Source organism: Streptomyces sp. NPDC046900 (assembly GCF_040644975.1).
GTDB lineage: Bacteria > Actinomycetota > Actinomycetes > Streptomycetales > Streptomycetaceae > Streptomyces.
In genome coordinates this window covers 190092-247281 of record NZ_JBEYXD010000004.1, presented here as the reverse complement: position 1 = coordinate 247281, position 57190 = coordinate 190092, and the positions used below count along the sequence as shown (strand labels likewise).

Below are 57190 nucleotides of genomic sequence, written 5' to 3'. Positions count from 1 at the left end.
CCGACCCTGACCCAGGGCAAGGACTGGCAGACCTCGAAGACGCGTCCGTACAAGACGTACTTCCGCACCGCCACCACCGACGCCCTCCAGGGTGGCTTCGCCGCCGACTACGCCTACAACGGCCTCAAGAAGAAGAAGGCCTTCGTCGTCGACGACAAGCAGACCTACGGCGCCGGCCTCGCCAAGATCTTCAACGACTCGTTCAAGAAGCTGGGCGGCGCGGTCGTCGGTACCGACCACGTCAACACCGGTGACAAGGACTTCGGTTCGCTCGTCACCAAGATCAAGAACGCCAAGGCCGACATCCTCTACTACGGCGGCCAGTACGACGAGTCCGAGCTGATCACCAAGCAGCTCAAGGACGCCGGCGTCAACATCCCGCTGTTCGGCGGCGACGGCATGTACGCCACCACGTACATCGACACCGCCGGCAAGGACGCCGAGGGCGACCTCGCCACCGCGGTCGGCGTGCCGGTCGACACCCTGCCCGCCGCCAAGACGTTCGTCGAGACGTACAAGGCCAAGGGCTACAAGGGTGACTACGGCGCCTACGGTGCCTACGCCTACGACGCCGCCAACGCCATCATCAACGCGGTCAAGGCCGCCGCGGACGCCAACGGCGGCAAGGTGCCGACCGGTGACGACCTGCGCTCCAAGGTCGTCGACGGCGTCCAGAAGAGCGACTTCGAAGGCATCTCCGGCCACGTCTCCTTCGACGAGTTCGGCGACACGACGAACAAGCAGCTCACCGTTTACCAGGTCGAGAAGGGTGCCTGGAAGGCGGTCAAGACCGGTACGTACAACCCCAGCTGAACCCGTACGTAACAGGCCGACCCCTAGCACCGCACCGACGGGCCGCGCGGAAGGAGGACCCCGACCGCGCGGCCCGTTCTCACACCCCGCCCTGCACACCACCGTGCACAACACGACCACCAGCGACATGGAGGCCATGCGGTGAACACCCTGCCGCAGCAGCTGGCCAACGGGCTGCTCCTCGGCTCGATGTACGGGCTGATCGCCATCGGCTACACGATGGTGTACGGCATCGTCCAGCTCATCAACTTCGCACACGGCGAGATCTTCATGACCGGAGCCTTCGGCGCTCTCACGGTCTCGCTGATCCTCCCCTCCGGCACCCCGATGTGGGCCCTCGTGCCCCTCATGCTGATAGGCGGCGCCATCGTCGCCATCCTCATCGCCGTCGGGGCGGAACGGTTCGCCTACCGACCACTTCGCGGAGCACCGAGGCTGGCACCGCTCATCACCGCCATCGGCCTCTCCCTGGCGCTCCAGGAAGTCGTCCGCAACTTCTACCCCCAGGCCGACCGCGCCCGCCGCTTCCCCGGCCTCGACACGACCCATGACCTCGGCTCCGTCACCATCAAGGACGCCGACATCTTCCTCATCCTCGCCGCCGCCGTGTGCATGGCCGCACTCGCCGTCTTCGTCCGCCGCAGCCGCACCGGACGCGCCATGCAGGCCACCGCGCAGGACCCCGACACCGCGCAGCTGATGGGCATCGACACGAACCGCATCATCGTGGTCGCCTTCGCCATCGGTGGCTTCTTCGCCGCGGTCGCAGCCGTCGCCTACGGCCTCAAGTACGGCAACATCGACTACCGCATGGGCTTCCTCATGGGCCTCAAGGCGTTCACCGCGGCCGTCCTCGGCGGCATCGGCAACATCTACGGGGCCATGCTGGGCGGCGTCGTCCTCGGCATCGCCGAGACCCTCGCCTCCGCCTACATCGACAACGTCCCGGGCATGCAGCAGCTCGGTGGCGCCAGCTGGGCCAATGTCTGGGCCTTCTGTCTCCTCATCCTCGTCCTGCTGTTCAGACCCCAAGGCCTCCTCGGCGAACGCGTCGCGGACAGGGCGTGATCACGATGACCGACACGACGACCACTTCCGAGGTCCCCGGGACGCCGACGTTCACCGAACACGGCCTCATCCCGCTGCCGGCCTCCGTCGCCCGCGCGCTCACCCTTCTCGGTGGCGTCGCCACCGCCGCCTCCGCCTTCCTCGCCTGGACCTGGACCGCCGACTTCCCCGGCGACCTCACCGTCTACGGCTACCCGGGCGGCCTGCAGTGGCTGACCTTCACCGGCGGCATCCTCGTCACCCTCTTCGCCCTCGCCGGATACGGCGTCAAGGGCCTCGACTGGCTCACCCCCGCCCGCAACAACGCACCCGCGGTCCTCACCGCCCTCGGCGCCTTCGGCACCACGTGGTTCACCGTCATCGCGATCGCCGCCAAGCTCGGCGGCCTCGTCAACCTCGAAGCGGGCGGCTACATCGCGGCCGTCGCCTCCCTGTTCCCCGTCATCGGAGCCCTCGCCCTCCCCCACCCCGTGGCCGGCGAACCCACCGTCAAGGCAATCCTGCGCGCCTCCATCGCCAAGCCGGACCGCATCGCGCCGGCCGGCCACACGGCCCCCTGGGTCCAGCGCGCCGTCATCACCGCCGTCACCGTCGTCGGCCTCTTCGCCTTCGCCTACGGCATCGACACCGAATACGGCGAACTCTTCATCGGCTACCTCATCGTCGTCGTCTTCGCCGTCTGGGCGGCGCACACCGCGGGCCTGGCCGACCGGTTCTCCCGCATCCTCGCGGCCAACCGCAGCTTCGCCCTCGCGATGGGCTTCGTCGCCGCCATCGCCTTCCCCCTCACCCAGAGCGACGACCACTACGCCAACATCGGCGTCAACATCCTCATCTTCGGAACCGTCGCTCTCGGCTTGAACATCGTCGTCGGCCTCGCGGGCCTCCTCGACCTCGGATACGTCGCCTTCCTCGGCGTCGGCGCCTACACCGCCGCCCTCGTCTCCGGCTCCGAGTTCTCCCGCTTCTCCGGCGTCCAGTTCCCCTTCTGGGCCGCCGCCCTCAGCGGCGCCGCCGCCTCCCTCGTGTTCGGCGTGCTGATCGGCGCCCCCACCCTGCGGCTGCGCGGCGACTACCTCGCCATCGTCACCCTCGGCTTCGGAGAGATCTTCCGTATCGCCGTGAACAACATGGACGGCGACTCGGGACCGAACATCACCAACGGCCCCAACGGCATCCCGTCCATCCCCGACCTGAACTTCTTCGGATTCAGCTTCGGGGAATCGCACGACCTCGGCAGCTTCACCATCGGCCGCTTCGCCAACTACTACCTGCTGATGGTCCTCATCATGGCCATCGTCGTCCTCGTCTACACCCGCGCCGCCGACTCCCGCATCGGCCGCTCCTGGATCGCCATCCGCGAGGACGAGACCGCGGCCACCGCCATGGGCATCAACGGCTTCCGCGTCAAGCTCATCGCCTTCGCCCTCGGCGCCTCCCTCGCCGGCCTCGCCGGAACCGTCAGCGCCCACGTGACCTACAGCGTGGTCCCCAACCCCTACCAGTTCGCGGGCTCCACACCCCCCAACTCGGCCTTCCTCCTCGCCGCGGTCGTCCTCGGCGGCATGGGCACCGTCGCAGGCCCCCTGCTCGGCGCGGCACTGCTCTACCTGCTCCCGGAGAAACTCGTCTTCCTCCAGGACAAGTCGCTCCTCGCCTTCGGCATCGCCCTCATCCTGCTGATGCGCTTCCGGCCGGAAGGCATCATCGCCAACCGCCGCCGCCAGCTCGAATTCCACGAGACCGGCCAACTCGACGTACCCCAACAAGCGACGCTGACCGACGAACCGGCCGTCACCAAGGCAGGGGCGTAAGAACCATGACGACACCTGTACTCGAAGCCCGCGACGTGACGATGCGCTTCGGCGGCCTCACCGCCGTACGCTCCGTCGACTTCACCGTCAACAGCGGCGAGATCGTCGGCCTCATCGGCCCCAACGGCGCCGGAAAGACCACCTTCTTCAACTGCCTCACCGGCCTGTACATCCCCACCGAGGGCACGGTCTCCTACAAGGGCACCGTCCTGCCCCCCAAGCCCCACCTGGTCACCAAGGCCGGCATGGCCCGCACCTTCCAGAACATCCGGCTCTTCGCCAACATGACCGTTCTGGAAAACGTGCTCGTCGGCCGCCACACCCGGACCAAAGAAGGCCTGTGGTCCGCTCTCCTGCGCGGCCCCGGCTTCAAGAGAGCCGAAAGGGAATCCGAGGCGCGCGCCATGGAACTCCTCGAGTTCGTCGGCCTCGCCGCCAAGCGCGACCACCTCGCGCGCAACCTCCCCTACGGCGAACAGCGCAAGCTCGAAATCGCCCGCGCACTGGCGAGCGAGCCGGGGCTGCTGCTCCTCGACGAACCGACGGCCGGCATGAACCCGCAGGAAACGCGAGCCACCGAGGAACTGGTGTTCGCGATCCGCGACAAGGGCATCGCCGTCCTCGTCATCGAGCACGACATGCGTTTCATCTTCAACCTCTGCGATCGCGTCGCCGTCCTCGTCCAGGGCGAGAAACTCGTCGAAGGCACCTCCGAGGTCGTCCAGGCCGACGAGCGCGTCATCGCCGCCTACCTCGGAACCCCCTTCGAGGGCGAACCCGGAGAAGCAGAGGCCGCCGAGATCGCAGCCGCCGAAGCCGAGGGCGACGTGACCGCGGACAGCACCACCAGCAGCACCGAGGGAGAATCCCAGTGACCGCACTGCTCGAGGTCGAGGACCTCAGGGTGGCCTACGGCAAGATCGAAGCCGTCAAGGGCATCTCCTTCAGCGTCGAAGCCGGCCAGGTCGTCACTCTCATCGGCACCAACGGCGCCGGCAAGACGACGACCCTGCGCACCCTCTCCGGCCTGCTCAAACCGACCAGCGGACGGATCACCTTCGACGGCAGACCGCTGGCCAACGTCCCCGCCCACAAGATCGTCTCGCTCGGACTCGCCCACTCCCCCGAGGGCCGGCACATCTTCCCGCGCCTGACGATCGCCGAGAACCTCCAGCTCGGCGCCTTCCTCCGCAAGGACAAAGAAGGCATCGAAAAGGACATCCTGCGGGCCTACGACCTCTTCCCGATCCTCGGAGAGCGCAGGAAGCAGGCCGCGGGCACCCTCTCCGGCGGCGAACAGCAGATGCTCGCCATGGGCCGCGCCCTCATGTCCCAGCCGAAACTGCTCATGCTCGACGAGCCCTCCATGGGCCTCTCCCCGATCATGATGCAGAAGATCATGGCCACCATCGCCGAGCTGAAGGCCCAGGGCACCACCATCCTGCTCGTCGAGCAGAACGCCCAGGCCGCCCTCTCCCTCGCCGACCAGGGTCATGTGATGGAGGTCGGCAACATCGTCCTCTCCGGCACCGGACAGGACCTGCTGCACGACGAATCCGTGCGGAAGGCCTACCTCGGCGAAGACTGAGCACGCCTTCACGGCAAACGGCGAGGCCCGCACCCCCGACTCCCGGGGGTGCGGGCCTCGCCGTAGACGTCGTGGCCGTCAGTCCTTGGCGGCCTTCTTCTCCTGGGCATCCTGGATGACCGCCTCCGCGACCTGCTGCATCGACATACGCCGGTCCATGGAGGTCTTCTGGATCCACCGGAACGCGGCCGGCTCGCTCAGCCCGTACTCCGTCTGAAGAATCGACTTCGCCCGGTCCACCAGCTTGCGCGTCTCAAGACGCTGCGTGAGATCCGCGACCTCCTGCTCCAGCGTCTTCAGCTCGTTGAACCGGGACACGGCCATCTCGATCGCCGGCACGACATCGCTCTTGCTGAACGGCTTCACGAGATAGGCCATGGCGCCCGCGTCCCGCGCCCGCTCGACCAGGTCGCGCTGCGAGAAGGCAGTGAGCATGAGCACCGGGGCGATGCGCTCCTCGGCGATCCGCTCGGCCGCCGAGATGCCGTCGAGCTTCGGCATCTTCACATCGAGGATCACCAGGTCGGGCCGGTGCTCACGGGCCAGCTCGACGGCCCGCTCGCCGTCACCGGCCTCACCGACGACTTGGTAGCCCTCTTCCTCGAGCATCTCTTTGAGGTCGAGCCGGATGAGCGCCTCGTCCTCGGCGATGACGACACGGGTCGTCAGCGGAGGCACATGCGACTTGTCGTCGTCGGCAACGGGCTGGGGCGACTCGGGGGCGGTCACGGAGGCTCCTTGATCCAGGGCAGTCAGGTACTGCTCCCAAGAGCCTACCCAGCTGCGGTAAGGTGGTCAGGCAGCGGGTCGAGGGAAACCTTTGATTCGTTGGGCCCCGGTAGCCCAATTGGCAGCAGGCAATGGATTCAAAACCCATACAGTGTCGGTTCGAGTCCGACCCGGGGCACTTTTCCTTAGATTCCAAGGTCGGAATCGAAAAGCGGATGTTCGCATTCTCGTGAACCTCCGCTTTTTTCCTGCGTACGGTCCTGCGTTGTCGCCCAGAGTGGCCTGATGTACGACATGGGCGCACGTAAGCGAGCTCTGTGCAAGCCCGTTCCGAAAAGGCATGAGCGGACGACGGCCGCACCCAACACGAAGGGCCCCCTCGCAAGGGGCCCTTCGCAAGCCCGTCCGTCCTACTTGGGGCTGTCGTCCTCGCCGATGTGGTGCACCCGCACCATGTTCGTCGAGCCCGAGACCCCGGGCGGCGAGCCAGCGGTGATCACCACGACGTCGCCCTTCTTGCAGCGGCCGTACTTGAGCAGCAGCTCGTCGACCTGGTCGACCATCGCGTCCGTGGAGTCGACGTGCGGGCCCAGGAAGGTCTCCACGCCCCAGGTGAGGTTGAGCTGGGAACGCGTGGCCGGCTCAGGGGTGAAGGCGAGGAGCGGGATCGGGGAGCGGTAGCGGGAGAGGCGGCGGGCGGTGTCGCCGGACTGGGTGAAGGCGACCAGGAACTTGGCGCCGAGGAAGTCGCCGATCTCTGCTGCCGCGCGGGCGACCGCGCCGCCCTGGGTGCGGGGCTTGTTGCTCTCGGTCAGCGGCGGGAGGCCCTTGGCGAGGATGTCCTCCTCGGCCGCCGCCACGATGCGCGCCATGGTCCTGACCGTCTCGACCGGGTAGTTTCCGACGCTCGTCTCGCCGGAGAGCATGACCGCGTCGGTGCCGTCGATCACGGCGTTCGCGACGTCGGAGGCCTCGGCCCGGGTGGGGCGGGAGTTCTCGATCATCGAGTCGAGCATCTGGGTGGCGACGATGACCGGTTTGGCGTTGCGCTTGGCGAGCTTGATGGCGCGCTTTTGCACGATGGGGACCTGTTCCAGGGGCATTTCCACGCCGAGGTCGCCGCGGGCGACCATGATGCCGTCGAAGGCGGCGACGATCTCGCCGATGTTTTCGACGGCCTGGGGCTTTTCGACTTTGGCGATGACGGGGAGGCGGCGGCCCTCTTCGTCCATGATGCGGTGGACGTCCTTGATGTCCCTGCCGCTGCGGACGAAGGAGAGGGCGATGACGTCGCATCCGGTGCGCAGGGCCCAGCGCAGGTCGTCCTCGTCCTTCTTGGAGAGTGCGGGGACGGAGACGGCGACGCCCGGGAGGTTGAGTCCCTTGTGGTCGGAGACCATGCCGCCTTCGACGACAGTGGTGTGGACCCGGGGGCCGTCGACGGAGGTGACCTCCAGGCAGACCTTGCCGTCGTCGACGAGGATGCGTTCGCCGGCGGTGACGTCGGCGGCGAGTCCGGAGTAGGTGGTTCCGCAGGTCTGGCGGTCTCCTTCGACGCCTTCTTCAACGGTGATCGTGAAGGTGTCGCCGCGTTCAAGGAGTACGGGTCCTTCGGCGAATCGGCCGAGTCTGATCTTCGGGCCCTGAAGGTCGGCGAGGATTCCGACGCTGCGGCCGGTCTCGTCGGACGCCTTTCGCACGCGCTGGTAGCGCTCCTCGTGCTCGGCGTAGGTGCCGTGGCTGAGGTTGAGGCGGGCGACGTCCATTCCGGCTTCGACCAGTGCCTTGATCTGGTCGTACGAGTCGGTGGCGGGCCCCAATGTACAGACGATCTTTGCTCGGCGCATGCTTCGAGCGTAGGCCTTACCGGTCGGTAGAGAATTCGTTGGGCGTGACTACTCAACAACCTTTACGTGAAGCCTTATCAACAAGTGTTGAATTGTGCGGTGGTCTGCTCCGATGAGCATCCCGGAGGGAATTGCGGGCCTTTTCCGGCACGGACTGCATTCTCGCGCCCACGAGTGGCTCAAGGCGACTGAAGCTGTGGCGGTGCCATGGTGAAGCGTGCGGTGATCTGGGCGTGGACATGTTGCCGTTGGGGTTCGAGTGCGAGGGGGACGGGCCAATCCCCTGCTTCTGCTGCCATGGAGGCGGCCTGGCGCATGGAGCGTGGTCCGGGGGCATACCGCTCGCTGCTCTCGGCACCGATATCGGCGAGTTCGACGAGGGCCATGAGAGTGGTGCCGAGCGCGTCGGCGTATTCACGTGCGCGCTGCACGGCATCCCGTACGGCTTGCTGACGCGCTGCGCGGTGGGCGGGTGAGTCGGGGCGGAGGTCCCACCAGGGGCCGTCCACTCGGGTGAGTTCGAGGTCGGCGAGCCGGGTGGTGAGTTCGCCCAGGGCGGTGAAGTCGACGATGTCGGCGCTGATGTGGACGTGGCCGTGGTAGGCGTGGACGCGTTCGCCGTGGCCGTGTTCCGTCAGTTCGGGGCTGATGGAGAAGGTTCCGGTCTCCAGCTGTTCGACGGCGTCCGGGTAGGACTTGATGAGTTCGAGGGCTGTGGTGTTGCGGCGGGTGAGGTCGTCGAGGGTGGCGCGCCGGTCGGCGCCGCGCGCGGTGACGGTGATGTGGATGCGGGCGATCTCGGGGTCGACTTCGAGGTGGGCTTCTCCGCGGACGGCGATGCGCGGGGTCTCAGGGGTGCCGTAGGGGACGGTGGGCGGCTCGGGTTGAGGGGGTCCGGCGGTCATGGGTGTCACTCTGTCACCGGCGCGTCCGCGCGGGGGAGTTTGCCGGTCACCGGATCGAAACCTGCGGGGTCTGTTGCAGCTCGTGGTGCCCGGGCAGAATCTACGCGCGTCGTTGACCATTTCCCGAGGAGATTCTGAGATGCCCTTGAACCGCCGGAAGTTCCTGAAGAGATCCGCTGTGACGGGGGCGGGGGTGGCGCTGGCGGGCGCCGCGGCGGCCCCGTCCGCCGAGGCCGCTCCGGCGCACGCCGGCCCGGCGAAGAAGCGGTACTCCCTGACCGTGATGGGCACGACCGATCTGCATGGGCACGTCTTCAACTGGGACTACTTCAAGGACGCCGAGTACGCGGACAAGGCGGGCAACGCGCTGGGCCTGGCCCGCATTTCGACCCTGGTGGACCAGGTCCGCCATGAGAAGGGCCACTGCAACACGCTGCTGCTGGACGCCGGTGACACGATCCAGGGCACCCCGCTGACGTACTACTACGCCAAGGTGGACCCGATCACGGCCAAGGGCGGCCCGGTGCACCCGATGGCCCAGGCCATGAACGCGATCGGGTACGACGCGGCGGCGCTCGGCAACCACGAGTTCAACTACGGCATCGAGACGCTGCGGAGGTTCGAGTCGCAGTGCGACTTCCCGCTGCTCGGCGCGAACGCGGTGGACGCGAAGACCCTGAAGCCGGCGTTCCCTCCGTACTTCGTCAAGAAGTTCCACGTTCCGGGTGCGCCGCCGGTGAAGGTCGCGGTGCTCGGCCTGACCAACCCGGGTATCGCCATCTGGGACAAGGCCTATGTCCAGGGCAAGCTGGCGTTCCCGGGTCTGGAGGAGCAGGCCGCGAAGTGGGTGCCGAAGCTGAGGGCGATGGGGGCGGACGTGGTCGTCGTGTCGGCGCACTCGGGTACCTCCGGCAACTCGTCCTACGGTGACCAACTGCCCTATGCGGAGGACGCGGCCGCCAACGTGGCCCGGCAGGTGCCGGGGATCGACGCGATCCTGGTCGGTCACGCGCATCTGGAGATCCCGGAGCTGAAGGTCGTCAACGAGCAGACGAGGAAGACGGTCGTCCTGTCCGAACCGCTGTGCTACGCCGAGCGGCTGACGCTCTTCGACATCGAGCTGGTCTTCGTCAAGGGGAAGTGGGAGGTCGAGTCGGTCGCCGCGTCGCTGCGGAACTCCAACACGGTCGCCGACGACCCGAAGATCACCAAGCTGCTCACGGACGAGCACGCGAAGGTCGTCCAGTACGTCAACCAGGTCGTCGGCAAGGCGACCGAGACGTTGACGACGGTGGATGCCCGTTACAAGGACGCCCCGATCATCGACCTGATCACCAAGGTCCAGGAGGACGTGGTCAAGGCGGCGCTGGCGGGCACCGAGTACGCCGCGCTGCCGGTGATCGCGCAGGCATCGCCGTTCTCGCGTACGTCGGAGATCCCGGCGGGCAATGTGACGATCCGGGACCTGTCGAGCCTGTATGTGTACGACAACACGCTGGTCGCGAAGCTGATGACGGGCGCGCAGGTCCGGGCGTACCTGGAGTACTCGGCGGAGTACTTCGTGCAGACCGCCGCCGGCGCGCCGGTGGACGTGGAGAAGCTGACCAACGCGAACGGCCGTCCGGACTACAACTACGACTATGTCTCGGGCCTGCAGTACGAGATCGACATCGCCCAGGCCGCGGGCTCGCGCATCAAGAACCTGACCTACAACGGTGCCCCGCTGGACGACGCCCAGCAGTTCGTGCTCGCGGTGAACAACTACCGTGCCAACGGCGGCGGTGCCTTCCCGTTCGTGGCTTCGGGCAAGGAGCTGTGGTCGGAGTCGACGGAGATCCGGACCCGGATCGCGGAGTGGGTGACCGCGAAGGGGGTTCTGGACCCGGAGGACTTCGCGTCCGCCGACTGGAAGCTCACGCGGAACGGCGTGCCGCTCTTCTAGGAAGAACGGGGTTGCCCTTGCTCCGGATGTGACGCGGCGCGTGCGGCGCGTGCGTGGAGCCGGCCGGCGTAGAGCTGGCCGGTCGGCTCCACCACCGTCGGCGATGCCGCCGGTCCCGTCGGAGCGGCCACCCTCGGGGCGGGGGTCGTCGGTTGGTGCCGAGCGTGTGCCGCCACTCCCTCGGCTACCGTCCCGGGTGCCTCTCCGGACGGCTCCTTTCTCACCGTCTTTCGGCGAGCGGGGTCAGATCCATGGGCCGGCGGACGGCCGGGATCCAGTCGTGATGCTGGAGCCCGAACGTGGTGAAGGCGGTCCGGCGAGGCAGCGGGTAGGGCTCCTTGCCGGTGAGGGAGTTGAGGATGGTGGCGCTGCGCCAGGCGGCGAGGCCGAGGTCGGGGGTGCCGACTCCGTGGGTGTGGAGTTCGGCGTTCTGGACGTAGACGGAGCCGCTGACGGAGGGGTCCAGGACCATGCGGAACTGGTCGTCGATGCGGGGGCGCCCGCTGCTGTCGCGGCGCAGGTAGGGGTCCAGCCCGGCGAGGATGCGGCCGAGGGGGCGCTCACGGTAGCCGGTGGCGAGGACGACGGCGTCGGTGGTGAGGCGTGAGCGGACGTTCTGCTGGACGTGCTCCAGATGGAGTTCGATCTTGTTGGTGGCAAGGCGCCCGGCGGTGCGGACCCGGACGCCGGGGGTGAGGACGGCATCGGGCCAGCCTCCTTTGAGCGTACGGCGGTAGAGCTCGTCGTGGATGGCCGCGATGGTGCCGGCGTCGATGCCCTTGTGGAGCTGCCACTGGGCCGAGACGAGTCGGTCGCGGACGGGTTCGGCGAGGGCGTGGAAGAACCGCGTGTAGTCGGGGGTGAAGTGCTCCAGACCGAGTTTTGAGTACTCCATGGGGGCGAAGGCCTCGGTCCGTGCGAGCCAGTGGATCCTTTCGAGGCCGAGGGGCCGGTTGCGCAGGAGGTCGAGGAAGACCTCGGCACCGGACTGGCCCGCGCCGACGACGGTGATGTGCTCGGCGGTGAGGAAGTCCGTGCGGTACCGGAGGTAGTCGCCGGCGTGGATGACGGGCACTCCGGCGGATTCGACCAGCGGTTCCAGGGTTTCGGGCACGTAGGGTTCGGTGCCGACGCCGAGGACGATGTTGCGTGCCTGGGCACGGCCGAGGGCTTGGGCCGTGCCGTCCGTGCCGAGACGGGTGAAGTCGACTTCGAAGACGTCGGTCGCGGGGTTCCAGCGGACGGTGTCGACCTGGTGGCCGAAGTTCAGTCCAGGAAGGTTGCCGGAGACCCACCGGCAGTAGGCGTCGTACTCGGCGCGCTGGATGTGGAAGCGTTCGGCGAAGTAGAAGGGGAACAGTCGTTCGCAGGTCTTGAGGTAGTTCAGGAACGACCAGGGGCTGGCGGGGTCGGCGAGGGTCACCAGGTCGGCGAGGAACGGAACTTGGAGGGTGGCTCCGTCGATGAGGAGGCCGGAGTGCCAGTCGAAGCCGGGGCGCCGTTCGTAGAAGACCGCGTCGAGTTCCGTGAGCGGGTGGGCGAGGGCGGCGAGAGACAGGTTGAACGGGCCGATGCCGATGCCGACCAGGTCGCGGGGTGCTCGGGGTTCATGGCGTGCGGGGGTGGTCATCGGGTCGTGCTTCCTTCCACCAGGTTCAGGAGGGCGGCCAGGTCGCCGGGCCGGGTGTGGGGGTTGAGGAGGGTGGCCTTGAGCCAGAGGCGGCCGTCCAGCCGGGCGCGGCCGAGGACGGCGCGGCCGGCGTGGAGGAGGGTGCGGCGCACGGCGGCGACGGTGTCGTCGGACGCCGCCGTGGGCCGGAACAGGACGGTGCTGATGGTGGGCGGGGCGTAGAGCTCGAAGGCGGGGTGGTCGCGGACCAGTTCGGCGAACTGGTGTGCGTGGCCACAGACTTGATCGACGAGCGTGGCCAGCCCGGTGCGGCCCAGGGTCTTGAGGGTGACGGCGATCTTGAGGATGTCGGGGCGCCGGGTGGTGCGCAGGGAGCGCCCGAGGAGGTCGGGCAGGCCCGCGTCGGTGTCGTCGTCGGCGTTGAGGTAGTCGGCGCGGTGCCGCAGGGCGCTCAGGTCGTGGGGGTCGCGGACGGCGAGCAGGCCGGCGGCGACGGGCTGCCAGCCGAGTTTGTGCAGGTCGAGGGTGACGGTGTGGGCGCGCGCGAGACCGGTGAGCTTGGCGCGGTGGCGGTCGCTGAACAGGAGTGCGCCTCCGTAGGAGGCGTCGATGTGCAGTCGGGCGCCGTGGGCGGCGCAGATGTCGGCGATCCGGGGCAGGGGATCGATGAGGCCGGCGTCGGTGCTGCCCGCGCCGGCGGCGACGAGCAGCGGGCCGGCCAGCCTGACGAGCGTGGTGTCGAGGGCGGCCGGTTCGAGGGTGCCGCCGGGGGCGGGGACGACAACGGGTTCGGGCAGGCCGAGCAGCCAGGCGGCGCGCGTCAGGGAGTGATGGGCGCCCGCGCCGCAGACGAGCCGGACGCTTCCATGGGCTTCACGGGCGAGAAGCAGGGCGAGCTGGTTGGACTCGGTGCCGCCGGTGGTGACCAGACAGTCGCCGTTTCCTCGCGGGCCGCCGTGGATCTGGTCGGCGCCCCGTTCCTCCGGGCGGCCACAGCCCTCGCCGGTGCCCTGTTCCTGCGGGATGCCGCGGACCTCGTCCGCGCCTCTTTCCGGCGCGCGATCGTGATCCCCGCCGGCGCTTCTTGTCCGCGGATCGCCGTAGACCTCGTCGGCGAGGGCCCGTGTCACCAGCGTTTCCAGTTCGGAGGCGGACGGGGCCTGGTCCCAGGAGTCGAGGGAGGGGTTGAGCGCGCTCGCCGCCAGGTCGGCGGCGGTGGCGACCGCGAGAGGCGGGCAGTGCAGGTGGGCGGCGCACAGGGCGTGGGCGGGGTCGGCGGCCCCTTCCGCCAGGGCGTGCACGAGCGCCCGTACGGCGTCCGGGTCGCCCTCGTACGGCAGGACGTCGCCGACGGCCGCACGGACCCGGGCGGCCACCGCTGCGGGCCCCCCGCCGGGCAGGGGGCCGCCGCGGGCCCGTGCGCCCTCCTCGAGGGCGTCGAGGACGGTGGCGAGCAGCGATCGCAGGGCGCGCGGGCCTTCGGGTCCTGAGGCGAGAGGCGGCAAGCTCATGGGACGTCCTCCAGGCGCGCGGCGGGGAACCAAGCCTGCATGCAGGGAGGTTGGGCTCGCCCGGAGAGGACAACGATCCGACCCGAATGGGGGTACCGCCGTGGGGAGGAAGTGCCCACGGATGGCATATGCGGTGCCGGCCGCCGTCCCGCGACGGCACGGCGGCCGGCACCGCGGATCGGCTACGCCTCCCGGATGCGCAACGCTCGTGCCAAGTCGTCGAGTTCGTCCACGAGCTTGCGGCGCAGCGCCGGGGTGAGGTCGGCCTCGCTCAGGCACTGCTCACCCCGGTGCAGGGTGTCCGCGCTCACGGCGTGGCGGGGGAACGCCCAGCGGCCGGCGGCGGTGGCGATGGCGGGGCCGCGGCGGGCCGCGACGGCGGGTACGTCGGTCCAGTACCGCTCGACGTACTCCGCCAGCAGGTCGGCCTGTTCGGGCTGCCAGAAGCCCTGTGCGGTGGCTGTGAACAGGTAGTTGGACAGGTCGTCGGTGGTGAACATCGCCTCCCAGGCGCGCCGCTTGGCGTCGGCGTCGGGCAGGGCGGCGCGGCAGCGGGCGGCGCCTTCCTGGCCGGTGGCGCTGGGGTCCCGGTGGAGTTCCTCCGCGATGGCCCCCTCGTCCACGGCGCCGAGGACGGCGAGACGGCCGAGGATGCGCCAGCGCAGTTCGGGGTCGAGTTCCGGTCCGCCGGGCACGGTGCCCTCGGCGAGCCAGGCGGCGATGGTCTCCGGGTGGGCGGCGGCGTCGATGTAGTGGCGTACGGCGATCAGCCGCAGCCCGGGGTGGGAGCCGTCCTCGGTGCGGCGGATCAGGTCGCGGCACAGCGCGCTGAGGGTGGCGAGCGCGGCGGGCCGGTCGGTGGGGTCGCCGCCCTGCTCGAGCGGGGTCGAGGGCGTGGGGGAGGGCAGGTAGCGGTCGGCGACGTGACCGGCGGCGAAGGTGAGGACGCCCTCGAGCAGCGCCAGGTCGGTCTCGTGCGGGAGATGGGCGCGCGCGGCCTCCAGGTAGGCGGCGGCGGGCAGGTCGCCGTCGCGCACGGCGTCGCGCAGGGCGTTCCAGACGACCGCCCTGGTCAGCGGTTCCGGCAGCCCCGACAGGGCGCCGCGCACGGTCTCGAAGGACTCGGGGTCGAAGCGGACCTTGGCGTAGGTGAGGTCGCCGTCGTTGAGCAGGAGCAGGGCCGGGCGCTTGCCGAGGGGCTGCGGCGCGCTCTGCGGGACGTCGAGGTCGACGCGTTCGCGCAGGGTGAGGTCGCCGTCGTCGGCGGGGGTCTGGTCGTAGACGCCGACGGCGATGCGGTGCGGGCGGCTGCCGTCGTGGCCGACGGTGAGGGAGTAGGTGCCGTCGTCGGCCTGGGTCAGACGCGGAGTGAGGGTGTCGACGCCGGTGGTGCGCAGCCAGGCGTCGGCCCAGGCGTGGACGTCGCGGTCGGTGGCGCTCGCCAGGGAGTCGATGAAGTCGGCGAGGGTTGCGTTGCCGAACCGGTGGCGGGCGAAGTGAGTGTTGATGCCGGTGAGGAAGTCCTTCTCGCCGAGCCAGGCGACCAGTTGGCGCAGCGCGGAGGCGCCCTTGGCGTAGGAGATGCCGTCGAAGTTGAGGAGTGCGGAGGCGGTGTCGTCGACCGCTTCGGGGGCCACCGGGTGGGTGGAGGGCCGCTGGTCGGCGTCGTAGCCCCAGGCCTTGCGGGCGACGCCGAAGTCGGTCCAGGTGTCCGTGAAGCGGGTGGCTTCGGTCAGGGTCTGGTAGCCCATGTACTCGGCGAAGGACTCGTTCAGCCAGATGTCGTCCCACCACTTGAGGGTGACGAGGTCGCCGAACCACATGTGGGCCATCTCGTGGGCGATGACCATGGCGCGGGTCTGGCGCTGGGTGTCGGTGACGGCGGAGCGGTAGACGAACTCGTCGCGGAAGGTGACCAGCCCGGGGTTCTCCATGGCGCCCGCGTTGAACTCGGGGACGAAGGCCTGGTCGTAGGAGTCGAAGGGGTAGGGCTCCTCGAACTTCTCGTGGTACCGGTCGTAGCACTGGCGGGTGATCTCGAAGAGTTCGTCCGCGTCCGCGTCGAGGTGGGGGGCCAGGGAGCGGCGGCAGTGGATGCCGAAGGGCAGTCCGCGGTGTTCGGTGCGTACGGAGTGCCAGGGTCCGGCGGCGACGGCGACCAGGTAGGTGGAGATGAGGGGGGTGGTCGCGGCACGCCAGGTGCCGTCGCCCTGGTGGTTGGTGATGCCGTTGGCGAGGACGCTCCAGCCCTCGGGGGCCGTGACGGTCAGGTCGAAGACGGCCTTGAGGTCGGGCTGGTCGAAGGCGGCGAAGACGCGCTGGACATCGTCCATGAACAACTGGGTGTAGACGTAGGTCTCGCCGTCGGTGGGGTCGGTGAACCGGTGCATGCCCTCACCGGTGCGCGAGTAGCGCATGGCGGCGTCGATGCGCAGTTCGTGCTCACCGGCGATGAGGCCCTTGAGCGGGAGCCGGTTCTCGGCGAGCGTCTCGGGATCGAGGGGGTGTCCGTCCAGGGTGGCGGAGCGCAGCTCGGCGGGCTTGAGCTCGACGAAGGTGTCCGAGGCGTCTTGGTCCGCGCGCACCGTGAAGCGGATGACGGTACGGGAGTCGAAGGTCTCGTCGCCGCGGGTCAGGTCGAGTTCGATCTCGTAGCGGTGGACATCGAGGAGCCGGGCACGGGTCTGCGCTTCGTCGCGCGTCAGTACGGACATGAAGGACATGCTGCCTGATGGCACTGACGACGCACAGTGGTGTTCCGCTACACCCGCTTTGTCCGTTCCTCGTGCTGCTTCCGGGGAGGGTCGGGAGCCTTTCGGGCGCCGGGGCCCTCTCGCTGGCTCGGAAGGTTCGCTTCCGGACGCGGAAGGTTCGCGTCCGGGTGCGCGAGGGCGCGCGCCGACGGCGGGATACTGCCTGCCGGAGGAGGGATGCCGCCTGCAGGAGGCGGGACGGGCCGATCGAGCCGGGCGCGCAGGGCGCGCACTTCCCGCTCCAGGGCCTGCGAGCGCTGATGAGCGTCGTAGAGGTAGCGGACCTTGGTGCGCAGGGCCCAGGGGTCGACGGGTTTCATCAGGAGGTCGGCGACGCCGAGCCCGTATGCAGCCGAGGTGAGTTCGGCGTCGGGGCCGAAGCCGGTGATCAGGATGACCGGGATGTGCTGGGTCTGCTCCAGGCGCTGCAGGTAGCGCACGACGTCGAGGCCGCTGACCTGGGGCATGCGCACATCGAGGAGGAGCAGGCCGACCTGGCCGCGCAGTACCTCCTTGAGCGCGGCGTCACCATTCGTGGCGCGGGTCAGGCGGTAGCCCAGCGGGGCAAGAGCGCTCTCCAGCGCGTAGAGCGTGTCCACGTGGTCGTCGACGATGAGAATCCTGGCATCAGACGGCATGGCCCGAGGTCCCCTCGCTTGGATGACCAGCTTATGCCCGAACCGTCCTACCGTGCGTTCCTTTGACCTGACAAAGAGTCATCCGGCCGACTGGGGACGGCCGGAGCGTAGAGAGCGTTTACGGAGATCGGAGCACTCGGAGCAGATGACCGGGCGGCCGGGCCGGGTGTCACTCCCCCGCAGCGTCGGAGCCGGACGTGGCGTCATCGGCGATGCGCTCGTGGTGCCGGATGACCTCGGCGATGATGAAATTGAGAAGTTTCTCCGCGAACGCGGGGTCGAGTTTGGCGTTCTCGGCGAGCCGGCGCAGCCGGGCGATCTGGGCGGCCTCACGGGCCGGGTCGGCGGGCGGCAGCTGGTGCGCCGCCTTGAGGTGGCCGACCTGCTGGGTGCACTTGAAACGCTCGGCGAGCATATGGACGACGGCGGCGTCGATGTTGTCGATGCTGTCGCGCAACCGGGCGAGTTCGGCACGGACGGCGGGGTCGGCGTCCCCGGCGGCGGAGTGGCGGGAGGTCATGGCCGTCCACCCTACGGGGCCGGCCGAAGGACGGTCCTTCCTGTCCGGAGTGCGGATCGCTCCGACGGCGTACGCCGCCACTGCGCGCCCGAGTGAACCGGCGCGCCGAAGCGGCGGGGCGGTCGAGGAGGCGGTCGTCGGGCACGAGAAAGCGTCCACCGGAGGCGGCGATGGTCCGCACACGGCGTACGAGTCGTGCGCGCCGGGCGCGGAGGAAACCGTCGTACACACCCCCCTCCGCCCAGCGCCTGCACTCGGCCCACCCGACTGCCCCGCGGCGCCTGCGTCGGTGCGGTGGGCGGCAGGCGGCAGGCGGCAGGCGGCAGGCGGCAGGCGGCAGGCGGGGATGCCTACGGGGTGGGTGCCCACGGCCGGGGCGGGCCGCGGACACCCTCCCGCCCTCCGGGGATACGGCCGAGCGCGTCGGGCTAGAGTCCGGACGCGGCGCGGGCTATGTCCGCCGCGAACGTCGAGACCTCGGTGTAGACACCGGGGTAGCCGGCCCGTGCGCAGCCCTCGCCCCAGCTGACGATGCCGACCTGGAGGTACGCACCGGTGTCGTCCTTGCGGAACATGGGGCCGCCGGAGTCGCCCTGGCAGGTGTCGACGCCGCCCTGCGGGAAGCCGGCGCAGATCTCCTCACCGGGCACCAGATCGCCGCCGTAAGCCCGCTGACAGGTGGCGTCGTCGACGAAGGGGACCGTGGCCTTGAGCAGATAACGCTGCTGACCGCCGCCCTCACTGGTCGCGCCCCAGCCCGCGACGGTGAAGTCACCCTTGTTGTACGCGGTCGTGGTGGCGATCTTCAGGGTGGGCAGATCGATGGGCTGGGCAAGCTTGATCAGCGCCCAGTCCCTGCCCTTTCCGTTGTAGCCGGGGGCCTGCAGGACCTTGGTGGACCTCACCTTGATCGCGCTGCCGCTGCGCAGGTCGACGACACCAGCGGTGGCGGTGATGGAGGTGTTGCTGCCCGATCCGCTGACGCAGTGCGCGGCGGTCAGGACGATGTCGCCGGCGTACAGGGCGCCGCCGCAGCCCATGGACAGCCGCACCATGAACGGGAACTCGCCCTGTGCGGCCCGTGTCCCGCCGACCACCGGTTGGGGTGCGGCCTGCGCGGACAGGGGCTGGAGGGACAGGGCGGCGAGCGCGGCCGTGACGGCCGCGACGGCTCTCTTGAGGCCACTGATCTTCTTCAGGAACTTCAACGTGCTTCCTTCCGTGGGGGGGTTGACCGCATGGCGGCAGCACGCGAAGCACATATGACATGCCCCCGCCAAATCTTTACGGATTATTTGGAGAACCGGGCGAGGCGGCAAGAACCGGTTTCCGGCCAGTGGGCGGCGCGGCACGACGCCCTCGCCGCCTCGCACGCTCGGCCGCCGGGAGGAAGCACGCATACAGTGGATGCCAGTGCCGGCGTCTGAAGGGGGTGCGGACGTGGCGAACGGCGGCCCGGTCGAGCACGGCTACCCGCATCTGGACACGGTGCGGGCGGCGATCACCGCCCTGTACAAGCGGCTCTCCTGCGACACCATCCGCACCTTCGCGGCCAGCGTGGCCCCCGCCGACGTGGCCTTCTCCGACCTGGACGACCTGCATCTGGGGGCGCAGCGCGTGGCGCGCGAGCTGGTTCGGCACTACCGGCTGCCGGACGCCCGGATGATCATCGGCTTCCGTGAGATGACCCATGCGGCCAACGTCGAACTCGCCGCGGGCCCGGAGTACTTCATCGAGCTCAACGACCGGTTCCGCACCCACCGCCGGGACATCGGCGCGGCCCTCGCGCACGAGGTGATGCACGTCTATCTGCACCGCCTCGACCTGTCCTTCCCCGGCACGAGGGACAACGAGATCCTCACCGACACCGCGGCGACCTACCTGGGCGCGGGCTGGCTGCTCCTGGACGCCTTCCGCGAAGACAGGGCGTCCTCGCAGAAGCTCGGCTACCTGACCCCGGAGGAGTTCGGTTACGTCCTCGCCAAGCGGGCACTGCTGTTCGGCGAGGACCCGTCGATCTGGTTCACCAGCCCGCAGGCGTACACCGCGTACACGAAGGGCATGGCGCAGGCCCGCCGGGACGAGCAGCAGCCCCCGCTGACCGCCGCAGGCTGGGCGGGCCGCCGCCGCTACGCCCGGGACCGCCGCCACGCCGAGGACCACTCCGCCCCCGGCCCGCATCCGGGCGTCCCGTACGACTTCACCCCGGCCGGCCGCGGCCCGCTGCGCGTCTCCTTTCCCTGCCCCACCTGCCACCAGCGCATCAGGGTGCCCGTGCGAGGACGGGTGCGGGCGCGCTGCGGGCTGTGCCGGACCGTTCTGGAGTGCGACACCTGAGGCATGGCCGCCGGGCCATACGGCGTGAGAGGCAACGCCGAAGTGGCACGGAACACCTCAAATGTCTTTGCGCGGTGGGCCTTCGGAGAGCGAGGGTCGAAGCATGGACACGCACGAGCCGCCGGGGCTGTTCACGGCGGTGTACGAAGGGGACGAGGACACGGTCGTACGACTGCTGCGCACGGGCACGAGTCCCGAGTCGGTCGACGCGGAGGGCCAGACGGCCCTGTACCTGGCGGCGGTCGGCGACGCACCGGGCGTCGTACGGCTGCTGCTGACGGCCGGAGCCGATCCCGACCGCCTGAGCGCGGGCGCCGACGCGCCGCTGTGCGGTGCCGCCTGCGGGGGGCACACCGAGGTGGTACGGGCACTGCTGGCGGCTGGGGCCACCGCGGACCTGGAGGAGGAGTACGGGTTCCGCGCCTTGACCTGGGCGGTGCAGCGGGGGCACGTGGAGATCGTCCGGGCGCTGCTGGCCGCCGGCGCGGATCCGGACCTGCCCGGCCCTGCGGGCGAACCCCCACTGGTGGCCGCCGCTCGGCGCGGCTCGCCCGGCTGCGTACGGGCTCTGCTGGACCACGGGGCGCGGGCCCGCGGGGAAGCGCTTGCCGAGGCCCGGCGCTGGATGCGCCTGGATGTCGCGGCCGAACTGCGCGCGGGACTCGAGACGACGTACGGACCGGGGCACGAGTACGTCACGCGCCGCCGGGAGGAGGAGCCCGGGGCGGTGACCGTCGAGGTCACGCTGGTGCGCGAGGGCCGGCCGGCGGCGGGAAACGACCAGCAGACCGGACATGCCGCGATAGCGGGCCTCCTGGAAAACGGGCCGGGAGCACACGGCGGCTGACCACTCAGGGACGCGGACTACTGCGCCCCGTAGACCGCCCCGGGCGTCTCTGCCTGGGCCAGCAGTTTCAGTGCCGTCTCCCCCGCCTCGGCCGCAGTCCGGCGTGCTCCCCCGTCGGCGCTCGGACCCCGCCTCCACCCCTCCATGACGGTGATCCGTCCGCCCTCCGCCTCGAAGACGCGGCCGGTGACCCCCGCGCTCGCGGCGGACCCGAGCCAGACGACCAGGGGTGAGACGTTCCCGGGTGCCATGGCGTCGAACCCGGAGGCGGGCGCGGCCATCGTCTCGGCGAACGTCCGCTCCGTCATCCGGGTGCGTGCGGCGGGTGCGATGGCGTTGACCTGTACGCCGTAGCGCTTCAGTTCCGCGGCCGCGACCAGCGTCAGGGCCAGGATCCCGGCCTTCGCCGCGCTGTAGTTCCCCTGTCCCACCGACCCGGACAAACCTGCTCCGCTGCTGGTGTTGACGACCCGGGCGCACGGGACCAGCCCGGCTTTGGCCTCGGCACGCCAGTACGCCGCAGCGTGCCTCAGCGGCAGGAAGTGGCCTTTGAGGTGCACGCGCAGCACTGCGTCCCAGTCGTCCTCGTCGAGGTTGACCAGCATCCGGTCGCGCAGGAAGCCGGCGTTGTTCACGAGAGTGTCGAGCCGGCCGAAGGCCTCGAGAGCGGTCGCCACCAGAGACGCGGCCCCCGCGCTTGTCGCGATGTCACCGCCGTGCGCCACCGCCTCGCCGCCCGCGGCGCGAATCTCCGCCACGACCCGGTCGGCCGGGTCGCCGTTACCGGGGCCACCGTCGAGGCCGACCCCCAGATCGTTGACGACGACCCGCGCGCCCTCGGCGGCGAGCGCGAGCGCGTGGGCGCGGCCGAGACCACGCCCCGCCCCGGTGACGATCACTACTCGGCCGTCGGCGATACCCGTCATGTCGTGTCCCCTCGTCCGATCGTGTCGCTGGATCGACTTGTCCATCTGTCGTCACCGGCATGCCTGTTGACGCCGGTACGCGCTCACTGAACGGCCGTGGGGTGCTTCTCCGCCTTCGCGGCCTCCCCGACCGTCTCCTCGCAGTCGGCAGGTGCGTGGGCCCTCGGCCGTGAAGACCGTCCGTGCGCAACCGTCGGATGCCTGAGCCCACGGCCGTGAAGACCGTCCGCCTGCACCCGTCCGGTGCCCCTCGCCCCGCTCGTCACGGTCGTTCGCCTGCGACCGCCTGACCCGCCCGTCACGTTCGGTCGCCTGCGGCCGCCGCGTCCAGGAACGCCGGTCGTTCCCCTCCCCCGTGGACGAGCAGGCTGGCGCCGGTGATGTATGCGGCGGCGTCCGAGGCGAGGAAGACGGCGGCCGCGCCGACGTCGGACGGCTCGGCGAGCCGCCCGAGCGGGACGGTGCGGGAGACGGCCGCGATGCCGTTCTCGTCGCCGTAGTGGAGGGACGACAGTTCAGTGCGGACCATTCCGGCCACGATCGTGTTGACCCGCACCTCCGGCGCCCACTCGACCGCCATGGAACGGGCCAGATTCTCCACGCCCGCCTTGGCCGCTCCGTAGGCGGCGGTGCCCGGCGAGGGGCGGCTGCCGCTCACGCTGCCGATCATCACGACCGCTCCCCTGGCGCGCCGGAGGTGGCCGTACGCGGCGAGGGAGACGGTCAGCGGCGCAATGAGGTTGAGTTCGACGACCCGGGCGTGCCGTTCGGGTCCGGCGTCGGCGAGGAGCCGGTAGGGGGCGCCACCCGCATTGTTGACCAGGACGTCGAGGCGGGGCAGCGCGTCGAAGAACTCCCGTACGGCGGCCGGGTCACGCACATCCAGCGGCGCGAACTCGGCACCCTTGGCCGGTGCTTCGGGCGGCCGCCGGGCGCACACCACCACGTCGGCGCCGGCCTGGACGAACGCGCGGGCGATCCCCGCGCCGACGCCCCGGGTGCCGCCGGTGACGACGACGGTCCTGCCCCGCAGGCAGGCGGTGGCCCCGTCCTTCGAGTTGTCCACAGGGGCCTCCCGCAGGGATGCGTGGGCTGCTAGCTTCGAATCGCACCTAACAAACGTTTGGTGGAAAGGTAGCTGATGTGCCCATGGGTGTCTCCACCTCGTGCCCGGAAAAAGGGATCGCCGTCGTCACGGTCGGCTTCCCGCCGGTGAACGCGCTGCCGGTGGCCGGCTGGTTCGACCTGGCCGACGCGGTGCGGTCGGCCGGCCGCGCCCCCGAGACCCGCTGTGTCGTGCTGGCCGCGGAAGGACGCGGTTTCAACGCGGGTGTGGACATCAAGGAGATACAGGCCGAGGGCGGCAGCGCGCTGATCGGGGCCAACCGCGGTTGCTTCGAGGCGTTCTCGGCGGTCTACGAGTGCGAGGTGCCGGTGGTGGCGGCGGTACAGGGCTTCTGTCTGGGCGGCGGGATAGGTCTCGTCGGCAACGCGGACGTGATCGTGGCGAGCGAGGACGCGGTCTTCGGCCTGCCCGAACTGGACCGCGGCGCGCTGGGCGCGGCCACGCATCTGGCCCGGCTGGTCCCCCCGCACCTGATGCGCGCCCTCTACTACACCTCGCGCACGGCGACCGCGGCCGAACTGCACGCCCACGGTTCGGTGTGGCGCGTGGTACCGCGGGACGGACTGCGCACGGCCGCCCTTGAGCTCGCCCGGGAGATCGCCGCGAAGGACGGCGAGCTGCTGCGGCTCGCCAAGGCCGCCATCAACGGCATCGACCCGGTCGACGTGCGCCGCAGTTACCGCTTCGAGCAGGGCTTCACCTTCGAGGCCCATGTCAGCGGCGTGGCCGGCCGCGTCCGGGACAGGTTCGGGAAGGAGGACGCGTGAGGGACAAGACGATGGCGGCCGACCAGGTCGTCGCCCGGCTGGAGAGCGGTATGACCCTCGGCATCGGCGGCTGGGGCTCCCGCCGCAAACCGATGGCCCTGGTACGGGCGCTGCTGCGCACCGCGATCAACGACCTCACGGTGGTCTCGTACGGCGGTCCGGACGTCGGCATGCTCGCGGCCGCAGGGCGGATCCGCAGACTCGTCGCCGCGTTCACGACCCTGGACACGATTCCGCTGGAACCGCACTACCGGGCGGCCCGTGAGGGCGGCGCGTTCGAACTCGTGGAGGTCGACGAGGCGATGTTCATGTGGGGCCTGCACGCGGCGGCGAACCGGCTGCCGTTCCTACCGGTGCGGGCGGGTGTCGGCTCGGACGTGATGCGGGTCAACCCCCGCCTGCGGACGGTTACTTCACCGTATGGGACCGAGTGGCCGTTCACCGGCGGGGACGAGTCTGAGGAAGGGACGGCGGCTCCCGGACCGCGAGAGGAGTTCGTCGCGATGCCCGCGCTGCGGATGGACGCCGCTCTGGTGCACGTCAACCGCGCCGACCGGCTGGGCAACGGTCAGTACCTGGGCCCGGACCCGTACTTCGACGACCTGTTCTGCGAGGCCGCCGACACGGCGTACGTGTCGTGCGAGCGGATCGTCGACACCGCTGAGCTGACGAAGGAGGCCGCACCGCAGACGCTGCTGGTCGGACGGCACACCGTGACCGGCGTGGTGGAGGCGCCGAACGGAGCGCATTTCACGTCCTGCGCCCCCGACCACGACCGGGACGAGCCCTTCCAGAAGCACTACGCCACCACGGCGTGGCCGGCGTTCGCCGAGCAGTTCCTCTCCGGGGACGAGCAGGCGTATCAGTCGGCCGTCCGGTCCTGGCACCGGGAGCGGTCATGAGCCCGGCGACCCGCGCCGAGTACTGCGTGATCGCCTGCGCCGAGGCCTGGCGCGACGCGGGGGAGATCCTCGCCGGCCCGATGGGCCCGGTGCCGTCCGTCGGTGCGCGGCTCGCCAAGCGCACCTTCTCGCCGGACCTGCTGCTCACCGACGGCGAGGCCATGCTGGTGGACGCCGACGGCACGGTGGAGGGCTGGCTGCCCTATCGCCGGCATCTGACCCTGGTCACCGGAGGCAGACGGCACGTGATGATGGGCGCGAGCCAGATCGACCGCTTCGGAAATCAGAACATCTCCTGCGTGGGCGACTGGGCGAAGCCCCGGCGGCAGCTGCTCGGGGTGCGCGGGGCACCGGTCAACACGCTCAACAACGCGACCAGCTACTGGATACCGCGGCACTCACGGCGGGTGTTCGTCGAGCGGGTCGACATGGTGTGCGGGGTGGGGTACGACCGCGCGGCCGAGCATCCGGCCACCGCTCGCTTCCACCGCATTCCGCGTGTGGTGTCCGACTTCGGCGTCTTCGACTTCGACACCCCGGACCACTCGATGCGGCTGGCCACGCTGCATCCGGGGGTGACGGTCGAGGAGGTACGGGAGGCGACCGGCTTCGAGCTGACGGTCCCGCAAGAGGTGCCGTACACCCGTGAACCGACGCCGAAGGAGCTGCGGTTGATCCGTGAGGTGATCGACCCGCTGAGCATACGGGAGCGCGAGGTTCCCGATCGCGGCCCCCGGGTGCCTGGTAACAGCCCCGAGGCTGCCGGGCGCGCCCCCGAGGTTCCGGGTCACACCCCCGGGGTACGCCGTGACCCGGACAGCCGGAGCCCCGGTCCCGGCGGCTCGATCCCCGATGGGCATCCGGCGGGCGGAGGCCGTTGATGGACACGGCGCTGACCCGGCTCGTGGGAGTCAGGCATCCCGTCGTGCAGAGTGCCATGGGCTGGGTGGCCGGACCGCGTCTGGTCTCCGCCGCGGCGAACGCGGGCGCACTGGGCATCCTGGCCTCCGCGACGATGACGCCCGACCGGTTGCGGGAGGCGATACGGGAGGTCGCGTCCCGCACGGACGCCCCGTTCGGGGTGAACCTGCGCGCGGACGCCGGGGACGCGGGCGACCGGGTACGAATCATGATCGAGGAGGGTGTGCGCGTCGCCTCCTTCGCGCTGGCTCCCTCGCGGGAGCTGATCATCGAACTGAAGACGGCGGGAGTGGTGGTGATTCCGTCCGTGGGGGCCCGGCGGCACGCGGAGAAGGTGGCCGCCTGGGGCGCGGACGCGGTGATCGTGCAGGGAGGTGAGGGCGGCGGTCACACCGGCGAGGTCGCGACGTCCGTGCTGCTGCCGCAGGTGGTGGACGCGGTGGACATACCGGTGGTGGCGGCCGGCGGCTTCAGCGACGGACGGGGGCTGGTCGCGGCGCTGGCGTACGGGGCGGCCGGAATCGCGATGGGCACGCGGTTCCTGCTGACATCGGACTCGACGATGCCGGAGGCGGTCAAGGCGCGGTATCTGGCGGCGACGGTGAAGGACGTGACGGTGACGAGGACGGTGGACGGTGTGCCGCACCGCATGCTGCGTACGGAACTGGTCGATGCGCTCGAACGGTCTGGCCGCGCGAGGGCCCTGCTGCGGGCCGTGCGCCGGGCGGAAGGGCTGCGGAGGCTGTCCGGGCTCAGCCGGCGGCAGATGATCCGCGACGGTCTTGCCCTCAAGCAGGGCAGAGAGTTGACGTGGGCACAGGTCCTGCTGGCCGCGAACACGCCGATGCTGCTCAAGTCGGCCATGGTGGACGGGCGGATGGACCTCGGGGTGATGGCCTCCGGGCAGGTCGCCGGAGTGATCGACGACCTGCCGTCGTGCGCGGGGCTGGTGGACCGGATCATGGCGGAGGCGGAGGAGGTGCTGAAGGGCCTGGAATCGCTCAGAGCCGTTCGATGATCGTCACGTTCGCCTGGCCGCCGCCCTCGCACATGGTCTGCAGACCGAAACGGCCACCGGTCCGCTCCAGTTCATGGAGCAGGGTCGTCATGAGCTTGGCGCCGGTCGCGCCCAGGGGATGGCCCAGCGCGATGGCGCCGCCGTTGACGTTGACCTTCGCCGGGTCGGCGCCGGTCTCCTTGAGCCAGGCGAGGACGACCGGGGCGAACGCCTCGTTGATCTCGACGAGGTCGATGTCGTCGATCGTGAGACCGGTCTTCTTCAGGGCGTGCACGGTCGCCGGGATCGGGGCGGTCAGCATGCGGATCGGGTCCTCGCCGCGTACGGAGAGGTGGTGGATGCGGGCGCGCGGAGTCAAGTCGTGTTCGCCTACGGCCCGTTCCGAGGCCAGCAGCAGGGCCGCCGCGCCGTCGGAGACCTGGGAGGAGCAGGCGGCGGTGACGGTGCCGCCCTCGATGACCGGCTTCAGCCCGGCCATCTTCTCCAGCGAGGTGTCCCGGCGCGGCCCCTCGTCTACGGCGACGTGCCCATAGGGGACGATCTCCCGCTCGAAGCGGCCCGCGTCGATGGCGCGCAGTGCGCGCTGGTGCGAGCGCAGCGCGAACTCCTCCTGGTCGCGCCGGGTGATGCCCCATTTGGCGGCGATCGCTTCGGCGCCGTGGAACTGGTTGACGGGCTGGTCGCCGTAGCGGGCGCGCCATCCCTCGCTGCCCGCGAACGGCCCCTGGGTGAGGCCCAGCGGTTCGGCGGCCTGGCGGGAGGCGAAGGCGATCGGGATCTGGGACATGTTCTGCACACCGCCCGCGACCACCAGGTCCTGGGTGCCCGACAGCACGGCCTGCGCGGCGAAGTGCACGGCCTGCTGCGAGGAGCCGCACTGCCGGTCGACGGTCACGCCCGGTACCTCCTCGGGCAGCCCGGCCGCGAGCCACGAGGTGCGGGCGATGTCGCCGGCCTGCGGCCCGACCGTGTCGAGGCAACCGAAGACGACGTCCTCCACGGCTGCCGGGTCCACACCGCAGCGCTCCACCAGCGCCTTGAGCACATGTGCCCCCAGGTCGGCGGGATGGACCCCACTCAGCCCGCCCCGGCGCCGCCCGACGGGCGTACGGACCGCTTCGACGATGTAGGCCTCGGTCATGGTGGACTCCCTTGGAGAGGAAAGGGGTTGATGTACGGGTTACTCCCGTACCGCGATGCCGTCGAGCACCATCGACAGGTACTGCCGGGCGATCTCCTCCGGGCTGTGCTGTCCGCCGGGGCGGTACCAGGACGCGGCGACCCACACCGTGTCGCGTACGAACCGGTAGGTGAGCCGGACGTCGAGGTCGGACCGGAAGACCCGGTCGGCGACCCCGTGTTCCAGCGTGGACAGCCATGCCTTCTCGAACTTGCGCTGTGACTCGGCGAGGAACGTGAACCGTTCCTGTGCCACGAGCTGTTTGGACTCCTTCTGGTAGATCGCGACGGCGGCGCGATGCCGGTCGATCTCCCGGAAGGACTCGGTGACCAGCGCCTCGAGCGTTTCGCGCGGGCCGAGTTCGGCGTCCAGGACGGTGTCGTAGCCGTCCCAGAGCTCGTCGAGGAAGGTGCGGAGGATCTCCTCCAGCATCGATTCCTTGGAATCGAAGTGGTAGTAGAGGCTCCCCGCGAGCATCCCGGCGTGGTCCGCGATCTTCCGTACGGTGGTGGCGTTGTAGCCCTGCTCGGCGAAGACCTCGGCTGCGGTGTCGAGGAGTTCGCGGCGGCGGGCGGGCGCGGCGGTCACCTGGGGCTTCTTCTTGGTCGGCACGGGTCCATTGTGATCCCGGTGGCGCTGGTCCATCGCACGGCTCTAGGCGTGCTGGCTGCTGACGGCGACGACCTCGCCGGTCATGTAGGAGGAGTAGCCGGACGCCAGGAAGACGATCACATTGGCCACTTCCCATGGTTCCGCGTACCGCCCGAAGGCCTCCCGCGTGGTCAGTTCCTCGAGGAGTGCGGGGGTCGTCACCTTCGCCAGGTAGGGGTGCATGGCGAGGCTCGGCGCGACCGCGTTGACCCGTACCCCGTACTCCGCGGCCTCGATCGCGGCGCAGCGGGTCAGGGCCATCACGCCTGCCTTCGCGGCGGCGTAGTGGGCCTGTCCGGCCTGGGCACGCCAGCCGATCACGGAGGCGTTGTTGACGATCACGCCGCCGCCCGTGCCCTTCATCGAGCGCAGGGCCGCCCGGACACAGCGGAAAGTGCCGCCCAGGGTCACATCGAGCACCTTCGACCACTGCTCGTCGGTCATGTCGGCCAGGGCCGCCGTGCCGCCCAGTCCGGCGTTGTTGACGACGATGTCGAGTCGGCCGTGCGACCTGGCGGCCGTGTCGAAGAGTGCCTGCACCTGGGACTCGTCGGTGACGTCGCAGGCGACCGCGGTCACCGCGCCGCCGAACTCCCGGCCGAGCTCCCGCTCGTACTCCTCGAGGCGGCGCACATGGGCGTCGCTGATCACCACGCGTGCGCCCTCCTCCAGGAACCGGCGCGCGGTCGCCGAGCCGATCCCCGCCCCGGCCGCGGCGGTGATGACGGCGGTGCGGCCCTTCAGCAGCCCGTGCCCGGGCAGGTACGACGGACTCTCGACGCCTGTCATGGGCCCACGCTAACCTACCAAACACTTGTTAGGGAAGCCGCCATCGAAGGGTACCGGCCGTGGACCTCACCCACTCACCCGCCGACCAGGCCTTCCGCGCCGAGGCCCGGTCCTGGCTCGCCGCGCATGTGCCCGCGGACCCGCTGCCCTCCCTGGAGACGGAGGAAGGGTTCGCGGCCCACCGCGCATGGGAGGCCGAACTCGCCGCGGACCGCTGGTCGGTGGTGTCCTGGCCGCGCGCGTACGGCGGACGGGACGCGGGTCTTGTGCGGTGGCTGATCTTCGAGGAGGAGTATTACGCGGCGGGCGCGCCGGGCCGCGTCGGTCAGAACGGCAGCAATCTGCTGGCGCCGGCCCTGTTCGAGCACGGCACCGGGGAACAGCGGGCCCGGGTGCTCCCGCCGATGGCCACCGGCGAGGTGGTCTGGGCGCAGGCGTGGTCGGAGCCCGAGGCCGGCTCCGACCTGGCCTCCCTCAGGTCCAGGGCCGTACGGACGCGGGGCGGCTGGCTGCTCGGCGGGCAGAAGACATGGTCCTCACGGGCCGCCTTCGCCGATCGTGCCTTCGGGCTGTTCCGCAGCGATCCGGAGGCGAACAGGCCCCACCAGGGCCTCACCTACCTCATGTTCGACCTGCGTGCTCCCGGTGTGACCGTCCGGCCCATCGGCCGTCTCGACGGCAGGCCCGCCTTCGCCGAGATCTTCCTGGACGACGTCTTCGTCCCGGACGAGGACGTGCTCGGCGAACCCGGTCAGGGCTGGCGGGTCGCGATGGCAACAGCGGGAAACGAACGCGGGCTCACCCTCCGCTCCCCCGGCCGCTACCTCACCGCCGCCGACCGGCTGCTGGAGCTGTGGCGGGCCCACGGCAGCCCGCCGTCGGCGAGCGACCGGGTCGCCGACGCCCTGATCGGCGCCCGCGCCTATCAGCTGTTCACCTACGCGGGCGCCTCCCGGTTCCTGGACGGCGAGCCGACCGGTGCGGAGTCCAGCCTGAACAAGGTCTTCTGGTCGGAGTTGGACATCGCGCTGCACGAGACCGCGCTCGATCTGCTGGGTGCGGACGGCGAGTTGGCGGACGGAGCCTGGGCCGAAGGCTATGTCTTCTCCCTCGCGGGCCCCGTCTACGCGGGCACCAACGAGATCCAGCGCGACATCATCGCCGAGCGTCTGCTCGGCCTGCCGAAGGGCCGCCGCTGATGCGTTTCCTGCCGACCGACGAGCAGCGCGCCTTCGCCCGCTCGCTGGACGCACTGCTGACCGCCGCCGACACCCAGGCGGTCGTACGCTCCTGGAGCGCGGGCGATCACACGGCCGGGCGGGCGCTGTGGTCCCGGATCGCGGAGGCGGGGGTCTTCGCGCCGGCGGTCCCCGAGGCGTACGAAGGGGCGGGCCCGCTGCCCGTGGAGCTCGCGGTGGCCTTCGTGGAGCTGGGACGCCACGCGGTACCGGGTCCCCTTGTGGAGACGGTGCTCGCGGCGGTCCTGCTCGCGGACCTACCCGAGCGCGCCGAGAGGCTGCTGCCCCAACTGGTCTCCGGCAAAGCCGTGGCCACGGTCGGCGCGCCGTACGCCCTGGACGGGGACATGGCCGATGTCGTCCTCGCACTGAGCGACCGTCAGGTGTGGCTGTCGCCGGGCTGCCGACCGGGGACGAAGCCGTCGCTCGATCCGGCCCGGCGGCTCGCCACGCCGCTCCCCGGCGGAGAACTGCTGTGCGCCGGGGTTCCCCCGTCCGCGCTCGGCTGGGCGCGCCTGGCCACCGCCGCCCAGGCCCTGGGCGTGGGCCTCGCCCTCCTCGAGCGGACGGTCGCATACGTCAAGCAGCGCGTGCAGTTCGGCGTGCCCATCGGCTCGTTCCAGGCGGTCAAGCATCGGCTGGCCGACGCGCTGACCGCCTTGGAGTTCGCACGCCCGCTGCTCTTCGGAGCCGCTCTGACGATGACCCCGGCGGACCTCGCCGCGGCCAAGGTCGCGGCCTGCGAGGCGGCGTACACGACCGCACGCACCGCACTGCAGTTGCACGGCGCGATCGGCTACACCGCCGAGTACGACCTCTCCCTCTGGCTCACCAAGGCACGTGCGCTGCGCACGGCGTGGGGCGGGCCGGCGGAGTGCCGCGCCGCCGTACTCAGCGGCGCCCGCCCGCGCGGCTGAGGGCCGGCGTGACCTGCGCCCTCACGTCACGATGCCCTTGGCCCGGGCCGCCGCGAGCCACTGGGGGAACTCGCCCACCAGCCGGTCGTACAGTTCGGCGTCGGACAGCTTCCGCGGGTCCGAACCGGCGTGGAAGAAGCCCGCGTTGTCGACCATGCGCTTCTGCGGTACCGGCAGCTCGTCGAGTCTGCGCAGGAAGTCGAACTGCTTGCTGTCCGGGTCCCCGAACCCGATGAACTGCCAGAACATCGGCAGCTTGGCCGCCTTGCACAGATACCGTTCCGCGGCGGGCCTGTTGATGGGACCGCCGTCGGTCTGGAAGACGACGAGGGCCGGGTCCTTGGAGCCGCTGTCCAGGTAGTGGTCGATGACGGCGTCCATCGCCAGGTGGTAGCTGGTCTTCCCCATGTGCCCGAGTCCGGCCACGATCGTGTCGATCCGGCCCTGGTGCTGGTCGAGGGATATCGCGCTCACGGCGTCGATGTCCGTGGAGAAGAAGACGAGCGGCACGCTGCCGTCGTCGTCGAGGTGCGCGGACAACCCGAGCACCCGCTCGGCGAGCGCCTGCACACTGCCGTCCTTGTAATACGGCTTCATGGACCCGGAGTAGTCGACGACCAGGTAGACGGCGGCCCGCTGTCCGCCCAGCCCGTGCTTGGTGAGGGACACCCCGGCGCTCTTGTACAGGCTGACCAGCGCGGGGGCGGTCTCCTCGACCTTGCGGAGGCTGATCGCGGCCATGCGGACTCCTTGCGCCGGCGGGACGGGAGGCCGACGTTACGCCACCGCCGCCCCCGCCGATCGCCTTCCCCGTAGGTTCGCTATTTTGTTCGCCGCCGTCCCCACCGGCTCACCACCCGTCCAACCCCGTTCGAGGAGCCGGCTGTGGAGTCCGAGTCCACCGTCACCACCTGCTACCGCCACTCCAAGGTGGAGTCGCATGTGCGCTGCGTCCGCTGCGACCGCTACATCTGCCCGGACTGCATGCGCGCGGCGGCTGTCGGCCACCAGTGCCCGGAGTGCGTGAAGGAGGGGGTCCGCTCGATCCGCCAGGCCCGCACGGCGTTCGGTGGCCGGATCACCACCGCCCCCGTGGTGACGTATGTGCTGATCGGCCTCAACGTGCTCGCCTACCTCGGTGAGCTGGTGCGCCCCGCGATCGAGGACCGGTTCGCGATGCTGGGGGCCGGGCTCCGGGACGCGAGCGGCGGACACTATCTGTGGCAGTACCCGTATCCGTCCGGGTGGCACGCCGAGGGTGTCGTGGGCGGGCAATGGGAGCGTCTGCTGACCGGCGCGTTCCTGCATCTTCCGCCCACTCAGGGGACGTTCGGGATCCTGCACATCGTGATGAACATGGTGTCGCTGTGGAACATCGGGCGGGGGGTCGAGGCGCAGCTGGGCCGCGTCCGCTACCTCGCGCTCTATCTGCTGTCGGCCCTCGGCGGGTCGGTGCTCGTCCTGCTGCTCGCACCCGGCACCCCGACGGTCGGCGCGTCCGGCGCCATCTTCGGGCTGGGCGCCGCGTACTACGTCATGGCCAAGCGGCTCGGCGCCGACATGAGCACCGTCAACCGTTTCATGGCGGGCCTGCTGGTGTGGCTGCTGATCTCCGCCGGCCTCACCTCCTGGCAGGGACACCTCGGCGGTCTGCTGGCCGGCGGGCTGGTGACGCTGGTGTACGCGTACGTCCCCAGGGGCCCGCGCCGCGGCATGATCCAGACGGCCGCCTGCCTCGGACTTCTGGTGCTGCTGGTGCTGCTGACGGTGGGCAAGGTGACGGAGCTGACGGGATGAGCGGCGCGGACCGCCGTCGCTGAACCGTCCCCGGACGCGCCGCGGCGCCCGCCCAGAGTCCGGTCGGGGACAGAGGCGGGCGCCGTGCTCAGTTCCGTACGCCGTTGTACGGGACGTGGATGGGGCCGTCAGACCGCCAGACTACGGTCCGTGGGACGGATCGGGGCGGGCAGGTCGCTGGCGCCCGTGAGGAAGCGGTCGACACCGCGGGCGGCCGAGCGGCCCTCCGCGATCGCCCACACGATCAGGGACTGGCCGCGGCCGGCGTCGCCCGCCACGAACACGCCCGGAACGTTGGTCTGGAAGTCGGCGTCGCGAGCGATGTTGCCACGCGCGTCCAGCTCCAGGCCGAACTGCTCGACCAGGCCGTTCTGCTGGTCCGTGCCGGTGAAGCCCATGGCGAGGGTGACCAGCTGCGCCGGGATCTTGCGCTCGGTGCCCGGCTTCTGGGTCAGCTTGCCGTCCACGAACTCGACCTCGGCCAGGTGCAGCCACTGCACATTGCCGTCCTCGTCGCCCTCGAAGTGGGTCGTGGAGGCCGAGTAGATGCGCTCGCCGCCCTCCTCGTGGGCCGAGGTGACCTTGTAGAGGACCGGGAAGGTCGGCCACGGCTGGCTGACCGGGTGCCGCTCGTCGTTCGGGCGGGGCATGATCTCCAGCTGGGTGACGGAGGCCGCGCCCTGGCGGTGGGCGGTGCCGACGCAGTCCGCGCCCGTGTCACCGCCGCCGATCACGATGACGTGCTTGCCCTCGGCCGAGATCGGCGAGGTCACGTAGTCGCCCTCCTGCACCTTGTTGGACAGGGGCAGGTACTCCATGGCCTGGTACACACCCTTGAGCTCGCGGCCCGGGACCGGGAGGTCACGTGCGGTCGTCGCGCCCGCGGCGATGACCACGGCGTCGTACCGCTTGCGCAGGTCCGTCGCCTTGAGGTCGTGGCCGATCTCGACACCGGTACGGAAGCGGGTGCCCTCCGCGCGCATCTGCTCGATACGGCGGTTGATGTGCCGCTTCTCCATCTTGAACTCGGGGATGCCGTAGCGGAGCAGACCACCGACACGGTCCGCGCGCTCGTACACCGCGACCGTGTGGCCGGCCCGGGTCAGCTGCTGGGCGGCGGCGAGACCCGCCGGGCCGGAGCCGATGACCGCGACGGTCTTGCCGGACAGGCGCTCGGGGGCCTGCGGCTTGACGTCACCGCTGTCCCACGCCTTGTCGATGATCGAGACCTCGACGTTCTTGATGGTGACCGGCTGCTGGTTGATGCCGAGCACGCACGCCGACTCGCAGGGCGCCGGGCACAGGCGGCCGGTGAACTCCGGGAAGTTGTTCGTGGCGTGCAGCCGCTCGGAGGCCTCGGTCCAGTCCTCGCGGTAGGCGTAGTCGTTCCACTCGGGGATGAGGTTCCCGAGCGGGCAGCCGTTGTGGCAGAACGGGATGCCGCAGTCCATGCACCGGCTGGCCTGCTTGCTGATGATCGGCAGCAGCGAGCCGGGAACGTAGACCTCGTTCCAGTCCTTGACGCGCTCACCCACCGGACGGGACGTGGCGACCTCGCGGCCGTGCGTCAGGAAGCCCTTGGGATCAGCCATTGGTCGCCGCCTCCATCATCTTCTCGGTGATCTCGGTCTCGGAGAGACCGGCTCGCTCGGCGGCGTCCTTGGCGGCGAGCACTGCCTTGTACGTGCTGGGAATGATCTTGCTGAAGCGCTCCACGGAGACGGGCCACTCCGCGAGGAGCTTCTCGGCGACCGTGGAACCGGTGTCCTCGGCGTGGCGGCGCACCACGTCGTGCAGCCACTGCTTGTCCGTGTCGTCCAGCGGCTCGATGGAGCCCTGGTTGCCGGCGTTGACGTTGTCGCGGTCCAGGTCGACGACGTAGGCGATACCGCCCGACATGCCGGCCGCGAAGTTGCGGCCCGTGGGTCCGAGCACCACGGCGTGGCCACCGGTCATGTACTCGCAGCCGTGGTCGCCCACGCCCTCCGACACCACGAGCGCACCCGAGTTGCGGACGCAGAACCGCTCGCCCGTACGACCGCGCAGGAACAGCTCACCGCCGGTCGCGCCGTACGCGAGGGTGTTGCCCGCGATCGTCGAGTACTCGGCGAGGTGCTCGGCTGCGCGGTCCGGGCGCACGATGACCCGGCCGCCGGACAGGCCCTTGCCGACGTAGTCGTTGGCGTCGCCCTCCAGGCGCAGCGTGATGCCGCGCGGCAGGAAGGCGCCGAAGGACTGGCCCGCCGAACCCGTGAAGGTGATGTCGATGGTGTCGTCGGGCAGGCCCGCGCCGCCGAACTTCTTCGTCACCTCGTGGCCGAGCATGGTGCCGACCGTGCGGTTGATGTTGCGGATCGCGACCTGGGCGCGCACCGGCTGGGCGTCGGCCTGGGAGTTCGCGGCCAGCGCGTCGGCGGCGAGCTTGATCAACTCGTTGTCGAGCGCCTTCTCCAGGCCGTGGTCCTGGGCGATCACCTGGCGGCGCACCGCGCCCTCCGCCAGTTCGGGCACGTGGAACAGCGGCGCCAGGTCCAGGCCCTGGGCCTTCCAGTGGTCGACGGCCCGGGTGACGTCGAGCGCCTCGGCGTGGCCGACGGCCTCCTCGATGGAGCGGAAGCCCAGCTCCGCGAGGAGTTCGCGGACCTCCTCGGCGATGAACTGGAAGAAGTTCACGACGAACTCGGCCTTGCCGGTGAAGCGCTCGCGCAGCACCGGGTTCTGCGTGGCGATGCCGACCGGGCAGGTGTCCAGGTGGCAGACGCGCATCATGATGCAGCCGGAGACGACGAGCGGCGCGGTCGCGAAGCCGAACTCCTCTGCGCCGAGCAGCGCGGCGATGACCACGTCACGGCCGGTCTTCAGCTGACCGTCGGTCTGCACGACGATCCGGTCGCGCAGGCCGTTGAGCAGCAGGGTCTGCTGGGTCTCGGCGAGACCGAGCTCCCAGGGACCGCCGGCGTGCTTCAGCGACGTGAGCGGGGAGGCGCCGGTGCCGCCGTCGTGACCGGAGATCAGGACGACGTCCGCGTGCGCCTTGGAGACACCCGCGGCGACCGTGCCGACGCCGACCTCCGAGACCAGCTTCACGTGGATCCGCGCCTGCGGGTTCGCGTTCTTCAGGTCGTGGATCAGCTGGGCCAGGTCCTCGATGGAGTAGATGTCGTGGTGCGGCGGCGGGGAGATCAGGCCGACGCCCGGCGTCGAGTGCCGGGTCTTGGCCACCCACGGGTAGACCTTGTGGCCGGGCAGCTGGCCGCCCTCGCCGGGCTTCGCGCCCTGGGCCATCTTGATCTGGATGTCGTCCGCGTTGACCAGGTACTCCGAGGTCACGCCGAAGCGGCCGGAGGCCACCTGCTTGATCGCGGAGCGGCGGGCCGGGTCGTACAGGCGGTCCGGGTCCTCACCGCCCTCACCGGTGTTGGACTTGGCGCCCAGCTGGTTCATGGCGACGGCGAGCGTCTCGTGCGCCTCCTTGGAGATGGAGCCGTACGACATGGCGCCGGTGGAGAAGCGCCTGACGATCTCGGAGACCGGCTCGACCTCGTCGATGGAGATCGGCGCGCGGCCGGACTTGAAGCCGAACAGGCCGCGCAGCGTCATCAGGCGCTCGGACTGCTCGTTCACGCGGGACGTGTACTTCTTGAAGATGTCGTAGCGACCGGTGCGCGTGGAGTGCTGGAGGCGGAAGACCGTCTCCGGGTCGAACAGGTGCGGCTCGCCCTCGCGGCGCCACTGGTACTCGCCGCCGATCTCCAGCGCGCGGTGCGCGGGAGCGATGCCGGAGGCCGGGTAGGCCTTGGCGTGGCGGGCGGCGACCTCCTTGGCGATGACGTCGATGCCGACGCCGCCGATCTTGGTGGCCGTGCCGTTGAAGTACTTGTCGACGAAGGCCTCGTCCAGGCCGACGGCCTCGAAGACCTGGGCGCCGCGGTAGGAGGCGACGGTCGAGATGCCCATCTTGGACATGACCTTCAGGACGCCCTTGCCGAGGGCGTAGATCAGGTTGCGGATGGCCTTCTCGGTCTCGATGCCCGGCAGGAACGTCCCTGCGCGGACCAGGTCCTCGACGGACTCCATCGCCAGGTACGGGTTGACCGCCGCGGCGCCGTAGCCGATCAGCAGGGCGACGTGGTGGACCTCGCGGACGTCACCGGCCTCGACCAGCAGGCCCACATGACTGCGCTGCTTGGTACGGATGAGGTGGTGGTGGACGGCCGCGGTGAGCAGCAGCGACGGGATCGGCGCGTGCTCGGCGTCCGAGTGGCGGTCCGACAGGACGATCAGGCGGGCGCCGTTCTCGATGGCGGCGTCGGTCTCCGCGCAGATCTCCTCGAGACGCGCGGCGAGGGCGTCGCCGCCACCGGAGACCCGGAACAGACCGGAGAGCGTCGCGGCCTTCATGCCGGGCATGTCGCCGTCGGCGTTGATGTGGATGAGCTTGGCCAGCTCGTCGTTGTCGATCACCGGGAAGGGCAGCACGACGCTGCGGCAGGAGGCCGCGGTCGGCTCCAGCAGGTTGCCCTGGGGGCCGAGCGACGAGCGCAGGGAGGTGACCAGCTCCTCGCGAATGGCGTCCAGCGGCGGGTTGGTGACCTGCGCGAACAGCTGAGTGAAGTAATCGAAGAGCAGACGCGGACGCTCGGACAGCGCGGCGATCGGCGAGTCGGTGCCCATCGAGCCGATCGGCTCGGCGCCGGCCTTGGCCATCGGCGCGAGGAGGACGCGCAGCTCCTCCTCGGTGTAGCCGAAGGTCTGCTGGCGGCGGGTGACCGAGGCGTGGGTGTGCACGATGTGCTCGCGCTCGGGCAGGTCGCCCAGCTCGATCTCACCGGCCTCCAGCCACTCCTGGTACGGGTGGGCCGCGGCGAGCGTCGCCTTGATCTCGTCGTCCTCGATGATGCGGTGCTCGGCGGTGTCGACGAGGAACATACGGCCGGGCTGCAGCCGGCCCTTGCGGACGACCCTTGCGGGGTCGATGTCGAGGACGCCGACCTCGGAGCCGAGGACGACGAGGCCGTCGTCGGTGACCCAGTAGCGACCTGGGCGCAGACCGTTGCGGTCGAGCACGGCGCCGACCTGGGTACCGTCGGTGAACGTGACGCAGGCGGGGCCGTCCCAGGGCTCCATCGTCGTGGAGTGGAACTGGTAGAAGGCGCGCCGGGCCGGGTCCATGGAGTCGTGGTTCTCCCACGCCTCCGGGATCATCATCAGCACGGAGTGCGGCAGGGAGCGGCCGCCGAGGTGCAGCAGCTCGAGTACCTCGTCGAAGGACGCGGAGTCCGAGGCATCCGGGGTGCAGACCGGGAAGATCCGCTCCAGCTTCTCCTGGGGGCCGAACAGGTCGGACACCAGCTGCGACTCGCGGGCGCGCATCCAGTTGCGGTTGCCCTTGACCGTGTTGATCTCGCCGTTGTGCGCGACGAAGCGGTACGGGTGGGCGAGCGGCCAGCTCGGGAAGGTGTTGGTGGAGAAGCGCGAGTGGACCAGCGCGATGGCCGTGGCGAAGCGGCGGTCGGACAGGTCCCGGAAGAAGGGCTCCAGCTGGCCGGTGGTGAGCATGCCCTTGTACACGATCGTGCGCGCGGACAGCGACGGGAAGTACACGCCGGCCTCGCGCTCGGCGCGCTTGCGCAGCACAAAGGCCTTGCGGTCGAGGTCGATGCCCTTGGCGGCGTCTCCCCCGGTGACGAAGAGCTGGCGGAAGGCGGGCATCGTGGAGCGGGCGGCCGCGCCCAGCAGCTCGGGGGCGACCGGGACCTCGCGCCAGCCGAGGACGGTCAGGCCCTCACCGGCCGCGATCGTCTCGATTTGCGAGACGGCCTCGGCGGCGCCCGGCTCAGGCAGGAAGGCGATGCCGACGGCGTAGGCGCCCGCCTCGGGCAGTTCGAATCCGGCCACCTCACGGAAGAAGGCGTCGGGCACCTGGGAGAGAATGCCGGCACCGTCACCCGAGTCGGGCTCGGAGCCGGTTGCACCGCGGTGCTCCAGGTTGCGCAGTACGGTCAGCGCCTGCTCGACCAGCCCATGGCTCGCCTCGCCGGTGAGGGTGGCCACGAACCCGACGCCGCAGGCGTCGTGCTCGTTGCGGGGGTCGTACATACCCTGCGCAGCAGGGCGAGCATCCATGAACGACCAGTTCTGGCCATTCGCGGAATGCTGGGACGGCTGGCGCGGCGTACGCATCGGCTCTCCCGTCGTCGTCATGTGGCATATGGCAGTGCCGAGGGACGACGTTGGCCCTCTGCGAAAAAATTTCGTGCAGGTTACATGATGGAGCGCTTCTCGGGAACCGGATAGATCGTTCCAGCATGCGGACGCCACCGGCACGTTGCACGGGTTTCACGTGCGGCGAAGAAAGGGAGGCGTTTGCGGACAGATCAGTGTCCGAAGACCCAGGGTACGGCAGGCTTCATCGCCCACCGCTGTGCAGTGCGGTGCAGGCGTCGTTGCCCGCGGCGCTTACGGCTCATGCCCGCTGGTTAAGCAGTCGAAACCGCCGAGTAACAGTGGGGCGGCTACTTATGCGGTCCCTCGCATAGGTCGCCCCGCGCGTCATCCTATGGCGGTACCGAACAGGCTGCCCAGGAGGTAGGTCACACCTGCGGCCGCGCCTCCGAGGGCGAGCTGCCGCAGACCGCTGTACCACCAGCTGCGTGTGGTCACCTTGGCCACGACCGCGCCGCACCCGAAGAGACCGGCGAGGGCGAGCAGCACGGCGGGCCACAGGGCGTGGGCGCCGAGCAGATACGGCAGCAGGGGCAGAAGGGCGCCGAGCGCGAACGAGCCGAAGCTGGAGACGGCGGCCACCGTCGGGGAGGGCAGGTCACCCGGGTCGATGCCGAGTTCCTCGCGCGCGTGAATCTCCAGGGCCTGCTCGGGGTCCCGGGAGAGCTGCTTCGCGACCTCCCGGGCGAGCGCGGGGTCGACGCCACGCGCCTCGTACAGCGCCGCCAGCTCCTCCTGCTCGTCCTCCGGGTGCTTTCTCAACTCACGACGCTCGACGTCGAGTTCGGCCTCGACCAGCTCACGCTGGGAGGCGACCGACGTGTACTCGCCCGCAGCCATGGAGAAGGCGCCTGCGGCCAGGCCCACGAGCCCGGTGATGATGATGGTCTGCTGACTGACGGAGCCACCCGCGACACCGGTCATCAGGGCCAGGTTGGAGACCAGGCCGTCCATCGCACCGAAGACGGCCGGGCGCAGCCAGCCACCGTTCACATCGCGGTGGGTGTGGTTGTCGCGATGCGCCTCGTGCAGCGCCGCCTCGGTCTCGATGATGGCCATGCCCGGTCCCCCAAAAGATGCTGGATTGGACTGCTTCCACTTTTCGACAACAACGAAAGTACGTCGGAAATTGCCTCGCCGCCAGCAAGGAAAGGCTGGGCTAACCTGCGCTTTTACCTACTCTTGCTCATACGAGTATGGGCCTGCACAGATGTCGGTCGGGTGATGCTGGGGCCTGTGAGGCTCTGCGGAACCGCTCCCGTGGCACAGATCCGCAAAGGGGTTCCACACCCCGGAACAGGGGGGTGCCCGAAAGGAGAGGCACCATATGGCCATCGCCTGCATTCCCCCGGCCCCGGCGCCCGGCGACGCCGCCGGACTGCGCGAACGGGCGCGCGGCGCACTGCTCGGCCTCGCCGTGGGGGACGCGCTGGGGGCTCCCGCCGAGAACCTCAGGCCGTCCGAGATCCGCGCCCGCTGGGGCCGCATCACCGGCTATGTGGCCGAGCGGCCCTCCGGCACGGACGACACCGAGTACGCGATCTTCTCGGGGCTGCTGCTCGCCCGGCACGGCTCGGCGCTGACCGTGGCGCATGTGGAGGCGGCCTGGCACCAGTGGATCGCGGACCGGGACGAGGGGCCGTTCCGCGGTGCGGGGTTCAGTGAGCGGGGCACGCTGGAGAACCTCCGCCGGGGCCTTGCCGCGCCCATCACGGCGCAGCACCGGCACGCCTGGAGCGACGGTCTCGCCATGCGTGCGGCGCCCTTCGGCGTCTTCGCCGCGGGCCGTCCCGCGGAGGCGGCCCGGCTGGTGGCGATCGACGGCTCGGTGAGTCACGAGGGAGAGGGCATCTACGGCGGCCAGGCGGTCGCCGCCGGGGTCGCGGCGGCGATGGCGGGCGCGCCCACGGTCGCCGTGGTGGCCTCGGCCCTCGCGGTGGTCCCCGACGACTCGTGGACGGCCCGCTCCCTGCGCCGCGCAGTCGCCGCCGCCCACCGGGGCGCCCGCGCGGTGCGCTCCGCGGTCGTGATCGGCGGTTACCCCTGGACCGACCTCGCCCCGGAGGCGGTGGCCCTGGCCTTCGGCGCGTACGCGGCGGCCGACGGCGACTTCACGAAGTCGGTGCTCACGGCGGTCAACATGGGCCGTGACGCCGACACCACGGCGGCGGTCGCGGGCGCCCTCGCGGGCGCGACCCACGGGATCTCCGCGATCCCGGCCGAATGGGCGGCGGCGATCGGCCCGGCGCGGGGGAGCTGTCTGCCCTCCATGGAAGGCCACCACGTCCTGGACGTGGCGGAACTGCTGACGCCCGAGGACGGGGACGGGAAGTGGGGAGCGGCCATCGCGGGGCTGTGGGGCAGGGGGACAGGCGTACGACCCGGCGGCCGGGTACGCCGCGAGGGCCACGCCCGGCGCGAGGGCGGCCCCGCGCGGCGCGGGGACACGGTGCGGGCCGGCGATGCGGTGCGGGACCGCGGTCCGGCGGGGCCGGGGAATCCGGCGCGGCGAACCGGCCGCACACGACGGGCCGACCCCGCGCGCCGCGGCGGCCCCACGCCACCGGCGGGCACCGCGGAACCCGACGAACACACAGAACTCGTCGGTGCTGGAGAATGCGAAGAACCCCTTGGCACCAAAGAGCCCGGAAAACCCGTCAGCCTCGTTGAACCCGGGGATCCCGCAGAACCCATCGGCACCATAGAGCCCGAAAAACCCATCGGTCTCACGGAACCCGGGCATCCTTCGGAACCCGTCCGCGACCTCACCGAACCCGGCGATCCCACGGAACCCGGCGATCCCGCCCCGGCGGCCGACCCCGCGAGTCACGGCCGCGCCGCACGCCCCGGCGGCCCCCTCCCCCCTCGCGGCCCCGCGGCGCGCGTCCCGCGAAGGCAGTCCGGTCCCACGGTCCGCGAGGTGGCGGCGTACGTGGAGGTCCCGGACGAGGGCGAGGTCAAGCCGTGAGCGGCTCCGCGGCCCCGCGTCGTATCGAAGGCCTCCTGCTCGGGCTCGCCGCGGGCGACGCCGCCGGATGGCCCGCCGCCCGGCACCGGGCCGCCCGTATGCCCGAGTGGACCCGGCGGCTGACACGGGAGCTGGACACCTTCGCGGAGCAGAACGCGACCACCACGCTGCCGGTCCCGATCGCCCTCAACCAGCCGCCGGAGCCGCTCAGGCTCGGGCCCTCGGACGACGCCGAGTGGGCGGCGTTCGCGGCTCATGCCGTGCTGCGGGCCGGGGACGGCAGCGCGCTCGGCGACCTGGACCGGCAGCGCAGGATGCGCGCGGCCATCGATCTGTCCTGGAACGAGATCGCCGGCGAGGTCTCCGCCGCGGCCGACCGGGCCCCCGAGGTCGAGTCGGCACGGCTGACGCTGCGCGCCCGTATCTCCGTACGCGCGGGTCTCGGCAACCTCGCCACCGGTCTGCGCCCGCCCGCCACCGGCCACGACAATCCGCACTACTTCGACGACGCGGCCTGCGTCCGGGCCTGCGTTCTCGCCGTGGCGCACCCCGGAGAGCCCCGGCTCGCCGCCGAACTGGCCGAGTTCGACGCCCGCTACACCCAGGACGGCGACGGGGTGCACGGTGCCCGCGCCATGGCCGCGGCACTCTCGCTCGCCCTCAGCGGTGAGCCCGTGGACGCGTGTGTGGCCGCCGCACTCGCCGAGCTTCCCGAGTCCACCGAGATCGGGCGCAACGCCCGGCACGCCCTGAAGCTGGCCCGTGACAGCGACGGGGCCTTCCCGGTGGTCCCGCAACTGGAGCACCAGATCGTCGACCACGTCTACAGCTACGGCATCGCGGCCGCGGAGACGGTCCCGGTCGCACTCGCCCTGGCCACGGCCGCGCGCGGCCGGATCGCCGAGGCCGTGCCCGCCGCGGCCTGCCTGTCGAGGGTCGCCGACTCCGCCCCGGCCCTCGCGGGCGCGCTCACCGGGGCACTCGGCGGCGGCCAGACGGTGCCGTCCGCCTGGCGGGACGCCTGCCGCACCCTCTCCGGCTGCGCGCTGCCCCGGCTCACCGGGACCGACCTCGTACACCTCGCCGAACTGCTGGAGACGACGGAACTGACCGGCCCAGGTGGATGATTCGGACATGACGCCCATTTCTGACGAGACGGTCCCTCTGGACGAACGCATCACCGGCGCCCTGGTCGGCGCCGCCGTCGGCGACGCCCTCGGCGGGCCCGTCGAGGGCTACTCCCCCGACCAGATCGCCGAACGGCACGGCGGACGCGTGCACGGGATCGTCGGGCCCTGGCACGGCGACGACTGGCGCACGGCCCGCCCTGTCGCCCCGTACCACAAGGGCGACGGTCACATCACCGACGACACACTCATGACCCATGCGCTGGTACGGGTGTACGCGGCCGTCCGCGACCACCTCGACGCGTACGCGGTCGCCCGGCACCTGGTCCCCGACCTGATGACGAATCCGCGCTGGATCCCGGAGCTGGAGACGGAGGCGATCCCCCTCCAGCGGATCTTCCTCGCGGAGAAGTGGCTGGTGGCCCGGCTGCACTACGGCCATGCCGACCCCCGCGAGGCAGGCGTCGGCAACATCGTCAACTGCGGTGCCGCGATGTACATGGCGCCGGTCGGCCTGGTCAACGCGGCCAATCCGGCGGGCGCGTACGCCGAGGCACTGGACGTGGCGGGGGCGCACCAGTCGTCGTACGGCAGGGAGGCGGCCGGTGTCTTCGCGGCGGCCGTGGCCGCGGCGTGCGAGCCGGGCGCGACCCCCGACTCGGTCGTCGCCGCATGCCTGTCCCTCGCGAAGGACGGGACACGCGCCGCCATCGAGACGGTCTGCGACGCGGCCTCCCGCTACTCGGACTTCGAATCGGCACTCCGGCCGCTGCGGGAGGCGGTGGCGCCGTACGACACGGTCGGCCCCGACTACCGCGCGCCGTCCCTCGGTGCCCGCCGCCCCTCGCGGCTGCACACGATCGAGGAACTCCCGGTGGCGCTGGGCATGATGATCGTGGCCCGCGGCGACTACCGCCACGCGGTGCTCGGCGCGGTGAACTACGGCCGGGACTGCGACTCCACCGCGACGATGGCGGGGGCGATCACCGGCGCCCTGGGCTCGGAGGTCCCCGAGTACTGGGCGAAGGCGGTGGCGGAGGCGAGCCGTCTGGACCTGCACGCCCCGGCACTGACCCTCACCGAGGTCACCCGCGAGATCTTCGCCCGCGACGTGAGCCGCCGCCGCGCCCACGAGGCGGCGTTCGCCGGGATCGGAGGCTGAGGTGCTCCGACTGACCTGGGTCCAGCCGGAGGACCTCCTCGGGCATGAACTGCGCCAGGCGGAAGAGGACGGCCGGGAGCCGTCGGCCGTCGCGGCGCGGTGGGCGGCGGCACGCGGCCCACTGGCCCCGCGGCGGGCAGGCGCGTCACCGGAGCCGGCGTCGCCGTACCTGCGGCTGCTCGCCAACGACCTGCTGGACGAACTCGCGGATCTGCCGAGCGGGCTGGCGGAGCACGAGCCGACGGACCTGGAACGGATCAAGGCGCTGTGCCCGGCGTGGCCTCGCTCCCGGACCACGGACGCGCATGCCGCCGGACCGGCTTCGGAGGCCCGCCTGGAAGCCGCCTGGCTCGGCCGGGCCGCCGGCTGCCTCCTCGGCAAACCCGTGGAGAAACTGCCCTTGGACGCTATCCGTCAACTGGCCCGAGCCACCGGCAACTGGCCCCTATCCACATGGTTCACGGCTCACGGAGTCCCCGAGGACCTGCTCGCCGCACACCCCTGGAACCGCCGCTCCGCCACCACCTCCCTCGCCGAGAACATCGACGGGATGCCCGAGGACGACGACCTCAACTACCCCCTGCTCAACCTGCTGTTGCTCGCTCGCCACGGCAGGGCCTTCACCACCGTCGACGTGGCCCGGCTCTGGCTCGACGAGATCCCCGCCGGCCGGACCTTCACCGCCGAACGCGTCGCCTACCGCAACCTTCTCTCCGGCATCGAACCCCCGCACACGGCCCGCCACCGCAACCCGTTCCGCGAGTGGATCGGCGCCCTTATCCGCGCCGACGTCCACGGCTGGACGAACCCCGGCGATCCGGTGACCGCGGCCGAACAGGCCCATCGCGACGCGACTCTCACGCACACCGCGAACGGCGTCTACGCCGCGATGTTCACCGCGGCCACCATTGCCGAGGCGGCCACCGGCGCCCACGACGTGCACCACTGCCTGACCACCGGTCTCACCGTCGTCCCGCCCGCCTCGCGTCTGGCCCGGGCCGTCCGCCAGGCGATCCGGCTGGCCGGCTCGACCCGGGACTTCGAGGCCGTCGTCGACGAACTCCACGCCGTCCACGGCACGTACCACTGGGTGCACGCCGTCCCCAACACCGCCCTGATCGCCGCCGCGCTCACCCACGCCGACGGCGACTTCACCGGCTCCGTCTGCGGGGCCGTGTCCGGGGGCTGGGACACCGACTCGAACGGTGCGACGGCGGGCAGCGTCGCGGGCCTGCTCGCCGGACACCCGAGGCGGCTCCCCAACCGCTGGACGACCCCCCTCAAGAACCGGCTGGCCACATCCGTCGGCGACTTCAACGGCATCGGTTTCGACGCCCTGGCCCACCTCACCCACCGGGAAACCCACCGCTCATGACCGCACCCCTCACCGGCCTGCGCGTGCTCGATCTCGCCACCCTCTTCGCCGGTCCCCTCGCCGCCACCCTGCTCGGCGACTTCGGCGCCGAGGTCATCAAGGTCGAGCACCCGGCCAAACCGGACCCCTCCCGCGGCCACGGCCCGTCGAAGAACGGGACGGGTCTGTGGTGGAAGCTGCTCGGCCGCAACAAGCGCACGATGACACTCGACCTCTCCAAGCCCGGCGGCCGCACGACGCTGCTGCGGCTCGCCGGCACCGCCGACGTGATCGTCGAGAACTTCCGCCCCGGCACCCTGGAGAAATGGGACCTGGGCTGGGACGAGCTGTCAGCGGCGAACCCCCGACTGATCCTGGCCCGGGTGACCGCCTTCGGTCAGTTCGGACCGTACGCGCGCCGCCCCGGCTTCGGCACGCTCGCCGAGGCGATGAGCGGGTTCGCGGCCATCACCGGGGAGCCGGACGGGCCTCCGACGCTCCCGCCGTTCGGGCTCGCCGACTCGATCGCGGGACTGGCGACCGCGTACGCGGTGATGACGGCCCTCGCTGCCCGGGACCGCACGGGCACGGGCCAGGTGGTGGACATGGCGATCATCGAGCCGATCCTCACGGTCCTCGGGCCGCAGCCCATCTGGTACGACCAGCTCGGTCACGTCCAGCGGCGCACCGGCAACCGGTCCCAGAACAACGCCCCGCGCAACACCTACCGCACGGCGGACGGCGGCTGGGTCGCCGTCTCCACGTCCGCGCAGTCCGTCGCCGAGCGGGTGATGCGCCTGGTCGGCCGCCCGGAGCTGGTCGAGGAGCCGTGGTTCGCGACGGGCGCGGAGCGGGCCCGGCACGCCGACGTGCTCGACGAGGCGGTCGGCGAGTGGATCGCCCGCCGTCCGCGTGCGGAGGTCCTGAAGGCGTTCGAGGCGGCGGAGGCTGCGGTCGCACCGGTGCAGGACGTCCAGGACGTGATGACCGACCCCCAGTACGCGGCACTGGACACGATCACCACGATTCCCGACGACCCGGAACTGGGCCGGCTGCGTATGCAGAACGTCCTCTTCCGGCTGTCCGCGACGCCTGGCGCGATCCGCTGGGCGGGCCGTCCGCACGGCGCGGACACCAGGGCGGTCCTGACCGAGCTGGGCCTTTCGGACCAGGAGATCGCCGCCCTGCAGACGGAGGGCGCCCTGTGACGGGAAATCTGGCCTTCCCCCCTCTGACCTGGCTCTACGCTCCCGGCGACCGTCCGGAGGTGGTCGGCAAGGCGCTGGTGTCCGGGGCGGACGTGGTGCTGATCGACCTGGAGGACGCGGTCGCCCCGGACCGCAAGGGATACGCGCGTGCGGCGACCGCGGAACGGCTGGCCGAGCGCCCGCCGGTGCCGGTCCATGTACGGGTGAACGCGCTGGACAGTCCCTGGGCGGAGGCGGACCTCGCGGCGCTGACAACGTTGCCCGGCCTGGCGGGTCTGCGTCTGCCCAAGGTCACCTCGCCGTCGGAAGTGGTCCGGGTGGCGGAAGGCACCGCCCGCGCGGAGGGCGGGGCGATCGCTCTCTACGCCCTTCTGGAGACGGCTCTGGGTGTGGAGCGGGCGTTCGCGATCGCGGCGGCCCATCCGGCTGTGCGGGGCATCGCCCTGGGTGAGGCCGACCTCCGGGCGGACCTCGGGGTACGGGAGGACGCGGGACTGGACTGGTCACGGGCGCGCGTGGTGGTGGCCGCACGCGCGGCGGCACTGCCTCCGCCGTCCCAGTCGGTCTACCCGGACACCCGGGACCTCGAGGGCCTGGCGGCGTCCTGCGCCCACGGCCGCGCGCTGGGCTTTCTGGGCCGCGCGGCGATCCACCCGCGCCAGCTCCCGGTCATCGAACGCGCCTACGCGCCCACCGCGGGGGAGATCTCCCGTGCCGAGGAGATCCTGAAGGCGGCGGCCAGGGAGCCGGGGGCCCAGGCGCTCCCGGACGGCCGCTTCATCGACACGGCGGTGGTCAGGGAGGCACAGCGGACGCTGTCACTGGCCCGCAGAAGACGCTGAGGGCCCGGAGCGTCCTGAACACGCCGGGGGCGCCGTATCCGGCGATACGGCGCCCCCGGCGATGTACGGACGCTCAGGCCTTCTTCGCCGACCCCGCTTCGTCCTTCGACGGCTTCGACGTCTCGGAAGCCCCGGTCGTCCCGGAGTCGTCGGCCTTCTCGGAAACCCCGGCGGCCCCGGAGTCCTCGGCGGCCGCAGACTTGTCGGCCGCCTCCGGGTCCTCGGTGGTCCGCGCCGCCTCCGTCTCCGTGGCGGCGGGCTCCGCGTCCTCCGGCTCGGACCCGGCCTTCTTCTCCGGCTCCCCTTCGGCGGAGCCCTCGTCGCTCGCGGGGGCAGCGCCGTCGGTGCTCAGGCCCGCCTCCACGATTTCCTCCCGGCCCGGCCGCAGCCGCGCCGACACCACGATGTAGGCCACGGCGAGCAGGAACACGAGCATCGCGGTCCAGTCGTTCAGCCGCAGGCCGAGGAAGTGGTGCGCGTCGTCGACCCGCATGTACTCGATCCAGCCGCGGCCCACGCAGTAGGCGGCCACGTACAGTGCGAACGCCCGCCCGTGGCCCAGCTTGAAGCGGCGGTCGGCCCAGATCACCAGGAGTCCGACCCCGATGCACCACAGCGACTCGTACAGGAACGTCGGGTGGTAGTAGCCCGGCACCCGGCCGTCCGTCGACGAGGTGATGTGCAGCGCCCAGGGCAGATCCGTCGGCCGTCCGTACAGCTCCTGGTTGAACCAGTTGCCCCAGCGGCCGATCGCCTGCGCGAAGGCGATGCCGGGCGCGACGGCGTCCGCGTAGGCGGGCAGCGGGATGCCCCGGCGCCGGCAGCCGATCCAGGCGCCGAGCGCCCCGAGCGCGATGGCTCCCCAGATGCCGAGTCCGCCCTGCCAGACCTTGAACGCGTCCACCCAGTTACGGCCGTCGCTGAAGTACAGCTCGTAGTCCGTGATCACGTGGTAGAGCCGGCCGCCCACGAGTCCGAAGGGCACGGCCCAGACCGCGATGTCGGCCACCGTGCCGGACCGGCCGCCACGGGCGATCCAGCGCCTGTTGCCGAGCCACACGGCTACGAAGACTCCGATGATGATGCAGAAGGCGTAGCCGCGCAGCGGAATGGGGCCGAGGTACAGCACTCCGCGCGAGGGGCTGGGAATGTAGGCAAGTTCCATGGCAGGAACGACGCTACCTTGCCGGACACGCAGCGTGGCAACCCACCGGGCTACGGGTCCATAACGTAGACCGCCCCCGGTGCCGTGGCACCGGGGGCGTCACTGGACCACAGGCGCCTCAGGACTTGTTCTCTGCTTCCACCAACTGCTTCAGCTTGGCCGGTGTCATCGTCCGGTCCGCGTAGATGTCCTTCCCGCCGAGGAGGACGGTCGGCGTACCGCTGAAGCCGCCGCTCTGGAACGCGGCGTTCGACTTGGTCACCCAGCTGTCGTGCGTACCGTCCTTGGCGCACTTCTCGAACTCGGGGGTCCTCAGCCCCGGGACCTTGTCCGCCAGCTCGAGGAGCTTGCCGTTGTCCGCGTATGTGTCCTGCGTCTCCTTGGGCTGGTTCTGGTACAGCACGTCGTGGTAGTCCCAGAACTTCCCGGCGTCCTGCGCACAGGCCGCCGCGTTGGCCGCGCGGAGCGAGCCGCTGCCGCCCAGATTCCCGTCGATGAGCGTGACGAGGTGGTATTCGATCTTCAGGTGGCCGGCGTCGACCAACTCGTGGATGGTCGGGCGATAGGCGGTCTCGAAGGCCTGGCAGGCCGGGCAGCGGAAGTCCTCCCAGACCGTGAGGGTCGACTTGGCGGTGTCCTGGCCGACCGGGATCGCCAGGCCGTCCTTGCCCGTCGCCCCCGAGGGTGCGGTGGCGGGGCCCGAGGCGCCGCTCTTGCCACTCTTGCCGGCGTTCGCCGCGAGGACGCCCACCACTGTCGCCAGGGCCAGGACACAGACGATCGAGGCGCCCACGATCAGCGTCCGGCGGCGCTTCTCCGCAGTCCTGCGCTTCTCTCGCTCGACCACCAGCCGCTCACGGGCTGCGCGCTTTCCATCACGGTTCTTCTCGCTCACATGTGGCAGAACGAACCGGGGAGGCGCAGCGCGCCTCCCCGGCCCCAGGTCCACCCGTTCGGGTGAGCGATTTTTTCGTCATGGGGGACTTTCGCCCACATGAGTAGTACCGCGAGGTGTCAGGCGTTGCCGCGCACGCCCTCGGCCAGCTCGCCCGCCAGGGTCCGCACGGCCTCGAGGGCGGCGGCCTCGTCCTCCGCGTCCAGCATGCGCTTGACGAACGCCGAACCGACGATCACTCCGTCGGCGAAGCCGGCCACCTCGGCGGCCTGCACGGCGTTGGAGACGCCGAGGCCGACGCAGACGGGCAGACCGGTGGTGGCCCGGGTGCGGCGGACCAGATCCTGGGCCTGCGCGCCGACCGTCTCACGGGTGCCGGTGACTCCCATCAGCGAGGCCGCGTAGACGAAGCCGGAGCCCGCCGCCGTGATCTCGGCGAGCCTCGCGTCCTTGCTGCTGGGCGCCACGACGAAGACCGTGGCGAGCCCGTGCTTCTCGGCGTGTTCCCGCCACAGGGCCGACTCCTGCACGGGCAGGTCGGGCAGGATGCAGCCGGCCCCGCCCGCCTCGGCCAGTTCGGCGGTGAAGCGTTCCACGCCGTAGCGGTCGATCGGGTTCCAGTACGTCATCACGAGCACCGGTTTCCCGGTCGCCTCGTACGCCTCGCGGACCGTGCGCATCACGTCGGCGATCTTGACGCCGCCGCGCAGGGCGATGTCGTCGGCGGTCTGGATGACCGGACCGTCGAGGACCGGGTCGCTGTGCGGCAGGCCCACCTCGACGACGTCGGCGCCGCCGTCCAGGACTGCCTTGACGGCCGCGATGCCGCCGTCGACGGTCGGGAAGCCGGCCGGCAGATAGGCGATGAGCGCGGAACGCCCCTCGGCTCTGGCCGCGGCGAGGGTGTCGGACAGCAGTCGGATGTTCCCGCTCACTTCGCGTCCCCCTCGATCTCGGCGGCTTCGCTGTCGGTGTCCGCGGCGACGGCCGCGTCGGTGTCGTACAGGCCGAAGTAGCGGGCGGCCGTGTCCATGTCCTTGTCGCCGCGCCCGGACAGGTTGACGACGATCAGCCCGTCCCTGCCCAGCTCCCTGCCCACTTCCAGGGCACCGGCGAGCGCATGGGCGCTCTCGATGGCCGGGATGATGCCCTCGGTCCGGGACAGCAGGCGCAGGGCCTGCATGGCCGCGTCGTCGGTGACGGCCCGGTACTCGCCGCGGCCGCTGTCCTTCAGGTACGCGTGCTCGGGTCCGATGCCCGGGTAGTCGAGGCCCGCGGAGATCGAGTACGGCTCGGTGATCTGGCCTTCGTCGTCCTGCAGGACGTAGGAGCGGGAGCCGTGCAGGATGCCGGGCTCGCCCGCGGTGAGCGTGGCCGCGTGCTCGCCGCTCTCGATGCCGTGGCCGGCGGGCTCGCAGCCGATGAGGCGGACGGAGGTGTCCGGGATGAAGGCGTGGAACAGCCCGATCGCGTTGGAGCCGCCGCCCACGCAGGCGATGGCGGCGTCGGGCAGCCGCCCGGCGCGCTCGAGGAGCTGCCGCCGCGCCTCCACACCGATCACACGGTGGAAGTCCCGCACCATGGCCGGGAAGGGGTGAGGGCCCGCCACGGTCCCGAACAGGTAGTGCGTGTGGTCCACGTTGGCGACCCAGTCGCGGAACGCCTCGTTGATGGCGTCCTTGAGGGTGCGCGAGCCGGACTTCACGGCGATGACCTCGGCGCCGAGCATCCGCATGCGGGCGACGTTGAGAGCCTGCCGCTGGGTGTCGATCTCGCCCATGTAGACGGTGCAGTCGAGCCCGAAGAGCGCGCAGGCGGTGGCGGTGGCGACACCGTGCTGGCCGGCGCCGGTCTCCGCGATGACCCGCGTCTTGCCCATCCGCTTGGTGAGCAGGGCCTGACCGAGCACGTTGTTGATCTTGTGGGAGCCGGTGTGGTTGAGGTCCTCGCGCTTGAGGAACACCCGGGCTCCACCGGCGTGTTCGGCGAACCGCGACACCTCGGTGAGGGCGCTGGGCCGGCCGGTGTAGTCGACGAGCAGGGCGTCGAGCTCGCGGGCGAACTCGGGGTCCGCCTTCGCCTTGTCGTACTCGACGGCGACCTCGTCCACGGCGGCGACGAGGGCCTCCGGGATGAACTTGCCGCCGAAGGCGCCGAAGTACCCCTCGGCGCTGGGGACCTGACCTTCGGGGTCGGGAATGAAGAACTCGCTGGGCATGCGCTTACCTCACAGGGGCAGAGCCCCGGTCGGGTGGGTTTCCGGGTGACGTCGGAAGCGTGCGCGCGCTGTCCATGGGGCCGTCTCCCCACGGCGCGGAACCGTCGTGGGCACATGGCCGCACCGCGAGGGCGACCGAGAACGGCGAAGTGGGTGCCGGACTCACCGCGGCCGCAGTGGGCGGACGACGGCAAGGCACCCCAACCGACGGGCGAGGCCCGTTCAGCTCATCGCGGGTGACCGGCGCGCACGGGGCGACGCCATCGCATCCCGTTCACCTGGCCCGGCTCGTCACCGATGACATACCGCACCCGTCGCCCGTGCACCCGCCGCGCGGGGGCACGGCAGCCACGCGGCCAGCACCCACGGGCGAGACGGGCATACGGGTCCCTGGTCGCCACGGTCATCGGAAGCATCATCGACGCCAACCCTACCGGGGCACGGCCGCCCGTGTGACCGCCGGTTCCGGCAGCCACTGGACCGATCCCGGCGTCACGTCAGTCCCGTCCGTGCCGCAGCGCCGGGTGGGCGCCCGCCGCCACCAGGTCGGCGACCGCCGTCTTCGGGTCGCGTCCGGTCACCAGGGACTCGCCGACGAGCACCGCGTCGGCGCCCTCGTTGGCGTACGCGATCAGGTCGTGCGGACCGCGGACTCCGGACTCGGCGACCTTGACGATGGTCTCGGGGATCTCGGGGGCCAACCGCTCGAACGTGGAGCGGTCGACCTCCAGGGTCTTGAGGTTGCGTGCGTTGACGCCGATCACCTTCGCGCCGGCGTCCACCGCACGGTCGACCTCGTCCTCGTCGTGCACCTCGACGAGCGCCGTGAGCCCGATGGACTCGGCGCGCTCGATCAGGGACTCGAGGGCGGGCTGGTCCAGGGCGGCGACGATCAGCAGCGCGAGGTCGGCGCCGTACGCCCGGGCCTCCCAGAGCTGGTACGACGTGACGATGAAGTCCTTGCGCAGCACCGGGATGTCGACCCGGGCCCGCACGGCCTCCAGATCGGCCAGCGAGCCGCCGAAACGGCGCTGCTCGGTCAGGACAGAGATGACGGACGCACCGCCCGCCTCGTAGTCCGCGGCGAGCCCCGCCGGGTCGGCGATCGCGGCGAGGGCGCCCTTCGACGGGCTGGAGCGCTTGACCTCGCAGATCACCTTGACGCCTTCGCCCCGCAGGGCGGCGAGGCCGTCCTTGGCCGCGGGAGCCTTGGCCGCGCGCTCCTTGAGTTCGTCGAGGCTGACGCGTGCCTGCCGCTCCGCGAGGTCGGCACGGACTCCGTCGATGATCTCGTCGAGCACACTCACGCGAGCGGCCCCCTTCCTGACGGTTGATGTTTCAAGAGGCTCACTGGGGGTTGAGCCTTGGTCCTCCGGACCGCCTCGGCGGGCGAAAACCGATGGTCACTGTGATGGTATCCGGAGGAAGGCGTAGGTCTCGCATCCGGTTGACGGCGGTCCCACTACCTGGACATTCGCCGGCTGATCAAGGGTGCAGCCAGCCTCCGAACGGCAAGTTCCGGACAATCGTGAAGACCAGCAGCAGGGCGCCCAGGCTCCACAGGTGCACGGGGCGCAGTTCGATCCGCAGCGGCCGTCCCCGCGCCGCGCGCACCGCCCAGAGGACCCACACCACGGCGAAGAGGAGATAGCCGGCGACGGCCGGGGCGTTGTCCTGAAGTGCCGTCAGAAAGTCACCGTGCACGAAGGCGTGGGCACTGCGCAGTCCGCCGCAGCCGGGGCAGTACACGCCGGTGTAGCGCAGCAGCGGGCAGACCGGATAGTGCCCGGGCTGGTTCGGATCGACCGCCCCGACGTACGCGAAGGCCGCAAGGACGCCCGCGAGCACTCCGGCGGGAACGGCGGTCCGCCGCAATACGGCGGCGGCTCCGGCGTCCGGACGGGCGGGTGTCACGCTGGGGGATTCGGCGTTCACCCCACGCATTGTGCCGGTCCTCCGGTGGAGACGCCCATCGGGCCCGGAAATGCCGGAGGCGGCCTCCGCGCTCATGGACGCGGTGCCGCCTCTCGTGAGCGGTCCGGGAGCTCAGCTCTCCGTGGCGCGCGCGGGCTGGTGCGCCGACTGGGCCTGGTGCTTCGGCTGGCCGAGGCCCATCTGGCGCATGAGGCCGCCGACGATGCCGCCGAGAGCGATGATCACCATGCCCGCCCAGAAGCCGATGGGCTGGGCCATCACGGTGAAGGCGCCCGCGACGCAGAAACCGACGAAGGCGATGATGACACCGGTCCAGGCGGCCGGGGTGTGACCGTGACTGCTGCCCGCCATGACTTGCTCCTCGTTTGCTGTATGTACATGTGTGAGCCGGACGCTCGGCGCCATTCTCCCGTACCCGCACGTATGAGGTGCGCTCGGGGTGGGGCCCGCACCGGGCGCTCGGCATCCGGCACGCTTCTCCCCCGCCGGCCGAGGGGACGGCGGGCCGGCGGTCAGGCGCCTGTCGGGTCCTCGCCCCGGTCGAGGGCCTTCCACAGGTCCTCCGGGCGGTCCGGGTCGACGGGCCTCTCCTTGCGCGGACGAGGGGTGCCGTCGCGCTCGTAGCGGCCCGACATCGCGGGCCAGAGCCGCCCGTAGCGCAGCGCGAGCAGCCCGGCGAAGAGGATCAGCGCGCCGCCGGCAACGGCCACGTAGGGCCAGGCGGTGTACGTGAGCCCGGTGGCGGTCGCGGCCGTGTCGCCGGCCGCCTGCGCGGCCTTCTCGTCGAGCGCCGAGCTGTCCGTGGCGCCGAGCAGCGCCGCGGCGACGGTGCCCGCTCCGGAGAGCGCGAGGAGCCCGGCGACGAGCAGGCGCCCGCCCTTGCGGACCGCGAAGACGGCGACGAGTGCTGCGAGGCCCACTATGGCGAGGGCCGCGGGGACGCCGGTGACGTCGCTGCCCGTGACCTTCAGCGGGAAGTCGCCGCCGGCCACCGCCACGGTTCCCGCCGACCAGCGCTGGCGGGAGGCGAGCAGCGCCACGGCCGCGCCGAGCGCCCCGCACAGCAGGGCCAGGGCGAGGCTGCGGCGGCCGGACCGGTCGGGTGCGGCGGCCTCGTATCGAGGATGAGGTACGGCTGTCACACAACTACTATCACCCGAGCCGCCGGCCGGCCGTCACCCGGGTCGCGTCAAACCATGATCACGCAACTGTCGCGCCATGGCATTCCCGCGAACGTCACATGGAATTCCCAGGAACGGCGAAGGCGCCCCGCCCGGCTGCTCACCGCGGAAGGGCACGGCGGCCTTCACCGGCCGAACGTCACAGTGACACCAGCCGGTTGGCCGTGTGCACCGCGCGAAGCACGGCGGCCGCCTTGTTGCGGCACTCGTCGTCCTCCGCGACCGGGTCGGAGTCGGCGACGATGCCGGCGCCGGCCTGCACGTAGGCCGTGCCGTCCCGCAGCAGTGCCGTACGGATGGCGATGGCGGTGTCGGAGTCGCCCGCGAAGTCCAGGTAGCCGACGCACCCGCCGTACAGGCCGCGCCGGGACGGCTCCAGTTCGTCGATGATCTGCATCGCGCGTGGCTTGGGCGCGCCAGAGAGCGTGCCGGCCGGGAAGCAGGCCGTCAGCACGTCGAAGGCGGTGCGGTCCGCGGAGACCCGGCCGGTCACGGTCGAGACGATGTGCATCACGTGCGAGTACCGCTCGATGGACATGAAGTCGACGACCTCCACCGAGCCGGGCTCGCAGACCCGCCCGAGGTCGTTGCGGCCCAGATCCACGAGCATGAGGTGCTCGGCGCGTTCCTTGGGGTCGGCCAGCAGTTCCTCGGCGAGGGCCTGGTCCTTCTGCGGGGTGGCGCCGCGGGGCCGGGTGCCCGCGATGGGGTGGACCATCGCCCGGCCGTCCTCGACCTTGACCAGCGCTTCCGGGCTGGAGCCCACGACGTCGAAGCCGTCGAAGCGGAACAGGTACATGTACGGGGACGGATTGGTGGCCCGCAGCACCCGGTACACGTCCAGCGCGCTGGCCGTGCACGGCGTCTCGAAGCGCTGCGACGGGACGACCTGGAAGGCCTCGCCCGCACGGATGCGCTCCTTGACGTCCTCGACGGCCTCCTGGAAGTCCTTGCCGCCCCACAGGGCCGTGTACTCGGGCAGTTCCGACGGCGGGAGGACGGCGGGCGGCTGGGCGACCGCGCGGGAGAGGTCGGCCTCCATCGCGTCGAGGCGTGCCACCGCGTCCGCGTAGGCCTCGTCGACGCCCGTCTCGAGGTCGTTGTGGTTGATCGCGTTGGCGATCAGCAGGACCGAGCCCTCCCAGTGGTCCATGACCGCGAGGTCGCTGGTGAGGAGCATGGTCAGCTCCGGGAGCCGGAGGTCGTCCCGCTCCCCGGGGCCGATCTTCTCCAGGCGGCGCACGATGTCGTAGCCCAGATAGCCGACCATGCCGCCGGTGAAGGGCGGCAGGCCCAGGCCCTCGGCGAGGTCCCGGGGGGTGTGCAGGGTCTCGACGGTGGCGCGCAGGGCGGCGAGCGGGTCACCCTGGGCGGGGACGCCGACCGGCGGAGTGCCGAGCCAGTGGGCCTGGCCGTCGCGCTCGGTCAGCGTCGCCGCCGAGCGCACGCCCACGAAGGAGTAGCGGGACCAGGAGCGGCCGTTCTCGGCGGACTCCAGCAGGAAGGTGCCCGGGCGCTCCGCGGCGAGTTTGCGGTAGAGGGCGACCGGGGTGTCGCCGTCGGCGAGGAGCTTGCGCGTGACCGGGATGACACGGCGGTCGGTGGCCAGCTTGCGGAACGTCTCGAGGTCCATGGCGGCCGACCCTACTGATCTGCGGCCGGTACGCAGCGGGCGGAGTCCGCGAGCAGCACGTCGGCCTCGAAGCAGGTGCGGTCGCCGGTGTGGCAGGCGGCGC

49 protein-coding genes, 1 tRNA gene and 1 pseudogene (2 of these 51 only partly in view) are annotated in these 57190 nt (G+C 70.9%); 22 read left to right on the top strand and 29 right to left on the bottom strand.

The genetic code is table 11. The features are described 5' to 3' along the window. From ABZ904_RS06620 to ABZ904_RS06600, 5 genes are all read left to right on the top strand, one after another. Positions 1 to 813: the 3' portion of a branched-chain amino acid ABC transporter substrate-binding protein gene (locus ABZ904_RS06620; protein WP_359389538.1), read on the top strand. It extends 411 nt beyond the left edge of the window; the window shows 813 of its 1224 coding nt (coding positions 412-1224); its start codon lies beyond the left edge, outside the window; it ends in the stop codon at positions 811 to 813. A gap of 141 nt (positions 814 to 954) precedes the next feature. Next, entirely contained in the window at positions 955 to 1881 is a 927-nt protein-coding gene (locus tag ABZ904_RS06615) for a branched-chain amino acid ABC transporter permease (protein WP_359389427.1), read from the top strand. Between the two features lie 5 nt (positions 1882 to 1886). Continuing rightward, positions 1887 to 3695 carry a branched-chain amino acid ABC transporter permease gene (locus ABZ904_RS06610; RefSeq protein WP_361821540.1) on the top strand — a complete coding sequence of 603 codons (1809 nt, stop codon included), beginning with the start codon at positions 1887 to 1889 and terminating at the stop codon, positions 3693 to 3695. Positions 3696 to 3700: 5 nt separating this feature from the next. Then, positions 3701 to 4570, top strand: a complete 870-nt coding sequence (locus ABZ904_RS06605) for an ABC transporter ATP-binding protein (RefSeq protein ID WP_359389421.1) — start codon at positions 3701 to 3703, stop codon at positions 4568 to 4570. Further along, on the top strand, positions 4567 to 5283 hold the full coding sequence (locus ABZ904_RS06600) for an ABC transporter ATP-binding protein (RefSeq protein WP_359389418.1): 717 nt from the start codon (positions 4567 to 4569) through the stop codon (positions 5281 to 5283). The genes ABZ904_RS06605 and ABZ904_RS06600 overlap by 4 nt, the downstream gene beginning before the upstream one ends. A 78-nt stretch (positions 5284 to 5361) precedes the next feature. On the opposite strand, the gene ABZ904_RS06595 is transcribed toward ABZ904_RS06600, so the two are convergent. Continuing rightward, positions 5362 to 6012 (bottom strand): response regulator, encoded by a 651-nt coding sequence (locus ABZ904_RS06595; protein WP_359389415.1) that lies wholly within the window; start codon positions 6010 to 6012, stop codon positions 5362 to 5364. A 103-nt stretch (positions 6013 to 6115) separates the two neighbouring features. Here ABZ904_RS06595 and ABZ904_RS06590 point away from each other — a divergent pair. Next, positions 6116 to 6190, top strand: a tRNA-Leu gene (locus tag ABZ904_RS06590). Between the two features lie 232 nt (positions 6191 to 6422). On the opposite strand, the gene pyk is transcribed toward ABZ904_RS06590, so the two are convergent. Further along, positions 6423 to 7859 (bottom strand): pyruvate kinase, encoded by a 1437-nt coding sequence (gene pyk / locus ABZ904_RS06585; RefSeq protein WP_359389412.1) that lies wholly within the window; start codon positions 7857 to 7859, stop codon positions 6423 to 6425. Positions 7860 to 8038: 179 nt separating this feature from the next. Then, positions 8039 to 8764 carry an SIMPL domain-containing protein gene (locus ABZ904_RS06580; protein ID WP_359389409.1) on the bottom strand — a complete coding sequence of 242 codons (726 nt, stop codon included), beginning with the start codon at positions 8762 to 8764 and terminating at the stop codon, positions 8039 to 8041. A gap of 139 nt (positions 8765 to 8903) precedes the next feature. Here ABZ904_RS06580 and ABZ904_RS06575 point away from each other — a divergent pair, with 139 nt between their 5' ends. Further along, the gene (locus ABZ904_RS06575) at positions 8904 to 10706 is read left to right on the top strand and encodes a 5'-nucleotidase C-terminal domain-containing protein (RefSeq protein WP_360989348.1); all 1803 of its coding nucleotides are present in this window, start codon (positions 8904 to 8906) and stop codon (positions 10704 to 10706) included. A gap of 220 nt (positions 10707 to 10926) precedes the next feature. Here the strand turns inward: ABZ904_RS06575 and ABZ904_RS06570 are convergent, their stop codons facing one another. The 6 genes from ABZ904_RS06570 to ABZ904_RS06545 all read right to left on the bottom strand — a co-directional run bounded on the left by ABZ904_RS06570 (position 10927) and on the right by ABZ904_RS06545 (position 18966). Continuing rightward, positions 10927 to 12336: a SidA/IucD/PvdA family monooxygenase gene (locus tag ABZ904_RS06570; protein WP_359389403.1), complete on the bottom strand. Its 1410-nt coding sequence runs from the start codon at positions 12334 to 12336 to the stop codon at positions 10927 to 10929. Further along, positions 12333 to 13847 carry a pyridoxal-dependent decarboxylase gene (locus tag ABZ904_RS06565; RefSeq protein ID WP_360989343.1) on the bottom strand — a complete coding sequence of 505 codons (1515 nt, stop codon included), beginning with the start codon at positions 13845 to 13847 and terminating at the stop codon, positions 12333 to 12335. The genes ABZ904_RS06570 and ABZ904_RS06565 overlap by 4 nt, the downstream gene beginning before the upstream one ends. A 182-nt stretch (positions 13848 to 14029) precedes the next feature. Further along, positions 14030 to 16570, bottom strand: coding sequence for an aminopeptidase N (gene pepN, locus ABZ904_RS06560; protein WP_360989340.1), 2541 nt, complete (start codon positions 16568 to 16570; stop codon positions 14030 to 14032). Between the two features lie 38 nt (positions 16571 to 16608). Beyond that, complete coding sequence (locus ABZ904_RS06555) at positions 16609 to 17238, bottom strand: response regulator (RefSeq protein WP_360989337.1); 630 nt, start codon at positions 17236 to 17238, stop codon at positions 16609 to 16611. 169 nt (positions 17239 to 17407) lie between these two features. Next, positions 17408 to 17758: a chorismate mutase gene (locus ABZ904_RS06550; RefSeq protein ID WP_359389391.1), complete on the bottom strand. Its 351-nt coding sequence runs from the start codon at positions 17756 to 17758 to the stop codon at positions 17408 to 17410. Between the two features lie 428 nt (positions 17759 to 18186). Next, positions 18187 to 18966, bottom strand: a complete 780-nt coding sequence (locus ABZ904_RS06545; RefSeq protein WP_361821531.1) for a serine protease — start codon at positions 18964 to 18966, stop codon at positions 18187 to 18189. A gap of 232 nt (positions 18967 to 19198) precedes the next feature. On the opposite strand from ABZ904_RS06545, the gene ABZ904_RS06540 reads away from it, so the two are divergent. Next, the gene (locus ABZ904_RS06540) at positions 19199 to 20095 is read left to right on the top strand and encodes a hypothetical protein (RefSeq protein WP_360989470.1); all 897 of its coding nucleotides are present in this window, start codon (positions 19199 to 19201) and stop codon (positions 20093 to 20095) included. Between the two features lie 103 nt (positions 20096 to 20198). Beyond that, complete coding sequence (locus tag ABZ904_RS06535; RefSeq protein WP_360989330.1) at positions 20199 to 20942, top strand: ankyrin repeat domain-containing protein; 744 nt, start codon at positions 20199 to 20201, stop codon at positions 20940 to 20942. A 17-nt stretch (positions 20943 to 20959) separates the two neighbouring features. Here ABZ904_RS06535 and ABZ904_RS06530 read toward each other — a convergent pair whose 3' ends face one another. Together ABZ904_RS06530 and ABZ904_RS06525 are read right to left on the bottom strand one after the other, a co-directional pair. Next, positions 20960 to 21868 carry an SDR family oxidoreductase gene (locus ABZ904_RS06530; protein ID WP_359389384.1) on the bottom strand — a complete coding sequence of 303 codons (909 nt, stop codon included), beginning with the start codon at positions 21866 to 21868 and terminating at the stop codon, positions 20960 to 20962. 298 nt (positions 21869 to 22166) lie between these two features. Then, on the bottom strand, positions 22167 to 22934 hold the full coding sequence (locus ABZ904_RS06525; RefSeq protein WP_360989324.1) for an SDR family oxidoreductase: 768 nt from the start codon (positions 22932 to 22934) through the stop codon (positions 22167 to 22169). An 83-nt stretch (positions 22935 to 23017) separates the two neighbouring features. Here ABZ904_RS06525 and ABZ904_RS06520 point away from each other — a divergent pair, with 83 nt between their 5' ends. The 4 genes and pseudogenes from ABZ904_RS06520 (at position 23018) to ABZ904_RS06505 (ending at position 26602) form a co-directional block, all read left to right on the top strand. After that, positions 23018 to 23761 carry an enoyl-CoA hydratase family protein gene (locus ABZ904_RS06520; protein WP_359389378.1) on the top strand — a complete coding sequence of 248 codons (744 nt, stop codon included), beginning with the start codon at positions 23018 to 23020 and terminating at the stop codon, positions 23759 to 23761. Next, positions 23758 to 24663 (top strand): CoA-transferase, encoded by a 906-nt coding sequence (locus ABZ904_RS06515; RefSeq protein ID WP_360989318.1) that lies wholly within the window; start codon positions 23758 to 23760, stop codon positions 24661 to 24663. Before ABZ904_RS06520 ends, ABZ904_RS06515 begins: the two co-directional genes overlap by 4 nt. Beyond that, positions 24660 to 25382 (top strand): annotated as a pseudogene (locus ABZ904_RS06510) (CoA-transferase); the annotation flags it as partial. The gene ABZ904_RS06515 and the pseudogene ABZ904_RS06510, both read left to right, overlap by 4 nt. 161 nt (positions 25383 to 25543) lie before the next feature. Then, entirely contained in the window at positions 25544 to 26602 is a 1059-nt protein-coding gene (locus ABZ904_RS06505) for a nitronate monooxygenase (RefSeq protein ID WP_361821525.1), read from the top strand. On the opposite strand, the gene ABZ904_RS06500 is transcribed toward ABZ904_RS06505, so the two are convergent. From ABZ904_RS06500 to ABZ904_RS06490, 3 genes are read right to left on the bottom strand one after another with little or no spacing between them, the layout of a single operon-like run. Beyond that, a complete protein-coding gene (locus tag ABZ904_RS06500) occupies positions 26586 to 27743 on the bottom strand; it encodes an acetyl-CoA C-acetyltransferase (RefSeq protein WP_361821522.1) in 1158 nt (385 codons plus the stop codon). The two genes, ABZ904_RS06505 and ABZ904_RS06500, sit on opposite strands and share 17 nt — an antisense overlap. Before the next feature lie 39 nt (positions 27744 to 27782). Then, entirely contained in the window at positions 27783 to 28394 is a 612-nt protein-coding gene (locus ABZ904_RS06495) for a TetR/AcrR family transcriptional regulator (protein WP_360989313.1), read from the bottom strand. A gap of 42 nt (positions 28395 to 28436) precedes the next feature. Then, positions 28437 to 29222, bottom strand: a complete 786-nt coding sequence (locus ABZ904_RS06490) for an SDR family oxidoreductase (protein WP_361821519.1) — start codon at positions 29220 to 29222, stop codon at positions 28437 to 28439. A gap of 59 nt (positions 29223 to 29281) precedes the next feature. Between ABZ904_RS06490 and ABZ904_RS06485 the strand changes: the two genes are divergently transcribed. Both ABZ904_RS06485 and ABZ904_RS06480 read left to right on the top strand, forming a co-directional pair. Then, positions 29282 to 30421: an acyl-CoA dehydrogenase family protein gene (locus ABZ904_RS06485; protein WP_361821516.1), complete on the top strand. Its 1140-nt coding sequence runs from the start codon at positions 29282 to 29284 to the stop codon at positions 30419 to 30421. Beyond that, the gene (locus ABZ904_RS06480; RefSeq protein ID WP_360989307.1) at positions 30421 to 31377 is read left to right on the top strand and encodes an acyl-CoA dehydrogenase family protein; all 957 of its coding nucleotides are present in this window, start codon (positions 30421 to 30423) and stop codon (positions 31375 to 31377) included. Before ABZ904_RS06485 ends, ABZ904_RS06480 begins: the two co-directional genes overlap by 1 nt. A 21-nt stretch (positions 31378 to 31398) precedes the next feature. Here ABZ904_RS06480 and ABZ904_RS06475 read toward each other — a convergent pair whose 3' ends face one another. Beyond that, on the bottom strand, positions 31399 to 32118 hold the full coding sequence (locus tag ABZ904_RS06475; RefSeq protein ID WP_359389356.1) for a VWA domain-containing protein: 720 nt from the start codon (positions 32116 to 32118) through the stop codon (positions 31399 to 31401). A 144-nt stretch (positions 32119 to 32262) separates the two neighbouring features. On the opposite strand from ABZ904_RS06475, the gene ABZ904_RS06470 reads away from it, so the two are divergent. After that, positions 32263 to 33174: a rhomboid family intramembrane serine protease gene (locus tag ABZ904_RS06470; protein WP_361821511.1), complete on the top strand. Its 912-nt coding sequence runs from the start codon at positions 32263 to 32265 to the stop codon at positions 33172 to 33174. 128 nt (positions 33175 to 33302) lie between these two features. Here ABZ904_RS06470 and ABZ904_RS06465 read toward each other — a convergent pair whose 3' ends face one another. The 3 genes from ABZ904_RS06465 to ABZ904_RS06455 form a co-directional block, all read right to left on the bottom strand. After that, on the bottom strand, positions 33303 to 34766 hold the full coding sequence (locus tag ABZ904_RS06465) for a glutamate synthase subunit beta (protein WP_360989301.1): 1464 nt from the start codon (positions 34764 to 34766) through the stop codon (positions 33303 to 33305). Then, positions 34759 to 39357: a glutamate synthase large subunit gene (gene gltB, locus ABZ904_RS06460; protein WP_359389532.1), complete on the bottom strand. Its 4599-nt coding sequence runs from the start codon at positions 39355 to 39357 to the stop codon at positions 34759 to 34761. Before gltB ends, ABZ904_RS06465 begins: the two co-directional genes overlap by 8 nt. A 369-nt stretch (positions 39358 to 39726) precedes the next feature. Next, complete coding sequence (locus ABZ904_RS06455) at positions 39727 to 40458, bottom strand: VIT1/CCC1 transporter family protein (protein ID WP_359389347.1); 732 nt, start codon at positions 40456 to 40458, stop codon at positions 39727 to 39729. Between the two features lie 268 nt (positions 40459 to 40726). On the opposite strand from ABZ904_RS06455, the gene ABZ904_RS06450 reads away from it, so the two are divergent. Genes ABZ904_RS06450 through ABZ904_RS06425 form a run of 6 tightly spaced genes read left to right on the top strand, consistent with a single transcriptional unit; the run spans position 40727 to position 48060 of the window. Continuing rightward, positions 40727 to 42367: an ADP-ribosylglycohydrolase family protein gene (locus ABZ904_RS06450; protein ID WP_361821508.1), complete on the top strand. Its 1641-nt coding sequence runs from the start codon at positions 40727 to 40729 to the stop codon at positions 42365 to 42367. After that, a complete protein-coding gene (locus ABZ904_RS06445; protein WP_361821505.1) occupies positions 42364 to 43494 on the top strand; it encodes an ADP-ribosylglycohydrolase family protein in 1131 nt (376 codons plus the stop codon). Before ABZ904_RS06450 ends, ABZ904_RS06445 begins: the two co-directional genes overlap by 4 nt. A gap of 7 nt (positions 43495 to 43501) precedes the next feature. Next, positions 43502 to 44656, top strand: coding sequence for an ADP-ribosylglycohydrolase family protein (locus tag ABZ904_RS06440; protein WP_359389340.1), 1155 nt, complete (start codon positions 43502 to 43504; stop codon positions 44654 to 44656). 1 nt (position 44657) lies between these two features. Next, positions 44658 to 46031 (top strand): ADP-ribosylglycohydrolase family protein, encoded by a 1374-nt coding sequence (locus tag ABZ904_RS06435; RefSeq protein ID WP_361821502.1) that lies wholly within the window; start codon positions 44658 to 44660, stop codon positions 46029 to 46031. Continuing rightward, positions 46028 to 47218, top strand: a complete 1191-nt coding sequence (locus ABZ904_RS06430; RefSeq protein WP_359389334.1) for a CoA transferase — start codon at positions 46028 to 46030, stop codon at positions 47216 to 47218. Before ABZ904_RS06435 ends, ABZ904_RS06430 begins: the two co-directional genes overlap by 4 nt. A gap of 8 nt (positions 47219 to 47226) precedes the next feature. Beyond that, a complete protein-coding gene (locus ABZ904_RS06425; protein ID WP_359389529.1) occupies positions 47227 to 48060 on the top strand; it encodes a CoA ester lyase in 834 nt (277 codons plus the stop codon). Positions 48061 to 48133: 73 nt separating this feature from the next. Here the strand turns inward: ABZ904_RS06425 and lgt are convergent, their stop codons facing one another. The 11 genes from lgt to hisI all read right to left on the bottom strand — a co-directional run. Next, on the bottom strand, positions 48134 to 49225 hold the full coding sequence (gene lgt / locus ABZ904_RS06420) for a prolipoprotein diacylglyceryl transferase (RefSeq protein ID WP_359389331.1): 1092 nt from the start codon (positions 49223 to 49225) through the stop codon (positions 48134 to 48136). 118 nt (positions 49226 to 49343) lie between these two features. After that, positions 49344 to 50120, bottom strand: a complete 777-nt coding sequence (locus tag ABZ904_RS06415) for a thioredoxin domain-containing protein (RefSeq protein WP_359389328.1) — start codon at positions 50118 to 50120, stop codon at positions 49344 to 49346. A gap of 119 nt (positions 50121 to 50239) precedes the next feature. Then, positions 50240 to 51055 (bottom strand): tryptophan synthase subunit alpha, encoded by an 816-nt coding sequence (gene trpA / locus ABZ904_RS06410; RefSeq protein ID WP_359389325.1) that lies wholly within the window; start codon positions 51053 to 51055, stop codon positions 50240 to 50242. Beyond that, positions 51052 to 52338, bottom strand: coding sequence for a tryptophan synthase subunit beta (gene trpB, locus ABZ904_RS06405; RefSeq protein ID WP_361821497.1), 1287 nt, complete (start codon positions 52336 to 52338; stop codon positions 51052 to 51054). Before trpB ends, trpA begins: the two co-directional genes overlap by 4 nt. 227 nt (positions 52339 to 52565) lie before the next feature. Then, on the bottom strand, positions 52566 to 52757 hold the full coding sequence (locus ABZ904_RS06400) for a hypothetical protein (protein ID WP_361821495.1): 192 nt from the start codon (positions 52755 to 52757) through the stop codon (positions 52566 to 52568). A gap of 78 nt (positions 52758 to 52835) precedes the next feature. Beyond that, positions 52836 to 53645, bottom strand: a complete 810-nt coding sequence (trpC, locus tag ABZ904_RS06395; RefSeq protein WP_359389317.1) for an indole-3-glycerol phosphate synthase TrpC — start codon at positions 53643 to 53645, stop codon at positions 52836 to 52838. A gap of 178 nt (positions 53646 to 53823) precedes the next feature. Next, a complete protein-coding gene (locus ABZ904_RS06390; protein WP_359389314.1) occupies positions 53824 to 54282 on the bottom strand; it encodes a DUF2752 domain-containing protein in 459 nt (152 codons plus the stop codon). A gap of 102 nt (positions 54283 to 54384) precedes the next feature. Next, positions 54385 to 54624, bottom strand: a complete 240-nt coding sequence (locus ABZ904_RS06385) for an HGxxPAAW family protein (protein WP_359389311.1) — start codon at positions 54622 to 54624, stop codon at positions 54385 to 54387. 161 nt (positions 54625 to 54785) lie between these two features. Continuing rightward, the gene (locus ABZ904_RS06380; RefSeq protein ID WP_359389309.1) at positions 54786 to 55415 is read right to left on the bottom strand and encodes a TIGR02234 family membrane protein; all 630 of its coding nucleotides are present in this window, start codon (positions 55413 to 55415) and stop codon (positions 54786 to 54788) included. Positions 55416 to 55593: 178 nt separating this feature from the next. Beyond that, positions 55594 to 57087: an anthranilate synthase component I gene (locus ABZ904_RS06375; protein WP_360989278.1), complete on the bottom strand. Its 1494-nt coding sequence runs from the start codon at positions 57085 to 57087 to the stop codon at positions 55594 to 55596. Between the two features lie 11 nt (positions 57088 to 57098). Further along, positions 57099 to 57190 carry the final stretch of a phosphoribosyl-AMP cyclohydrolase gene (gene hisI, locus ABZ904_RS06370; protein WP_359389302.1) on the bottom strand. The gene runs 310 nt beyond the window's last position, so 92 of the gene's 402 nt are visible here — the last part of the coding sequence; its start codon lies off the right edge, out of view; it ends in the stop codon at positions 57099 to 57101.

Bases quoted from the DNA above. Each gene is read 5' to 3' on its own strand.
- ABZ904_RS06605 (WP_359389421.1), top strand. From the start codon at position 3,701: ATGACGACACCTGTACTCGAAGCCCGCGACGTGACGATGCGCTTCGGC.
- ABZ904_RS06535 (WP_360989330.1), top strand. From the start codon at position 20,199: ATGGACACGCACGAGCCGCCGGGGCTGTTCACGGCGGTGTACGAAGGG.
- ABZ904_RS06610 (WP_361821540.1), top strand. From the start codon at position 1,887: ATGACCGACACGACGACCACTTCCGAGGTCCCCGGGACGCCGACGTTC.
- ABZ904_RS06505 (WP_361821525.1), top strand. From the start codon at position 25,544: ATGGACACGGCGCTGACCCGGCTCGTGGGAGTCAGGCATCCCGTCGTG.
- ABZ904_RS06555 (WP_360989337.1), bottom strand. From the start codon at position 17,238: ATGCCGTCTGATGCCAGGATTCTCATCGTCGACGACCACGTGGACACG.
- ABZ904_RS06375 (WP_360989278.1), bottom strand. From the start codon at position 57,087: ATGGACCTCGAGACGTTCCGCAAGCTGGCCACCGACCGCCGTGTCATC.
- ABZ904_RS06490 (WP_361821519.1), bottom strand. From the start codon at position 29,222: ATGACAGGCGTCGAGAGTCCGTCGTACCTGCCCGGGCACGGGCTGCTG.
- ABZ904_RS06465 (WP_360989301.1), bottom strand. From the start codon at position 34,766: ATGGCTGATCCCAAGGGCTTCCTGACGCACGGCCGCGAGGTCGCCACG.
- ABZ904_RS06475 (WP_359389356.1), bottom strand. From the start codon at position 32,118: ATGGCCGCGATCAGCCTCCGCAAGGTCGAGGAGACCGCCCCCGCGCTG.
- ABZ904_RS06400 (WP_361821495.1), bottom strand. From the start codon at position 52,757: ATGATGCTTCCGATGACCGTGGCGACCAGGGACCCGTATGCCCGTCTC.
- ABZ904_RS06455 (WP_359389347.1), bottom strand. From the start codon at position 40,458: ATGGCCATCATCGAGACCGAGGCGGCGCTGCACGAGGCGCATCGCGAC.
- ABZ904_RS06450 (WP_361821508.1), top strand. From the start codon at position 40,727: ATGGCCATCGCCTGCATTCCCCCGGCCCCGGCGCCCGGCGACGCCGCC.
- ABZ904_RS06500 (WP_361821522.1), bottom strand. From the start codon at position 27,743: ATGACCGAGGCCTACATCGTCGAAGCGGTCCGTACGCCCGTCGGGCGG.
- ABZ904_RS06570 (WP_359389403.1), bottom strand. From the start codon at position 12,336: ATGACCACCCCCGCACGCCATGAACCCCGAGCACCCCGCGACCTGGTC.
- ABZ904_RS06480 (WP_360989307.1), top strand. From the start codon at position 30,421: ATGCGTTTCCTGCCGACCGACGAGCAGCGCGCCTTCGCCCGCTCGCTG.
- lgt (WP_359389331.1), bottom strand. From the start codon at position 49,225: ATGGAACTTGCCTACATTCCCAGCCCCTCGCGCGGAGTGCTGTACCTC.
- ABZ904_RS06430 (WP_359389334.1), top strand. From the start codon at position 46,028: ATGACCGCACCCCTCACCGGCCTGCGCGTGCTCGATCTCGCCACCCTC.
- ABZ904_RS06565 (WP_360989343.1), bottom strand. From the start codon at position 13,847: ATGAGCTTGCCGCCTCTCGCCTCAGGACCCGAAGGCCCGCGCGCCCTG.
- ABZ904_RS06530 (WP_359389384.1), bottom strand. From the start codon at position 21,868: ATGACGGGTATCGCCGACGGCCGAGTAGTGATCGTCACCGGGGCGGGG.
- ABZ904_RS06390 (WP_359389314.1), bottom strand. From the start codon at position 54,282: ATGCGTGGGGTGAACGCCGAATCCCCCAGCGTGACACCCGCCCGTCCG.
- trpB (WP_361821497.1), bottom strand. From the start codon at position 52,338: ATGCCCAGCGAGTTCTTCATTCCCGACCCCGAAGGTCAGGTCCCCAGC.
- gltB (WP_359389532.1), bottom strand. From the start codon at position 39,357: ATGCGTACGCCGCGCCAGCCGTCCCAGCATTCCGCGAATGGCCAGAAC.
- ABZ904_RS06550 (WP_359389391.1), bottom strand. From the start codon at position 17,758: ATGACCTCCCGCCACTCCGCCGCCGGGGACGCCGACCCCGCCGTCCGT.
- ABZ904_RS06385 (WP_359389311.1), bottom strand. From the start codon at position 54,624: ATGGCGGGCAGCAGTCACGGTCACACCCCGGCCGCCTGGACCGGTGTC.
- pepN (WP_360989340.1), bottom strand. From the start codon at position 16,570: ATGTCCTTCATGTCCGTACTGACGCGCGACGAAGCGCAGACCCGTGCC.
- ABZ904_RS06520 (WP_359389378.1), top strand. From the start codon at position 23,018: ATGGGTGTCTCCACCTCGTGCCCGGAAAAAGGGATCGCCGTCGTCACG.
- ABZ904_RS06580 (WP_359389409.1), bottom strand. From the start codon at position 8,764: ATGACCGCCGGACCCCCTCAACCCGAGCCGCCCACCGTCCCCTACGGC.
- ABZ904_RS06440 (WP_359389340.1), top strand. From the start codon at position 43,502: ATGACGCCCATTTCTGACGAGACGGTCCCTCTGGACGAACGCATCACC.
- ABZ904_RS06575 (WP_360989348.1), top strand. From the start codon at position 8,904: ATGCCCTTGAACCGCCGGAAGTTCCTGAAGAGATCCGCTGTGACGGGG.
- pyk (WP_359389412.1), bottom strand. From the start codon at position 7,859: ATGCGCCGAGCAAAGATCGTCTGTACATTGGGGCCCGCCACCGACTCG.